The sequence below is a fragment of the Nonomuraea coxensis DSM 45129 genome, assembly GCF_019397265.1.
Lineage (GTDB): Bacteria > Actinomycetota > Actinomycetes > Streptosporangiales > Streptosporangiaceae > Nonomuraea > Nonomuraea coxensis.
In genome coordinates this window covers 1,623,089-1,680,505 of sequence record NZ_CP068985.1, presented here as the reverse complement: position 1 = coordinate 1,680,505, position 57,417 = coordinate 1,623,089, and the positions used below count along the sequence as shown (strand labels likewise).

Here is a 57,417-nt window from a genome sequence, read left to right as displayed (position 1 = left end):
GCGTTGGCCGGCTGCGACTGGAGGGAGGCGTCGGGCCCGGCGACGTTGCCGTGCCGGCCGATCTCGGCCAGCCACTCCAGGCCCAGCTCCTCGGCCTTGGCCTTGGACATGACGACCACGGCGCAAGCGCCGTCGGAGATCTGGGACGCCGACCCTGCCGTGATGGTGCCGTCGGCGGCGAAGGCCGGGCGGAGCTTGGCGAGCGTCTCCGCCGTGGTGTCGCCGCGTACGCCCTCGTCCTCCCTGACCAGCACCGGCTCGCCGCGCCGCTGCGGGATCGGCACGGGGACGATCTCGTCGTCGAAGACGCCGTTCTTGATGGCGGCGGCGGCGAGCTGGTGGGAGCGGGCGGACACCATGTCCTGCTCCTCGCGGCCGATGCCGAGGCGGGTGTTGTGCCGCTCGGTGGACTCGCCCATCGCGCACTGGTCGAAGGCGCAGAACAGACCGTCGTGCGCCATCGAGTCGACGACCTCCGAGCCGCCGTACTTGACGCCCTTGCGCAGGCCGGGCAGCAGGTGGGGGGCGTTGGTCATGGACTCCATGCCGCCGGCCACCACGATGTCGAACTCGCCGGCCCTGATGAGCTGGTCGGCCAGCGCGATCGCGTCGAGGCCGGACAGGCAGACCTTGTTGATGGTGATGGAGGGCACGGTCATCGGGATGCCGGCCTTGACGGCGGCCTGGCGGGACGGGATCTGCCCGGAGCCGGCCTGGAGCACCTGGCCCATGATCACGTACTCGACGGATTCCGGGGCGACGCCGGCACGCTCCAGAGCGGCCTTGATCGCGATGCCGCCCAGCTCGACGGCCGACAGGCCGGACAGGGCGCCGAGCAGCTTCCCGATGGGGGTGCGAGCTCCGGCGACAATGACGGACCTGGACATGACAACGGCCTCCTGTGCTCGCGCGTCGGGTCTTTGACACGATACCCACGGGTACAACGTCGCTCGCCATGGAGGTACACCACACATGTTCATGCGGATCGACCACATAGGGATCGCCTGCCACGACCTGGAGGAGAAGATCCGTCTCTTCTCGGAGACCTTCGAGCTCACGGTGGTCGCCCGCGAGGTCAACGAGGAGCAGGGGGTGAAGGAGGCCATGCTGCACATCGCCGACGGCGAGGGCGGGGGCTCCTACATCCAGCTTCTGGAGCCTCTTTCCGAGGACTCGCCCGTGGGTAAGTTCCTCGCCCGGCGGGGCGAGGGTGTTCATCATGTCGCGTTCGGTGTACGCGATGTCACCGAAACCATGGCTAAGATCGGCGCAAAGGGTGTGAGGCTGCTGGACGAGCGTCCCCGACACGGTTCCATGGATTCGCGGATCGCTTTCCTGCATCCCAAGGATGTAGGTGGAATGCTGACGGAGCTGGTCCAAGCCGCAGATCCCGACAAATCGTAAAAAAAGCTCATATGTAACTAGTCACGCAGAAAATTGGACGGGGCTTCGTGGGCGGCACCGGCGCAGTACGCTGGTTCTCCCAACCGGACAGGGGAGCCTGCCGCGAGGCACAGGCTCCCGGCTCGGATTGCCCCCGAACCCCCCGTCCGGCACGTGTAGCCGTCTCGACAACCCAGGATCGAGCCTCCATGCAGTCCGACATCGACGCCCAGCTCAACAATTTCTTCGAGGACGCACCCGCACGCGAGTTCGATGTGGTGCTTCGTGGTTACGACCGGCATCAGGTCCACGATCACCTCAAGCAGCTCGACCAGGAGATTCGCCAGGCGCGCGAGCAGATCACCGGCCTGCAGCGCGATCTGTCCGACTCCCAGCGCCAGCTCCAGGAGCAGGAGCGCCCGACCTACTCCGGTCTCGGCGCCCGCATCGAGCAACTGCTCCGGCTGGCCGAGGAGCAGGCCACCGAGCTCGTCCAGGCCGCCAGGTCCGAGGCCAACGAGATCAAGGCGGCCGCCAAGGTCGAGGCCGCCGACCTGCGCGCCGCCGCCGAGGCCGAGGCCGCCGAGAAGCGCGCCCAGGCCACCCGCGAGAGCGACGAGATGCGCACCGCCGCCGAGCGCGACGCCGAGGAGATCCGGGGCACCGCCCGTCGCGAGGCCGACGAGCTGACCAACACCACCGAGCGTGAGGTCGCCAAGCTCCGGGCCACGGCCGACCACGAGGTGGCCGAGAAGCGCGCCGACGCCGAGCGCGAGATCGCCAAGCTCCGCACCACGACCGAGCGTGAGGTCGCCCAGCTCCGGGCCTCGACCAAGCGTGAGCGCGACGAGGTGCTGACCACCGCCAAGCGCCAGGCCGACGAGATGCGGGCCCAGGCGCAGCGGGTGCTGGAGGAGTCGGAGGCCAAGCGGGCCCAGGACGAGGCGGAGTTCGAGATCCAGCTCGCCTCCCGCCGCGAGGAGGCCGAGCGCCAGGAGGCCGAGCGCCACGCCACCGCCCAGGCCGCCACGCAGAAGCTGGTGGCCGAGGCCGAGCAGCGCGCCGCGACCGCCGAGTCGCGGGCCACGAAGGCGACCCAGCAGGCCGAGCAGACCCGCCGCGAGGCCGACCTGCACGCCAAGCAGCTCGTCGCCAACGCCCGCAAGAACTCCGAGTCCATCGTGGCCGAGGCGAAGTCGAGCGCCGAGACCATCGTCACCGAGGCGAAGAACGAGGCCGAGCGCACCCGTACGGCGATGCAGCGCCAGGTCGACGAGCTGACCCGCCAGCGGGACAGCATCACCAGTCACCTGGCCCAGCTCCGTCAGCTCCTCGGCGGGGCGGCGCTGCCCGGCATGGACCCCGAGCCGGCGGTCACCGCGGCTCCGCCGAAGCCCGCGATCCCGGCGCCCGCGCCGGCGGTCGAGGTGCCGGCCACGACGCCCGCGCCGAAGATCGAGGCGAAGTCCGACGACGACGCGGAGTGGTGGCAGGAGTAACGATTCACCGCACGGGGGCTGATTGACGGCTGGAGAGAGCCTGGCGATCACTGAATCGCTAGGCTCTCTCTGTGTTTCCGGCCTGATATGGGAGGAGTTGCTCGCACTTGTCCGCGAATGCCGAGACTGCCGCCGAGGAGGCCGGGTCCACCCCCGAGGACAAGCCCAAGGCGGAGGACGGGCCGGGGAACGGCGGGCCGGCGCAGCCGTACGGGCTGCCGGGCAAGCCGCTCGCCCGCGGCCCCTTCCTGTTCGGGCTGGTCGGCGGCCTGGGGGTGCTGACCGCGATCGCGATCGCGCAGATGGTCGTCAACTCGCTGAACACGATCATCCTGGTCGTGGTGGCGATGTTCCTGGCCGTCGGGCTCAACCCGGCCGTCGAGGCGTTACAGCGGCGCGGCCTGGCCAGAAGGGCCGCGATCTCCATCGTGTTCATCGGGGTGATCGTGGCGTTCGTGCTGTTCGGGCTGGCGATCGTGCCTCCGGTGGGGCAGGAGCTCGCCGACTTCGTCGCGGCGGTGCCCGGCTACGTCAACGAGCTGAGCAACCATCCGGCGCTGCGGCAGCTGGACGCCGACTACCAGGTCATCCCACAGCTCGCCCAGTTCGTGACCACCACGCTCGGGCCGTCGCTCGCCACCGGCATCATGGGCGCGGGCCTGGTGGTGCTGGACGGCGTGTTCACCACGGTGACGCTGCTGGTGCTCATGCTCTACTTCCTCGGCTCGCTGCACACGATCAAGGCGTACCTGCTGAAGCTGGTGCCGGCCTCGCGCCGGGAGCGGACGAGCGCGATCAGCGAGGAGATCCTGACCGGGATCGGCGGCTACGTCGCCGGCAACGTGCTCATCTCGGTCATCGCGGGCGTGCTGACCTGGATCTTCCTGTCCATCGTGGACGTCAGGTACGCGCTCGCGCTCGCCCTCGTCGTCGCGCTGACGGACCTGATCCCGCTGGTGGGCGCCACGATCGGCGCGGTGGTGGTCTCGGCCGTGGCGCTGCTGCAGTCGGTGCCGGTCGGCATCGCCTGCGCGATCTTCTTCATCGTCTACCAGCAGTTCGAGAACTACCTCATCTACCCGAGGGTGATGAAGCGCTCGGTGGACGTGACGCCGGCCGTGACGGTGATCGCCGCGTTGTTCGGCGGGGCGCTGCTCGGCATCGTCGGCGCGCTGGTCGCCATCCCGGTGGCCGCGGCCATCGCGCTGATCATCCGCGAGGTGGTGATCCCCCGGCAGGCCCGCGCCTGAGCGGGCCCCCGCCTGGAGCCCGCGTCATCGGTGGGCGGCGCCGAGCTCGCTCTGCAGGAACTCCGACACGGCCGCGTTGAACGCCTCCGGCTGCTCGACCGCGCTGAGGTGGCCGGCCTTGGGGATGACCTCCAGCCGTGCGCCGGGCACCGCCTCCGCCATGGCCTTGGCCTCGGCGGGCGGCGTCAGGTCGTCCTCCTCGCCCACCACGACCAGCAGGGGGACCTTCAGCGCCGCGAGCGTGCCGGAGGAGTCGGGCCGCCCGGCCATCGCGCGCTGCGCCCAGGCGACCGCGCCCGGCGGGGCGGACTGCACCAGCCCCTTGACCCGCCCGAACACCATGGCGCGCCGCTCCTTGGTCGTGGGCCCGATGAGCCCCGGCAGCACCTCGCTGACCAGCACGTCGCTCCCCTCGGACAGCACGGCCCGCGCGATGCGCTCCCTGTTGTCCCTGGCCGGAGCCGGGTCGGCGACGGCCTTGGTGTCGGCGAGGATCGCGCCGAGCAGGCGGTCGGGGTGCCTGCGGCAGAACGCCAGCGTGACGTAGCCGCCCATGGACAGCCCGCCGACCACCGCCCGCTCGATGCCCTCGTCGTCGAGCAGCCTCGCGACGTCGTCGGCCATGAGGTCGATTGACGGGTCGTCCTCGCCCAGGCGGGAGCCGCCGAAGCCGCGCAGGTCGGGGGTGATGACCCGGCAGACCTTGGCCAGCGCTTCCCGCTGGGCCAGCCACATGGCCGACGACAGCGGGAACGCGTGAAGCAGCACAACCGGGAGCCCGGTCCCGGACGATCTCGTGTAGAGCTGCACGGCCCCCACGGTAACGCGGATCACGCCCGTGAGCACACGATGTCGCATGCCGATATGCCGCAAAGCGCGCGACCGCTTCCGCCCGCCCGGTCGGACCGCAGGTCAAGACGCAGGTCAGATCGCGGTGGCTCCGCCGTCGACGAACAGGACCTGCCCGGTCATGTACGCCGACGCCTCGCTCGCCAGGAAGATCGCCGGCTGGGCCATCTCCTCGGCGGTCCCCCAGCGCCGCATGGGCACGGTGGCGACCGTGGCCGCCCCGCCGCTTTCGTCGTCCCAGAGGTTGCGGTTGAGCTCGGTGGCCGTCCAGCCGGGGCACAGGGCGTTGACCCGTACGCCGGCCCGCGCCCACTCCACGGCCAGCGTCTTGGTGAGCGCGACCAGCCCGGCCTTGGCGGCCGCGTACGGGGCCAGGAAGGGCGCGCCGAGCGCCGCGACGGAGGCCACGTTGATGACCGACCCGCTCCCCCGCTCCAGCAGGTGGGGCGCGACCGCGTGGCAGACGACCATGGCCGAGTCGAGGTTGAGCCGCATGAGCTTGTCCCAGCCGGACATCCGCAGGTCCTTGAACTCGACCATGAAGTTCGAGCCGCCCGCGTTGTTGACGACGATGTCGAGGTGGCCGAGCCCGTCGATCGCGGCGGCGACGGCGCCGGCGGCGGCCTCGCGGTCGGTGAGGTCGGCGGGCAGCACGACGGCCCGGCGGCCGAGGGCCTCGATCTCCTTGGCGACCTCGGCGAGCGCATCGGCCGACCGGGACACCAGGGCCACGTCGGCGCCGGCCGCCGCGTAGGCGAGCGCGACGGCCCGCCCGATGCCCTTCGACGCCCCCGTGACCAGGGCCTGCCTACCGTTGAGATCGAACGCGCCCACGCCGCCTCCTCCGTTGCGTGCCAGCCGAACCGAACAAGATTCTATGGAGAGCGGATCCGGGAACGCCAGGGACGCGGGAGCCCCCGCCCCGGACGGGTGTCCTTCCGGAACGGGGGCTCGGTGCGTCCTTTCCCTGAGCTGACGTCCGATCAGTTCGGCGGGACCGCCGGCGGCCGGAAGATCTCCCAGATGCGGTAGATCACCGTCGGCATCTTCGAACGCGGCGTCTCCGACGAGTACGCCTTGCCCGCCGGGCCCCACCCGGTGCCCTGGTGGGCGATGCCGTCGGATTCCCTGGGAGCCGCCCTCGTGCCCGAACCCGTGGGCCGCACCCGGCCGAGCTGCTCGTCGATCGACCGCTTCTGCGCCTCGCTCAGCCCGCGCGGCTGGGAGGAGTTCGGCGGCGTGCGCTGGGCCTTCGGCGGCGACTGCCGCTGAACCGCCCTGCGGCTGGTCGGGCGGACGGCGGGACGATGCCGGACCGTGGCCTTGGACGGTCTGCTGGCCCGCCTGGTCACCGCCCTGCGCGCGGCCGCCGCGCGCCGCCGGGCCGCGTCGGCCCGCCGTGCCGCTGCCGCCGCCCGTCGCCGGGCCGCCGCCGCGGCGGCCCGCTGCCTGGCCAGCGCCGCCTTCCTCCTGGCCACGGCGGCCGCCCGCTTCTTCGCGGCCTCCGCGGCTCTCTTCCTGGCCTCGGCGGCCGCCCGCTTCTTCGCGGCCTCCGCCGCCCGCCGCTTGGCCGCCTCGATGGCACGCTTCCTGGCCAGGGCGGCGGCCCTGCGTCGGGCCGCGGCGAGCGCCGCCCGCCTGGCCGCCGCCGCCGCGGCCCGCCGCGCCGCAGCCGCGGCCAGCCTCTTGGCCAGCTCGCGCGCCGCTATCCGCGCCGCGATGCCGACCACGAACCAGAAGAGCTGGCCGTCGGGGTCGCTCATCGTGACGGGGCTGTTGTTGGCGTAGGCGTAGGCGTTGAGCTGCTGCGGCTCTCCCTCGTCGATGATCGGGTCCACCGAGAGGAAGCGGCCGTTGACGGGGTCGTACTCGCGGGCGCCGAGGTGCACGAGCCCGGTGGTGGCGTCCTTGGTGCCGCCGACGAAGCCGCGCTGTCCCGGCCACCACGGCGGTGGTGACCCGCGGTCCTCGCCGAACGGGCTCTGCCTGCGGATCGCCACGTCACCGGTGCCGGCGTTCACCATGGCCTGCGCCGTGCCCTGGTGGTCGTTGGCCATGAAGTAGAGCTGGTTGTCCGGCGTGCGCACCGCGATGGCCTCGCCGCCGATGGTGTAGTAGCGGGTCTGCTCGACGGTGTTCTTGGCGTAGTCGAGCCGCAGCTCCATGTCGTCGATGTAGAGGGTGGCGTCGGTGGGCGTCTTGCGCAGCAGCCGGTCGCCGTCGGCGTCGTAGACGAACGAGGTCGTCCTGCCGCCCTCGGTCACCGACTCCAGGTTGCCTTCGGCGTCCCAGGCCAGGGTCTGGTCGGCGCTGCCGACCTTGCGCCTGGTGGTGTTGCCGGCCTCGTCGTAGCCGAACAGGTCGGCGCCGACGCTCTGCAGCGCGTGCGGCTGCTTGCTGCCGGGCGCCGGGTAGGTGTAGGTGCGCACCTGCTCGGAGGCGCCGCCCCAGGCGTGCTTGGTCTCCTTCGTCCGGTTGCCGGTGACGTCGTAGGCATAGCTGACCGCGTACGGGGCCACGCCGCCGATCTTGCCGGACTCCGGGGCGCCGCTCGCGCAGTCGTCAGTGGCCGTCCACGCGGAGGTCAGCCGGCGCAGATGGTCGTGGGTGAAGCACTGGGTGTCCTGGACCGCCCGGTCGGCGATCTTGGTGACGTTGCCGGCCGCGTCATAGGTGTAGGACAGGTCCAGGTCGCCGGCGGGCGCGCCGGCCCGGTCCAGCCGCATGCCGGTGAGCCTGCGGGTGCCCTCGTCGTGGGTGTAGGTCAGCCAGGTCTTCTTGCTGCCCTCGCCCAGCTCGTACTGGAGGGTCTCGCCGAGCTTGCTGTAGCGGGCCGCGCTCACGTAGGCCGACAGGCCGGTGACCTTGACCGGCTGGTTCAGCCCGTCGTAGCTGTAGACGACCGACTCCGCGTCCAGGCCGCCGCCGGCCGGGAAGCTGATCGACTGGACCTGGTCGTCGAGCGTGTAGCGGGTGTTGAGCTGGTAGGAACCCGCGAGCTTGCCCTCCCGTGCCGGGATGGTCACGGTCTGGCGGAGCGTGCGGTAGTCGGCGTCGATGTTGTTGATCTCGGCCGTGTACGCCTGCCCGTCCACGTACCGGATGGCGGCGTGCATGTGGCCCCTGGCCAGCCCGTCGTACTTCCACTCGGCCAGCAGCGTGCCGGTCGCCGAGCCCTCGCGCAGCTGCGTCTTGCGGCCGAGGGCGTCGTAGCCGTACCACAGGGTCCTGCCGCGCGCGTCGGTGGTGGTGACGATCTCGTCGGCGTCGTTGTACGTGGTGGTCGTGACGCCCTTGTCGGGGTCCTCCGTCCTGATCTCCCTGCCGCGCAGGTCGTAGTGGTGCCGCCAGACGTTGCCCGCCGCGTCGGTCACCGTCGCCAGCCGGCCGGCGCGGTCGTAGGTGTACTTGGTGGACTCGTACTCGCCGGTCGGGGTCGAGCCCTTGTACTGGCGCAGCTCGACGAGCCGGTCGTGCGCGTCGCCGATCCGGGTGGTGGCGGTGTCGCCCGGCAGCGGCGTGATGTCCAGCCGGTCGCCCTGGTCCTTGACCGAGACGCGGTACTTCTCCACGCCCTTGACCTTGAAGACCTCGGCGTTGACCTCACCCGCGCCGTCGTACAGCGACACGACCTGAGTGGGGACGGCGGCGTCGGCCACCGCGAGCAGCTCGGTGGACGGGTTGCCGGTGGCGAAGTAGCCGGTGTTGACCTTGTGCTCCTCGCCCTGGGAGTTGTAGAAGGTGTCGGTGATCGTGCGCCCGTCGCGCAGCGCCGGATCCTGCGTCTGGTCGTCGACGGGAGCGGGTTCCTGGGTCTGGCGCTCGCGCATCAGGCCGTCGAACAGCTCGTGACTGGTGGTGTAGCTGCCGTCGGCGTTCAGCGTCCTGGTCGTGACCACGCTGGGGCCGTCGTTGCGCACCTGGTAGGAGAACTCGGTGCTGGGCGACTGGTTGGCGGCCTTGCTGCGGTCCGGCTGCCAGACCTTGACGAGCCGGCCGAGCGCGTCGTACTCCATGTCCACGCGCCGGCCCGCGGCGTCGATCTCGGCGGTCGGCTCGCCCCAGGCCGGTTCGAGCAGGGTGCGCTCGGTGTGGCCGAGCTGGTTGGTCTCGGTGGTCTCCGTCGGCAGGGCGCCGGAGGCCGGGACGTAGGTGGTGACGGACTTGGTGCCGACCGGGTCGGTCTCGCTGGTCTCGCGGCCGTAGGCGTCGTACGTGCGGGCGCTGCCGGTGATCGTCTGCCCGTCGGGCGAGACGAGCTCCTGCACCGTGGTCACATCGCCCTTGGTCGGGGCCTGGCCGTGCGACTGGCCGTCGTACTGGATCTTCTCGTCGGAGAGGACCTCCTCGGCGGCCAGCTTGGCGATCCCGGTGGCGCAGCCGGTCGCGACCTTCTGCACCCGGCTGGGGAAGTCGAGCATCCAGCTCGTGTCGTTGCGGGCGTAGGTGTAGCGGATGCACTGGTCGTCGTCGGCGGTGGCCAGGTCGCCCTTCTCCTCGACCTGCATCAGCAGGCCCTTGGTGTCGTACGTGCGGTCCTCGCCGGTACGCCGCCACTTGCCGCCCGCCACCGCGGTGCGGGTGACCATGGACGCGGGCTGCACCACGTGCGCGGTCTTGGTGACGCCGCCCTGCGTGGACTCGGCCGTCTTGGCCGACCAGGCGTCCTGCACGGTCGCGGTCAGCGTCGCGCCGCCGTCACCGTCGAAGAGGATCTCCTCCCGCTCGAACCCGGCGAGCTGGTCGAGGTCGTCCCGCTTGACGCCCTCGGAGTCCTCCACCTGGACGCTGCGCTTGGAGCCGTCGGCCAGCTTGTCGCCGTGCATGCCGCGGAAGTAGCGGAACTCCGTCAGCGTGCGCTTGCCGTCCTGCCCGTCGCCCTGGCGGACGCGGACCCGGCCGTAGCCGCGATAGTCGGCCCACGTGCGGTGCTCGGGCTTGACCAGGATGTTCTCGGCGTAGTGCCAGGCCGCGCCGTCGAGGTACTCGTAGTCGGTGACCACGTTCGGCGAGCCGGCCACCCGGTCCACCTCAAGGGTCTGGGTCACCAGGTACTTGTGGAACCAGTCGGTGACCTCAGGCTCGTTCGGCGGGGCCCAGCGCTGCGGGAAACAGCGCCTGGTGTTCCTGTCGGCCGCGGGCACGTCCCCCGGCTTGCAGTCGGCCGCCGAGTAGTTGATCCGCAGCTCGCCGCCGTACTCGTTGCCGATGGCCTGCACCCGCCACTTGACCAGCGGCGCCCGGCCCTCGTTCGAGTCGACCCTGTTGGGCAGCTGCACGCCGGTGAACGTCACCGGCGGCAACGTGATCGTGCCGCCCACGTGGCCGGTCTGCCGGATGGAGGCCAGCCACAGCGCCGGGCTCATCCCGTCGCCGGAGGCGGGGAACTGGTGCGTCAGCGCCCACGAGTCCACCGGGGCGAACTGGCCCGCGCTGTTGCGCACCTGCGTGGTGACCTTGGCCAGCCGCTTGCGGGTGAAGAACGTCGGCGCGAGGCGGTCGGTGCACTTCACCCCGCTGTCGCAGATCTGGTCGAACGGCACGTCCGGCCAGTGGCTCGCGGTCTCCTTCTTGAGCTGCTCGGGCGCGCAGGTGATCGAGCCGCTGGGCAGGCAGCGCTCGGCCACGTCGAACACCACGCGGGCGGCCGGCTGCTTGGTGAACAGCTCGTTGCTCAGGTAGCCGTAGTCGATGCGGGTGAGGTACGCGCCGCGCACGTACTGGGTGCCCTGCTCCGGCTTCATGTTGCGGCCGTAGTAGTTGGTCTCGCGCTCGTACCAGTACGTGGTGGCGTTGCCGTGCGTGTCCACCTCGTAGTCGAGGTTCCACCGGTAGGCCTGCTGGCACCAGGCGTTGGCCGGGGTGCTGTTGTAGCAGGGCTCACCGCTGTTGTTGCCGAACACCGGCACGGTCTGCACCGACTTGGTCTCGGCCTTGCCGCTGGCCCAGCCGGGCAGCCGGTTCAGGCCGAAGGTGTACTGGGCGCCGTCCGGCGTGGTGACCCGCCAGTACTCGCCGTTGTTGTCGCCGTTGGTGGCGCCGGTGAGCAGCTCGATCCTGGTGCCGTCGTCGCGCTTGGGCCGCCACTGCTTGGTGGTGGCGTCCTTGACCAGCTCGACCGACGAGTCGCCGAGCGACATGATGGCGTTGTCCTGGTCCCAGCACAGGTCGCCGGTCTTCTTGCCGTCGAGCATGCACGACTTGTACCGGCGCTCGACGAAGCCGCCGGGGTTCAGCTCGAAGCCCTCCCCGGCCCAGGACGTCTGGTTGTTGGTGGAGACGGTGCGCCCGTCCACGCTCTGCGAGGAGTAGCCGAGCGCGATCTCCGGCTCCTCGCCGCCCAGCGACGGGGGCACGCGCATCTCGTAGCCCCAGCTGAAGTCGCCGGACTGGGTACCGACGCTCCAGTCGGACGCGGCCGACAGGGAGGTGGCGGCGTGGTCGCCGGACGGGCCCGAGGCGGCGGCGGTCACCGCGTACAGGCCGGCCGTCTCGACCTCGGCGGTCACCGTGCCGTTCGCCGCGTTGTTCTCGCTCTTGACCGGCGTGGGCTGCGGGCAGTCCGCCGCGCCGGTGAGCGCGCACTCCTCCAGCTTGACCACGCGCAGGCGGGCGCCGTAGTCGCCGCCGTAGGCGTAGCGGAAGCCGGAGTAGTCGATCTGGAGCCTGGTCGTCGCCTGGCCGGCCGAGCGGGCGGCCACCCCGTTCTCGGCCGGGGAGACGCGCATCGTCAGGCCGAGCCGGTCGGACTTGGCGGGGTCGAGCAGCTCGACCTTGACGGGGGTCGCCGCCTCCGCCGCCTCGGCGGACGTGGCGTTCTTGGCGGCCTTCTGCGGCGGGGCCAGCCTGATCGGGAAGTCGCCGGCGGCGAGGGTCCGCGCCGCGGCGTCCGCGCCGCCCAGCTCGACGGTCTGCGGCTTCGGCCAGCTCACGCCGGGCGCGGCCGTCCATGCCTGCTTGGCGACCGGGTTCTCCAGCGGGGGCAGGACGGGGACCTTGGTGCCCTTGACCGGGGTCTCCTTCTGCACCCGGGGAGCGGGGCGTGGTGCGGCCTCGGCGGGCATGGCGTACGCCATGGGGACGACGAGGATGACGGAGAGGAGCGTCGCCAGGCGGCGCGGCCAGGGGGACTCGGGCTTCGGGTGGAGGAAGCGGTTCCAGTAGGGGTCGGGGGCGTCGGCGACTTCCGGGGTTTCCGGAGGGCGGTTCCAGCGGGATTCGGGCAGCTCTAACTCACTCGGCAGATCCATGAACTCTCCCAGTCGGGTGATGCTGGCTCTTCGAGGGGGTGTACTGGGCGAAAAGAAACGGATTTATTGGGCGGCGAGCTGGGCGATCTGATCGGCGTTGAGCACTCCGTCGTAGGTGCGGACGTCGTCGACGGTGCCCGGCCAGTAGCCGGTCAGGGCGCCTGCGCTCCTGGTCCGGCCCAGCTGCAGCGGTCCGGTGGCGTTCCAGGTGCTGGTGTGAGAGGTGACGGTGGTGGCGGACAGGCGGCCGTTGACGTAGATGCGGAGCTGGCCGGTCAGGGCGTCGTAGACGCCGGCCAGGTGGGTCCACTCCATCGGGTTGGCGAGGGAGTCGGAGCGGGTCCGTACGAGGGTCGCGGTGTCGGTGTCGGCCGAGGCCATCCCGAACACCCAGCGCTGCTGCGCGGTGTCGTAGCCGAGCTGGAACCCGGCGGCCCGGTTGCCCGTCTGGGACACGGCGGCGGCGTCCTTGGTGGGCAGGTGGTCGAGCTGGGTCCACAGGGCGACGGTGAAGCCGGTGGCCGTGGAGACCGCGGGCTTGGTGGTCTGGGCCGCGCCGGTGACGCCGTCGAACGCGAGCGCGCCGTCCAGCCAGCCGAAGGTCCAGGACGCGGTCCCGGTGAGCGTGGCGGGCGTGCCCTTGCCGGAGGAGTCGGCGGCCGCGGTGCCGCTCTCCTCGTCCAGCTTCCAGTGGCCGACCAGGGTGGACGCGCTGTTGATCAGGTCGGCGACCTCGTCGGCGAACACGGCCCGGCCGTAGGCGCGCACGTCGTCCACGTCGCCCGGCCAGAACTCGGCCGCCGCTCCCGCCGCCCTGCCGCGGCCGGCGACGAACGGGCCGGTGGCGTTCCACGGCTGGGTGAAGGCGACCGAGGACTCCAGGCGGCCGTTGACGTAGAGCGAGAGCTGCCGGGACGCCGTGTCGTAGACGCCGGCCAGGTGGGTCCACTCGTTCAGCCGGGGCGCGGCGGCCGACAGGGCGCGCACGGTCGCGGCGCCGTCGGCGTCGGCGGCGGCGCGGGTGAACGCCCAGCGGTCGTCGCTCTTGGAGTACTGCAGGGCGAACGCGCCCGTCCTGCCGCCCTCCTGGGTGAGCAGGGTCGCGGTGGCGGCGTTGGAGGTCAGGCGGGCCCAGGCGGCCACGGTGAAGTTGCGGCTCGTGTCGAGGACCGGGCCGGACGTCGCTGCGGAGCCGTTGGCCAGGCGCAGCGCCGAGCCGGTGCGGCCGGTCGTCCACGTCGCGCCGGTCAGGGTCGCGGGGTGCGTGCCTCCCGCGTCGGCGGCGGTGCCGCCCTGGCCCTCGTCGAGCGGCCAGTGCCCGGCCGGCGGGCGGCCGGAGTTGACGTTGAAGACGTACGTGCGGATCGGGCCGAGCTGCCCGGCGCGGTCCTTGCTGCGGACCGACAGCACGTTGGGGCCGTCGTGCCGCGGGGTGATCTGGACCGTGGCCTTGCCTTCCTCGCCCGCCGCGACCGCGGTGGTGGGGCTGGTGTCGACCCCGTAGAGGTAGGAGGCCACGTCGGTGACGCCGTTGGGGCCGAAGCTGAACGTCCCCGCCAGGCCGAGGCCGTCGGACCAGGAGTTCTCCGGGTACTCGGGCGAGGCGACCGTGGGCTGCTGGCCGGGCGCGGTGGCGTCCACCGTGGCCTCGCACCACGGGCTCCAGGCGCTGGTGGCGCTGCCGTCCTCGGCGCGTACCCGCCAGCGGACCAGGGCGCCGTCCGCGTACAGGCTGGCCGGGACGGTGGCGGCGAAGGCGGTGCCGGAGGAGCCGGTGGCGGTGACGTACTCGCCGGTCTTCACGCCGGCGGCGTTGTACCACTCGAAGCGGCCCTTGACCGAGTTGTCGGCGTCCTTGAGCTTGGCCCACAGCTTGGGCGTGGCCGTGCTGATGACCGGACGGTCGTCACCGGAGACGCAGGGCCCGCCCGGGTCCGACCAGACGTCGGCGGCGACCGGGTCGGTGGGGATGGAGTTGTACTCGATGACCGCGGTCGGGTTGTTCTTGAACTTCTTCCAGGCGTACACGTCGGTCTCGCTGGTGGCCCGGAGGCCGACGGTCATCGTGTTCCACTTCTTGGAGGCGGCGTCGGCGGCCCAGGAGGTGATGTCGAACTCGACGCCGCCCGGCAGGCAGGAGGAGCCCCAGCCCTTGGCCACGTTGACCGTGCTCAGCAGCCTGGTCCAGGACGGCTGCTTGTTCCAGGTGGTGCTGGAGCTGATCGCGCCGGTGCCCCACGCCTCGACCTTGCGGGCGCTGCACGAGTACGACCACGTCTCGTACGTCCGCAGCGTCGCCTTGACGATCTGCTTGCCGTGGATGGTCGCGCCGGTCGCCATCTGGAAGAACGAGCGGTTCTTCTGCGACTCGACGTGCCCCACGCGGGCGACGTCGCTGGAGTTGAGGTAGTTGGAGTTCGGCCAGTTGCTCCAGACCGCGGTCCACGAGCCGCGCGGGGCCGAGAAGTAGGGGTCGAGGTAGACGGGGAAGCGGGTCCCCGGGTCCGTCAGCATCGCGCGGTCCGGCTTGAGCCGCAGCTCGCGGCCCTTGACCGTCACGCCCATCGTGGCCTCGCGGGCCTCGGGCGAGCGGCCCTCCTTGAGCGCCTGCGGGCTGGTCATGCCCTCGGAGTCCCACATCTTGGGGGTGGGGGCGAGGAAGAGCGCGCCGCCGGCCTCGTCGAGCGCCCGCAGGTTGCCCACGGCGTCGGTCTTGACCGTCAGTCCCTCGGCGGCCAGCGGGTACGCCAGCTCGGTCAGGGCCGCCGCCGCCTCCCGCGTCTTGACGACGAGCAGGTGCGAGAAGCCGTCCACGTCGGCCGTGACCTGGAGGTCGACGCCCGGCCTGACCTCGGCGTAGGTGGCGGTGTCGCCGTTCAGCACGGGCTTCGGCAGCGGGCCGGTCCAGCCGAGCTCCAGAGTCTTGCCGCCGCGCGACAGGCGGGCCAGCGGGCCGCTGCCGCCGCCGGAGAAGGTGACCCCGACCGCGGCGGCGACCGGCTCGACGGCGCCGTCCTGGCGCAGGCGGAGCGTGGTGTCCACGGGCACCCAGCCGCCGTCCCTGCGGACCTGGACGGGGCGTACGTGCTGCTCCAGCGTGAACGTGCCGTCCGGCTTGGCGAAGACGCGGCGGGTCTCGCCGCGCATGGACTCGATCTCGACGACCCGGTTGTCCCGCCGGGCGAGAGCGGACGCCCGCCGCTCCGCGCCCTCCTGGCCGGGCGGCCCGGCCTGCTCCGGCGGCGCCGCGGCATGCGCCGCCGGAGGGGTCTCGGCCGCGGCGGGCGGGGCCTGTGTCAGGACCACCGCCGCCATCGGAAACGCCATCGCCGCCGCACCCAGTAAACGCACGACCCGCATCTGTCCTCGCCCATGCTGAGCAGGGGTTACGCGCGGAACGAAGACCGTCCGGCGTCTCCACGATCTTCGGTTGACGATCGGATTGTCACCCTGTGTCAGACGCCGAGTCCAGAGTTCTGCTCATTATGTTCACGAAAAGCTTCAAAGCTCGCGTTCGCGCGCAAAAAGTCGTCAGACCTTCGTGGGCAGCGGAGAGGCGGCCGGGTTGACCCGCTTGACGATCTCGTCGAGCACGATCCGCACGTACGGCTCCCCCACCCACAGGTGCTTGGCGCCCTCGACGCCGACGACCTCGGCCTGCGGCACCCGCGCGAAACGCTTGCGCGCCTCCTCCGGCCGCAGGTAGTCGTCGAACTCCGGCACCAGCGCGACCAGCGGCCTGCCGAAGGCCGCCCAGGCGTCGAGATCGTCGTCGGTGGCCCTGTGCAGCGGCGGCGAGAGCAGGATCGCGCCCTCCACCAGCGGGTCGTGCGCCCACTTGAGCGCCAGCTCGGTGCCGAACGACCAGCCGACCACCCAGACGCGCGGCAGGTCGTGGAACTCGGCGTACTCCAGCGCGGCCGCCACGTCGAACCGCTCGCCCTCGCCCCGGTCGAAGGCCCCCTCGGAGGTGCCGCGCTCGGAGGAGGTGCCGCGCGTGTTGAACCGCAGCACCGCCAGGTCGGCGAGGGCCGGCAGCCGGTTGGCCGCCTTCTTGTAGAGGTGGCTGTCCATGAAGCCGCCGTGGGTCGGCAGCGGATGCAGGGTCACCAGCGTCGCGACCGGAGGGCGGCCGGCCGGCAGGGCCAGCTCGCCGACCAGGGTCAGGCCGTCGGCCGTGTGCAGCTCGATCGGCTCCCGCCGGGCCGGCAACACCGTCGCCGCGCGAATCTCCACCATCGTTCCTTTCGGGGGCTAGTAACGGCTGCGGCCGGGGCCGCGGTCGAGCCTCTTGCGCCAGCAGGGCTGGTGCCAGTGGCGGCGTTCCTCGTCGCCGCCCGACCAGGCGGGCCAGGCCACCAGGTGCGGCTGCCCGGGGCGGATCTCCTGGTCGCAGCCGGGGCAGCGGTAGTTCTTGGTCGACGAGGCGCCCGTGAGCATGCGGACCTTCCACTCGCCGTCCGGCCACTCCTCCACCTTGTCCAGGCCGGTCGGGAAGCCGAAGGGGCGGGAGGACTCCCTGCGGCGGGCCCGTCGCGGGCTCATCCCGTGCCGCCTCCGGACCCGCCGGACGTCATGCCCCCGTCGAACGCCATGACCCCAGTTTTCCAGAGCCGCTAAGGTGGGTCGTCATGCGGCTGGTCATCGCGCGATGCAGCGTGGATTACGTAGGACGGCTCACGGCTCACCTGCCGATGGCCCCGAGGCTCGTGCTCATCAAGGCGGACGGCAGCGTGAGCATCCACGCCGACGACCGCGCCTTCAAGCCGCTCAACTGGATGAACCCTCCGTGCAAGCTCAAGGAGGACGGCGGCACCTGGACGGTCACCCACGGCAAGACCGGCGAGAAGCTGGTCCTGACCATGGACGAGATCCTCCACGACTCCAGCCACGAGCTGGGCGTCGACCCCGGGCTGATCAAGGACGGCGTGGAGGCCCACCTTCAGGAGCTGCTCGCCGAGCACATCACCACGCTGGGCGACGGCTACTCGCTGATCCGCCGCGAGTACATGACGGCCATCGGTCCCGTCGACATCCTGTGCCGCGACGGCCTCGGCGCGACCGTGGCGGTGGAGATCAAGCGGCGCGGGGAGATCGACGGCGTCGAGCAGCTCACCCGCTATCTGGAGCTGCTCAACCGCGACCCGCTGCTCGCGCCGGTCCGCGGCGTCTTCGCCGCCCAGGAGATCAAGCCGCAGGCCCGGGTGCTGGCCACCGACCGCGGCATCGACTGCGTCACCCTCGACTACGACGCGCTGCGCGGCATCGAGCCGGAGAACCCGACCCTGTTCTGACCCGCCGTTCCGGCCCGCCGCAGGTCGTCACGCCCCCCTTGCCCTAGTAAGCGATGGCTTACCGGATTATCGTGACGCCATGACCACGGTGACGTTCGACTCACTGAACCCGGCGACCGGCGCGGTCGTCGGAAGCCATCCGAAGCAGGGCCCCGAGGCCGTCCGCGAGGCGGTCGGCCGGGCCGACGAGGCCGCCGCCTGGTGGGCGGGCCTCGGTCACGCCGAGCGCCGGCGCCGGCTGCTCGACTACAAGGCGGTCGTCACCCGCGACCTCCGGGAGCTCGCCCGGCTCGTCCACGAGGAGACCGGCAAGCCGGTCGGCGACGCCACGCTGGAGATCGTGCTGGCGATCACGCACATCGACTGGGCCGCGCGCAACGCCCACAAGGTGCTGGGCCGCCGCCGCGTCGCGACCGGCATGATCGGCCTCAACCTGGCCGCCACGCTCGAATACCTCCCGCTGGGGGTCGTCGGCGTGATCGGCCCCTGGAACTATCCGGTCTTCACGCCGATGGGGTCCATCGCGTACGCGCTGGCCGCCGGCAACGCCGTGGTGTTCAAGCCGAGCGAGTTCACCCCCGGCGTCGGGGTACGGCTGGCGGAGCTGTTCGCCCAGGCGGTGCCCGAGCACCCGGTGTTCCAGGCGGTGACCGGCCTCGGCGAGACCGGCGCGGCCCTCGCCGCCGACCCGCGCGTCCGCAAGATCGCCTTCACCGGCTCGACGGCCACGGCCAAGCGCGTCATGGCGGCCTGCGCCGAGAACCTCACGCCGATCGTGGCCGAGTGCGGGGGCAAAGACGCCTTCATCGTCGACGCCGACGCCGACCTCGGCGCCGCCGCCGACGCCTGCCTGTGGGGCGCGATGTCCAACGCCGGGCAGACCTGCGTGGGCGTCGAGCGCGTCTACGTCGTGGACGCCGTCTACGACGGGTTCATGCGCGAGCTGTCCGAGCGGGTGACCAAGGTGCGGGCCGGCGAGGACTACGGGCCGATCACCATGCCCGCCCAGGTCGACGTCATCAAGCGGCACATCGACGCCGCCGCCAAGGCGGGCCGGGTGGTCACCGGCGGGCCGGACGCGGTGCGGCCGCCGTTCGTGGACCCGGTCATCGTCGAGGACGTGCCCGAGGACTCCGCCGCCGTACGCGAGGAGACCTTCGGCCCCACGATCACGGTCCGGCGCACCCGCGACGCGCAGGAGGCGCTGGAGCTGGCCAACGCCTCGTCGTACGGGCTCGGCGGAACGGTGTTCTCCAGGAACGCGCGCCGGGCGACCGAGCTGGCCCGCCTCATGCGGACCGGCATGACGGCGATCAACTCGGTCATCTCGTTCGCCGGGGTGCCGTCCCTGCCGTTCGGCGGCGTCGGCGACTCGGGCTTCGGGCGCATCCACGGGGCCGACGGGCTGCGGGAGTTCAGCAGGCCGAAGGCGATCTCCCGGCAGCGTTTCGCGATGCCGGGCATGAACCTGACCTCGTTCTCCAGGGGGCCCGACGAGCTTGAGCGGCTGATCAGGCTTGTCACGTTCTTGCACGGCCGACGTAAAAGATAATCTTCGTACTCTTTCCCTAAACGGATCACCCGTCCATAATTGTGTGCTCTGGGGGCCACGATCATGTTGGACGGGTGGAATGTGAACCGGTCTTACCGGGGAATGTCGGCTGAGCAAAGGCTGGCGGACAGACGGGAGCGGCTGATGACGGCCGCCTACACGCTATACGCGAAGCCGGGATTCGCGGCGACGACGATCGAAAGGCTGTGCTCGGAGGCGCGGATCTCCAACCGCGCCTTCTACGAATGTTTCGGCGGGCGCGAGGAGCTCCTTCAGGCGCTGCACCAACGGTGCGTGGAGGAAAGCCTGGGCGCCGTGGCCGAAGCGGTCAAGGAGGCCCCGAACACCCTCGAAGGGCGGGTGCGAGCGGGGATTCGCGCCTATATCGAGTTCGCCACGTCCGACTGGCGCCGCGCCCGCATCATGCACGTCGAGGTGCGCAGGTCGGGCGACGTGCTGTCAATGTCGCGGCAGCGGGCCATAGAGTCCTTCGCCCGCATCATCCAGGAGGCCGCCGCCGATTTCCCGCAGGATCCGCGGGTGAATCGGCGGCTGCTGACCCTCGGCGTGATTGGGGCGTTGCAGGAGTTGCTCATCGAATGGCTGCTGGCCGAGACCCAGCCGGCCATCGACGATCTCGTGGCGGCGGCGGTGCACATCTTCTTGCGGAGCCTCGGCGCGCCCGGTCCCGGGGCGGTCCCGGGATAAATGGCGCCGTATTCCGCGTCATACATCGCGGATGCGTGCCATCCGTAATCCAGATTTTGTCTAAGTCGGGAAAGAGCGGGCGGCGGCTGATCACCGCCCGCTCCTATATGTGCCCTCAGGCCACCGCGGCCGCCGGAGCCTCGACGAGCAGGACCCGATTCAGCCGGGTCACCGCCAGGATCCGCATGATCCGCGGTGGCACCCCCCGTAGGACGAGGCGGCGTTGCGCGCCCATCGCGCGCCGATGCGCCCCCACGAGCACGCCGAGACCGGTCGCGTCGATCATCTCCAGCTTGGAGAGATCGAGGATCAGGTCGCCCTCGCCGGCGTCGAGAGCGTCGTGCAGCCGCTCGCGCACCCCCGCTGACGTGCCGGCGTCGAGCCTGGCCCCGATCCGCACCACTTGGGCTCTCGGATTGCCTCGGACGCGCATGCCACCTCCTCAGTCACGCGCACAGCCGGTCGCGCCCGTGCGCACTCGCGCGCGGAACGCACCGTCTGCATGTCACCCCTACCCACGTACGGGCAGCGACACGACAGCTTCGAGCAGGAACTCTCCGTCCCCCGTCGGGCGGGCCCGCACCGCGCCGCCCACCGCGGCCAGCCGCTCCGCCATGCCGGTGAGGCCGCTGCCCAGGTCGTCGGCCTGCCGCCGGGCCACCCCGTCGTTGCGTACGGACAGCTCCGCCCGCTCGGGCGTGAACCGGATCGTGATGTCGCAGAACGTCGCCGCGCTGTGCTTGAGCACGTTGGTGACCGCCTCGCGCACCGCGAGGGCGAAGTCGGGAGCCAGCCCCCCGGGGAGCTCGCGATAGGGCAGACGCACCTCGCAACGGACCCCGGCCGCTTCGAGCACTCCCTTCACGCTATCCAGCTCGGCGGTCAAGTCAAGCTCGCGGTAGCCGCGCACGGCCTCGCGCAGCTCGCGCAGCGCCTTGCGGGTGAGCGTGTTGATCTCGGTCAGCTCGGCCCGCGCCGCCGCGGGATCGGCCTCCGACAGGCGCTTGGCCAGCTCGGTCTTGACCGCGATGGCGGAGAGCTGGTGGCCCACCAGGTCGTGCAGGTCGCGGGCGAAGCGCAGGCGCTCCTCGGCCAGCGCCAGCCGGGTGTGCGCCTCGCGGCCCTGGTGCGCCTGCTCCGCCAGGGTCCAGATCCACAGCCACAGCCGGCCGGACGGCGGCAGCGTCAGGCACCAGACGGCGTAGATGCCGCCGAAGTAGAGCGCGGCCTCCGGCAGCCTCAGGTCCGCGCCGGACACTCCGGTGTCGGTCGCCACCCCGAGCAGGCCGAGCCCCACGGCGACCACGAAGGCCCCCGCCGACTGCAGGACCGCCGTGCGCTTGGTGACCCGCAGCGTGGCGGTGTAGACCCAGACCATGATGAGGAAACCCCAGCCGAAGGGGTCTCCCCCGCCCGCCACGGTGCCGATCACCGCGAGCACCGCGCACGCCACGACCTCGCGGAGGGGGTAGCGGCCGGCCATCACGGCGTCGATGGCCCGCCAGGCGAGCCAGGTGAAGCCGGCCGCGGCCGCGAACGCGGGCACGGCTCGCCACCAGGGGAACCTCCCCTCGCCGAACAGCACGGCGCTGCCCAGCGCGAGGAAGATCCACAGCATGACGAGACCGGCGATCAACGTGATCCACGTGATGCGCCGGGCTCGTTGGAGCGCTTCCATCCGCCGCCGTCCGCCTACCCGGCGCGCAGCACTTCGGTGAGCTTGAGCCGCGCTCCCGTGCGCAGCACCGCCCGGCGGTACACGCCGGCGCCGAACGACAGCACCGCGACCACCGCCAGCGCCATGGCCGCCATGGACGCCCCCACCTGCCACAGCGGCACCTCGGTCGCCGCCATCCGCACCGGCATGACCATGGACGAGAACGGCGGCACGTACGACATGACCGTGGCCAGCGTGCCCGTGGCGTCGGTGGTCGCGTAGAAGGCCATGAAGTACGTGATCATGATGACCATGCTCAGCGGGGTGATCACGCTGCCGACCTCCTCCTGGCGGGAGACGAGCGAGGCGAACGCGGCCGACAGCGTCGCGAAGAAGGCGTAGCCGAGCACGAACCACACCAGCACCCCGGCCACGAGCCCGCCGATGCCGGGCGGGAAGTCCGCGGCGATGCCGGAGGCCGCCGCGGCGCCGAGGCCGACGGCCAGGATCACCACCAGGTTGATCAGTCCGAGCACGCCAAGGCCGATGATCTTGCCGGCGAGCAGCTGCCAGGGCCGCAGCGTGGAGAGCAGGATCTCCACGATCCGGCTGCCCTTCTCCTCCACGACGCCCATTGCCACCATCGACACCTGGCTGAAGATCAGCATGAACAGCACCAGCACGAGCACCACGGCGATCCCGGTGCGGGCCGACTCGTAACGCACGTCCGCGCCCACGGACTCCACCTGCAACGGCGGGATCGACACGCCCGCCGCGCCGAGCTTGACCTCCCGGTTCACGCTCTGCAGCAGCACGCCGAGCTCGTCGTCGAGCTGGCCGTCGGTGAGCACCTTGGCCCCGCCGACCAGCACGGCGTCCACGTCGCCGTCGAGCACGGCCTGCCGGGCCGCGGCCTCGTCGGCGAACTCCCGCCACTCGAACTCCGCGTCCGGCGCCGCCCGGTCCAGCGGCAGCCGCTGGCTGTTCACGGTGCCGAGGGTGTAGGAGTCGGAGCCGCCCATGAGCTTGGGCGCGAACGAGACCGCCGCCACCAGGACGGCCGTCACCAGCAGGCCGACGACGAACCCCTTCGTGCGGAGCTGCGTCATCACCTCTCTGCGGGCGACCAGCATCACACCGTTCACGCCACGGCCTCCTTGAAGATCTCGGTGAGGGTCGGCTGCTCGACCCCGAAGTGCTCGACGCGGCCCGCCTTCATGGCGCGGCGCAGGACCTCCTGGTCGTCGCCGCCGGACACGCGCAGGACGTGCCGGTCGCCGTTCACGGTGACCGTGCCGGGCAGACCGTCCGCCCAGCCGGGGGCAGGGTCGCGGACGACCACGCGCAGCGTGTCGCTCTCGGCGGCGCGCAGCTCGGCCACGGTGCCGGAGGCCACCATGCGCCCGCGCGCGACGATGCCGACCGAGTCGCACAGCCGCTCGACCAGGTCGAGCTGGTGGCTGGAGAAGATCACCGGCACGCCGCCCCTGCACCGGTCCTGGAGCGTGGTGGCCAGCGCGTCCACGGCGATCGGGTCCAGGCCGGAGAACGGCTCGTCCAGCACCAGCACCTCGGGGTCGTGCACCAGCGCGACCGCGAGCTGCACCCGCTGCTGGTTGCCCAGCGACAGCGCCTGCACCGCGTCGTTCCTGCGCTCGGCCACGCCCAGCCGTTCCATCAGCTCCTCGGTGGCCTTGCGCGCGGCCGGCGCGCTGAGGCCGTGCAGGCGGCCGAAGTACTCGATCTGCTCGACGACCCGCATCTTCTGGTACAGCCCGCGCTCCTCCGGCATGTAGCCGAAGCGGCGCCGCGCGTCGTAGTCGAGAAGCCGGCCGTCCCAGCTCACCGAGCCGGAGTCGGCCTGGAGCACGCCCATGACGATGCGCATGGTGGTCGTCTTGCCGGCGCCGTTCGCGCCCACGAACCCGTACATCTCCCCAGGCCGCACGCTGAAGCCCACGCCGTCCAGCGCGACCTTTCCGCCGGGTGCGTCGGGGCCGCCCGCGAAGCGCTTGCGCAGCTCGCTGATCTCCAGCATCAGGTCCTCTCCTTCGTCATGGGTCAATAGTGGCGTTCGCGCTGTTCGCCCAGGTAGTCGCGGATATCACGGGCCCGACATGCATCCCGCGTCCGATCGCGATGACTTTTGTCATTAACCTGGGGCCATGACGCGCGCCGACAAGGACAAACCGGTCGTTCTCTCTCGCATCTACACCCGTGCCGGCGACGACGGCACCACCCGGCTGAGCGACATGAGCACCACCGCCAAGACCGATCCGCGGCTGGCCGCGTACGCCGACGTGGAGGAGGCCAACGCCCACCTCGGGCTGGCCCTGTCGTTCGGCACCCTGCCGGGCGAGCTGGCCGAGCTGCTGTCCCGCCTCCAGAACGAGCTCTTCGACGTCGGCGCCGATCTCGCCACCCCGGTCACGGACAACCCCGAATACCCGCCGCTGCGGGTCGAGCAGTCCTACGTCGACCGGCTGGAGGAGCAGTGCGACCGGCTCAACGAGGGCCTGAAGCCGCTGCGCAGCTTCATCCTGCCGGGCGGCGACCCCGCGACGGCGGCGCTGCACGTGGCCCGCGTGACCGTACGCCGGGCCGAGCGCACCACCTGGGCCGCCCTGCGGACCCACGAGGACATGAACCCGCTGACCGCGAAATACCTCAACCGGCTGTCGGACCTGCTGTTCATCGCCTGCCGCGTCGCCCACGCCGGCCAGGAGATCCTGTGGAAGCCGGGCGGGACGCGCTGAGCACCCCTCGGCGGCGCTCAGGCCCGCCCTGAGCGCCCGTCAGGCCACGTCGAGGTAGGCACTGGGCGGCGCGGACTCCAGCCACGCCAGGAAACCCGTCAGCGCATCGGCGCTCATCGCCAGCGACACGTCCCGCGTAGTGCCGCTGCAGTCGACCGCGTAGAGCCCGTCGCCGAGCTCGCGACGGGCGGAAACGACGAGGCCGCGCCTCGCGATCGCGTGGCGCGGCCTCAGTCGGACGCCCAGAAGCGGAATCCAGTGGAGTTCCCCGTCGGCATAACGGGCCACCCCGCTGCGCCATCCGCGGTCACCGACCCGCAACCGACACGGTACGTTGCCGCGCGAGCGCGTCAGCATGACCACGCGCGGCACCACGAGGGCGGCAAGCAGCACTGCGAGAACCACAACCGTCGCCACCATGCCGCCCCCCTGTACGTCTGTTATACGTCTTCCCCCGCCGCGCGGAGCCGGGCCCTGGCACGCTTGGCCTCGATCGCCGCGTCGGCGTCTTCCTGGTTGGCCTCGATGGAGGCCTGAGCGCGGTCGAGCGCGTCACGGGCAGCCGCGACGTCGACCTCCGACCCGAGCTCGGCGACCTCGGCGAGCACGGACACCTCATTGTCCGCCACGGAGATGAACCCGCCGTGAACGGCCGCCACGAGGTCGCCCTCGCCCTCACGCTTCACGCGCAGCACGCCGCCCTCGACGAGAACGCCGAGCACAGGTGCATGTTGCGGCATAATACCGATCTCGCCGTCCACGGTCTTGGCAATCACCATGTCGGCCTCGCCGGACCAGATCTCACGCTCGGGTGAGACAACCCCTACGCGTAGCTTCGCCACTTGTGCAGGTTCCTTTCCGATCAGGTGGCGGCGCGGGGCCGGGCCCCGGCCGCCACCGTATGGCGATTAGCGACGCTGGAGTTCCTTGGCCTTGGCCACGGCCTGCTCGATGCCGCCGACCATGAAGAACGCCTGCTCGGGCAGGTGGTCGTACTCACCCGCGCAGAGGCCCTTGAAGGAGGCGATGGTCTCGTCCAGCGGCACGGTCTCGCCCGGCTGGCCGGTGAAGGCCTCGGCCGCGTACATCGGGTGCGACAGGAAGCGCTCGATGCGGCGGGCCCGCTGGACGGTGACCTTGTCCTCCTCGGACAGCTCGTCGATGCCGAGGATCGCGATGATGTCCTGGAGCTCGCGGTACTTCTGCAGGATCCGCTTGGTCTCCTGGGCCACCCGGTAGTGCTCCTCGCCCACGATCTGCGGGTCGAGGATCCGGGAGGAGGAGTCGAGCGGGTCCACCGCGGGGTAGATGCCCTTCTCCGAGATCGGCCGCGACAGAACGGTCTGCGCGTCGAGGTGCGCGAACGCGTTGTGCGGGGCCGGGTCGGTGATGTCGTCCGCGGGGACGTAGATCGCCTGCATGGAGGTGATCGAGTGACCGCGGGTCGAGGTGATGCGCTCCTGGAGCACGCCCATCTCGTCGGCCAGCGTGGGCTGGTAACCCACGGCCGACGGCATGCGGCCGAGCAGGGTGGAGACCTCGGAACCGGCCTGCGTGAAGCGGAAGATGTTGTCGATGAAGAGCAGCACGTCCTGCTTCTGCACGTCGCGGAAGTACTCCGCCATGGTCAGCGCCGACAGCGCGACCCGCAGACGGGTGCCCGGCGGCTCGTCCATCTGGCCGAAAACGAGCGCGGTGTCCTTGAGGACGTCCGCCTCCTCCATCTCCAGCCAGAGGTCGTTGCCCTCACGGGTGCGCTCGCCCACGCCGGCGAAGCACGAGGTGCCACCGAAGTTGCGGGCGACACGGCGGATCATCTCCTGGATGAGGACCGTCTTGCCCACGCCGGCGCCGCCGAACAGGCCGATCTTGCCACCCTGCACGTACGGGGTGAGCAGGTCGATGACCTTGATGCCGGTGACGAGCAGCTCGGTGCGCGACTCGAGCTGGTCGAAGGCCGGGGCCGGACGGTGGATGCCCCACCGCTCGGTGATCTTCAGGGACGAGGTCGGGACGTCGAGCGTCTCGCCCAGCGCGTTCCACACGTGGCCCTTGACGACGTCGCCGACCGGCACCGAGATCGGGCCGCCGGTGTCCTGGACGGCCTGGCCGCGGACCAGGCCGTCGGTGGGCTGCATGGAGATGGCGCGGACCAGGTTGTCGCCGAGGTGCTGGGCGACCTCCAGGGTCAGCGTCTTGGTCTCGCCGCCGAGGGTGACCTCGACCTTGAGCGCGTTATAGATCTCGGGCATCGCGTCGACGGGGAACTCCACGTCGACGACGGCGCCGGTGACGCGAGCCACGCGGCCGGTGCCGGCCGCGGCGGCTTCTACAGTTTCAACAGCCTCTGCAGTCATTTCACTCTTTCCCCGCTGCGGCGTCAGCGAGCGCGTTGGCCCCACCGACGATCTCGCTGATTTCCTGGGTGATCTCGGCCTGGCGAGCCTGGTTCATCTGCTGGGTGAGCACCCGCATCAGCTCGTTGGCGTTGTCGGTCGCCGACTTCATGGCGCGCCGCCTGGCGGCCTCCTCGGAGGCGGCCGACTGCAGCAGCGCGGTGAAGATCCGGGACTCCACGTAACGCGGAAGCAGCGACTCCAGCACGTCGCCGGCGGTCGGCTCGAACTCGAAGTACGGCGGAATCTGGGCGGACTCCGTGGCCTCGGTCTCCTCGACCTCCAGCGGCAGAACGCGCTTGACGACGACGTTCTGGGTCAGCATCGAGATGAACTCGGTCGAGACGATGTGGATCTCGTCGATCCCGTTCTCGTCCTTGAACGAGTCGATGAGGACACCCGCGATCTCCTTGGCGTCGGCGTAGGCCGGCTTCCTGGAGAAGCCGACCCACTCGCCGCCCATCGTCCGGTTGCGGAAGGAGTGCCAGGTGACACCCTTGCGCCCGGTGACGAACGGCACGACGTCGAGGCCACGGCTCTCCAGCAGCCCGCGCAGGGCCTCGGCCTCGCGCAGCACGTTGGCGTTGAAGCCGCCGCAGAACCCGCTGTCGCTCGTGACGATGAGGACGCCCGCCTTGGCGGGGTTGTCCTTCGCCACGGTCAGCGGATGGTCGACGCTCGCCGCGTTGCTGACGACGCCGGTCACGGCGCGGGTGATCTCCCGCTCGTACGGCAGCGCCGCCTGCATCCGTTGCTGCGCCCGCACGATCCGTGAGGAGGCGATGAGCTCCTGCGCGCGCGTGATCTTCGCGGTCGACTTGACCGAGCTGATCCGCCGCCGCAGCAGCCTGAGCTGGGCACCCATGGACTACTTCTCCGTCGCCGGGCGGACGACCTTCTTGATCTTCTCCTGGCCGACCTCGCCGGCCTCAAGCGGCGCGACCGGCTCGTCCTTCACCAGCAGCTCGCCCGAGGAGGTGGTGAAGCCCTTCTTGAACTCCGTGATGGCGTCCTTGAGGGTGGTGACCGTGTCGTCGCCCATGTCCTTGGTCTCGCGGATGCTGTCGAAGACGCCCTTGTGCGAGGACTGCAGGTAGTCGAGGAACTCGGACTCGAACCTGCGGATGTCCTCGACCGGCACCTCGTCCAGCTCTCCGGTGGTGCCGGCCCACACCGACACGACCTGGCGCTCAACGGGGAACGGGGAGTACTGCGGCTGCTTGAGCAGCTCGACCAGCCGCTGACCGCGCTCCAGCTGGGCGCGGGAGGCGGCGTCGAGGTCGGAGGCGAACGCGGCGAACGCCTCCAGGTCGCGGTACTGGGACAGCGACAGCTTCAGCGTGCCGGCGACCTTGCGCATGGCCTTGACCTGCGCGGAACCGCCGACTCGGGAGACGGAGATGCCGACGTTGATGGCCGGGCGGACGCCGGCGTTGAACAGGTCGGTCTCCAGGAAGCACTGGCCGTCGGTGATGGAGATGACGTTGGTCGGGATGAACGCCGACACGTCGTTGCCCTTGGTCTCGATGATCGGCAGGCCCGTCATCGAGCCGCCGCCCATGTCGTTCGACAGCCGGGCGCAGCGCTCCAGGAGCCGGGAGTGGAGGTAGAAGACGTCACCGGGGAAGGCCTCGCGGCCCGGGGGGCGACGCAGCAGCAGGGACACGGCGCGGTAGGCGTCGGCCTGCTTGGTCAGGTCGTCGAAGACGATGAGGACGTGCTTGCCCTGGTACATCCAGTGCTGGCCGATGGCCGAACCGGTGTAGGGGGCGAGATACTTGTAACCGGCCGGGTCGGAGGCGGGAGCGGCGACGATGGTGGTGTACTCCATCGCGCCGGCCTCCTCGAGCCGGGCCTTGACCTGCGCGATCGTGGAGCCCTTCTGGCCGACCGCGACGTAGACGCAGCGGACCTGCTGCTCCGGGTCGCCGGAGGCCCAGGCCTCGCGCTGGTTGAGGATGGTGTCGACGGCGATCGCGGTCTTGCCCGTGCCGCGGTCACCGATGATCAGCTGGCGCTGGCCGCGGCCGATCGGCGTCATGGCGTCGATCGCCTTGATGCCGGTCTGCAGCGGCTGCTTCACCGGCTGCCGCTGGACGACCGAGGGGGCCTGCAGCTCAAGGGCACGGGTGCCCTCGGCGGTGATGGCGCCCTTGCCGTCGAGGGGGTTGCCCAGGGGGTCGACCACACGGCCGAGGAAGTCGTCGCCGACGGGCACGGACAGGACCTCGCCCGTCCTGCGGACCGTCTGGCCCTCCTCGATGCCGCTGAAGTCGCCCAGGACCACGACACCGATCTCACGGGTGTCGAGGTTGAGCGCCAGGCCGCGCGTGCCGTTCTCGAACTCCAGCAGTTCGTTCGCCATCGCCGAGGGCAGGCCGGAGACATGGGCGATGCCGTCGCCGGCGTCGACGACGGTCCCGATCTCCTCGCGCGCGGCGCCTTCCGGTTCGTACGCCTGGACGAAGCGCTCAAGCGCGTCCCGGATCTCGTCCGGCCGGATCGTAAGCTCCGCCATCTCTACTCTGTCTCCCTATTTCGCCTAGCCGGCCAACCGGCGGCGGACTTCTTCGATTCGTCCCACGATGGTGGTGTCGATGATCTCGTCGCCGATGCGGACCGAGAACCCACCGAGCACTCGCTTGTCCACCTCGACATTCAGGTGCACGTCACGCCCGTACGAGGTGCGCAGCCACGACGTCAGGCGCCGCTTCTGCTCCGCGGTCAGCTCGACGGCGCTGCGCACCACCGCCACGAGGCGCTGGCGCTGCTGCGCCACGAGCTGGCCGAACTCCTCGAGCCCTGCTTCCAGGCTACGTCCTCGCGGGTGCAGAACCACCTGCGTGATGAGGCGCAGGCTGGTGGGCGCCACCTTGCCGCCGAGCAGGTCGCTCAGCAGCTGCCGCTTGCCCGCGGCGGGGGCGGCGGGGTCGGCGAGCGCGCGGCGCAGGGCGGGGTTGCCGGCCACGACGCGGCCGAAGCGGAAGAGCTCGTCCTCCACGTCGTCGAGCCGCGCCTGGCTCTCCGCCTCCGCGGCCCCGGCGACCACGCCGAGCCGTTCGAGCACGTCGGCGAGGTCGCCGGCGCGAGACCAGCGAGCCGCGACCGCGCTCTCGACGGTGGCCAGCGCGGCCGCGCCGATCTTGCCCTCCAGCAGCGCGCGCACGGTGCGCGTCTTCGCCTCCACAGGCCTGGCCTGGTCGGACAGGGCGCGGCGCAGGCCGTGCTCGCGGTCGAGCAGATCCGCGACCGCGAACAGCTCGTCGGAGAGCGTCCCGAGGTCGGCACTGCCGGCGACCGCGTTGAACCGCTCCTCGACCTCGGCCAGCGACGCCCTGCTCAGACCGCGCATCAGCGCACCGCCTGCGCGTTGGAGCTCTCCAGCTCGTCGAGGAACCGGTCGACGATGCGGCTCTGACGGGCCTCGTCCTCCAGCGACTCGCCCACGATGCGGCCCGCGAGCTCGGTCGACAGGCGGCCGATCTCGGTGCGGAGCTGCGCGAAGGCGGCCTGACGGTCGGCCTCGATCTGCGCGTGCGCGGCCTCGACGAGGCGGCGGGCCTCGGCCTGCGCCTCCTCGCGGAGCTCGGCCTTGATCTGCGCGGCCTGCTCACGGGCCTCCTCGCGGAGCCTGCCGGCCTCGCGCCGGGCCTCCTCGAGGTTGGCCGCGTACTGCCGCTGCAGCTCCTGGGCCTGGGCCTGGGCCTCTTCGGCCCGCTTGATGCCGCCCTCGATCGCATCCGTACGCTCGGCCAGCGTCTTCTGGATGCGTGGCACGAGCATGCGCCCGACGACGAGGAAGACGACGAGGAACGCGAAGATACCGACGACGAGCTCGTACGTGTGCGGAATGAGGGGGTTGGAGCCCTCCTCCGCGAGGAGCGTAGCTGCCTTAACGATCATGTTGCAGCCTTTCGTCAGTCGAGGGCTATCAGATGCCCGAGAAGATGAACGGCGCCACCAGGCCGATCAGGGCGAGGGCCTCGGTGAGGACGAAGCCGAGGAGCATGTTCTGGCGGATCAGGCCGTAAGCCTCGGGCTGGCGCGCGATGGCCTGCACGCCCTGACCGAAGATGATGCCGACGCCGATGCCGGGGCCGATGGCGGCGAGACCGTAACCGATGGCGGTGACGTTGCCGGAGACCTCAGCGAGAACGCTCATTGTTCTTATTCCTTTACTTAACGGCCGGTGACGTGGGTATCACCGGTCATGGACATTCCGTGTGGTGTGCGTGGGACTCAGTGCTCAGCGTGCAGCGAGTTGCCGATGTACATCGCCGCCAGCATCGCGAACAGGAAGGCCTGCAGGAACTGGATGAACATCTCGAAGCCGGTCAGGACGATGGTCATCAACACACCGAGGACACCGACGGGGGCGCCCAGCGGGGTCAGCTTCTCGAAGAGGAACCAGAAGCCGACCATGCTGAAGAAGGCCAGGAGCATGTGACCCGCGAACATGTTCGCGAAGAGTCGGACCGCGTGCGTGAAGGGGGCGATGATCAGGTTCGACAGGAACTCGATCGGCGCGAGCAGCACGTAGATGAACTTGGGCAGGCCGGGCGGGAACATCATGTTCTTGAAGTAGCCGACCGGGCCCTGGTGCTTCATGCCGAGGTAGATCTTGAGGATGTAGATCAGGCCGGCGAGCACGGCGGGGAAGGCGATGTGCGAGGCGACCGGGAACTGCAGCACGGGGATGACGCCCATGAGGTTCCACACCAGGACTATGAAGAAGATCGAGACCAGCAGGCCCATCCACCGGTCGGCGTCCTTGCCCAGGAAGGGCCGGGCGACCTGGTCGCGGACGAACATGTAGCCGTACTCGACGACGTTCTGCAGACCCCTCGGCACCACCTTGGGGTTGGCGAAGGCGCCCCAGCACAGGGCGATCACCACGACCGAGGCGAGCAGGGCGAGCAGGACCGGCTTGGTGAACCAGTCCACCCCCGGGATGATGGGGGGCAGGTTGAACAGCTCTTCAGGCGTAGGCGCCCCGAACTGATCGCCATGAGGAGCGAGGACCGTCAGCGCACTCACGCGGCGTTCCCTTCAACGTCGTAGTGGATCACAAGAGTTACCTCGGCGGAGTGATCGCTGCGCCGGGCTAGCGACCGAACTTCCGGTAGGCCAGGTAGCCGGCGAGCACAACCCCAAAAACCACGCCTATGGGGAAGAACGCGGACATGTCCAACCACCGGTCCAGCAACCACCCGAGACCGCCGTAGAAGGCCATCCCTGCGAGCAGATAGCTGGGGACTGACCACATGGCGTCGGCGAAGTCGCGACCGTCTGTCTCCGGTCGGCGTTCCTGTGCGCTCATCGCGGCCCCGACGATAGCAGGCGAGTAGAGGACTAGTCATATCGGGCCCCGCCCAAGGGAACGGCCTCATGAGTCACCCTTGCCGGGGACCCGGGCCTCGGGGTCGACGTACAGCATCTTGGTCTTCATGAAGGCGCGGACCTCGAAACCGGTCCACACCAGCGTGCAGATCACAACAGACCAGGCGAAAGCGAGGGTATTCCAGACCGTGGTATCGCGGAACGCGTTGAGCACGATCATGATGACGACGACCTTGACGAGATAGCTCAGCATCGCCGCGATCGCCATCACCTGCGGGGAGACCCGGGCGGCGTAGGAGACCGCCACCACACTGACGCTGAAGAAGATCCCGACCAGCAGCGTGCCGAGGGCTGCGCCCAGCGCGCCCTTGCCGCCGGCGGTCAGCAGAGCGACGACCACCGCGGCCACCCCGACCACGAGGGTCGGAATCGCGGCGCTCTTGAGTACGCGCACGTCGTTGGCCTGCATCGGTGCTCCATCAGCGAGTTATCAAGCGAGCGTTTGCTACCCCGCAGACATGTGCGTCGGGGGTCCCTGCTCGTGAAAGATATCACAAGCTCACGGAAGACCGCTTTTACCTGCCGTTTCTAGTTCGCGATCAAGAACGGCTCGGAAATGCTGGAATGACCGGATTGCCGTCGGCCGCCGCCGAGCGCTGCGCCCCGGGCCCGTCCGGCGGCGGCATCCGCCGCCTGACCTCGGGCTCCGGCGCGATCGGCGGCATCGGGCCGGTGGGCGGGCCGTCGTCGTCGGGCTGCTTGCCGCGCGAGGACGCGTGCGTGCCGCCCCGGCCCCGCCAGCGCGGCAGCGCCATCAGCACGAGCACCACCAGGGCGAACACGATCACCACCGGGAACAGCAGGACCGGGACGCCGATCGTGGACATGCCCACGATGCCGAAGGCGAACAGGAACGCCCAGGCGTACATGATGAGCACCGACCTGCGGTGGGAGTGGCCGATGTCCATCAGCCGGTGGTGCAGGTGCCCCCGGTCGGGCGCGAACGGCGACAGCCCCCGCGAGGTGCGCCGCACCACCGCCGTGATGAGGTCGACCAGCGGCAGGATCAGCACCGCGGCCGGCAGCAGCAGCGGCAGCAGCACCGGCACCTTGTTCATGCCCTCGATGATCCCCGGGTCCACCGGGGTGGTGACGATCGACGAGGCCAGCACGAGCCCGATGAGCATCGCGCCCGTGTCGCCCATGAAGATCTTCGCCGGATGGAAGTTGTGCGGCAGGAAGCCGAGGCAGGTGCCGATGAGGATGGCCGCGATGGCGGCCGTCGTCGTGATGCGCGGGCCACTGATGTTGACGGCCAGGAAGATCGAGTAGGCCCAGGTGGCCATGCCCGCGATGCAGACGATCCCGGCCGCGAGGCCGTCGAGCCCGTCGACGAAGTTGACCGCGTTGATCGTGACCACCACGACCATGATGGTGATCACGGTGCTGAGCGTGGGGTCGAGGCTGATGGAGCCGCCCCAGTTCTGCGGCAGCGGGATGTAGAGCAGGCGCAGGTCGAAGAAGACCAGCACACCCGCCGCCGCGACCTGGCCGCCGAGCTTGATGAAGGCGTCCATGCCCCACCAGTCGTCGAGGAACCCGGTCACCGTGATCAGCCCGCCGGCCACGATGAGCGCCGTGACCGCGTTGACGTCGGTCTCGGTCAGGGCCTTGCCCGTGTGCGTGAGCTGGCTGGCGACCAGCAGCCCCACCACCAGGCCGCCGTACATCGCCAACCCGCCCAGGCGGGGCGTCGGCGTCGTGTGCACGTCGCGATCGCGAACCTCCGGCATGGCGCCGATGCGGATGGCGAAGCGGCGCACGAGCGGAACCAGCAGATAGGTCACCGCCGCCGCGATGAGCGCCATGAACAGGTATTCGCGCACGACCCTAGTTTCCCGGATGTCCCGGCCAAGTGTGACCGGAAAACGACACAGACCAGCTTAATATTCGCTGAGATATGGCCGATAGATGGTCAGGAGCCCCGCGACGCTTTCCCTGACCCGCTCGGCGGCCCCCGGATCGCGGACCGCGGCCGCCACGAGCTTCCCGACCTCCCTCAACTCCTCGGGCCCCAGCCCCTGCGTGGTGACGCAGGGCGTCCCCACGCGGATGCCCGACGTGACCGCCGGGGGCTCCGGGTCGTACGGGATGGCGTTGCGGTTGAGCGTGATGCCCGCCGCCGCGCACCGCCGCTCGGCCTCCGCCCCCGTCACACCCGTGTCGCGCAGGTCGACCAGCGCCAGGTGCGTGTCGGTGCCGCCGGAGACCGCCCGCATCCCCTCCGCGCCCAGCGCCCCGGCCAGCGCCTGGGCGTTCGCGACCACCCGGCGCGCGTAGCCGGCGAACTCCGGCCGCAGCGCCTCGCCGAACGCCACCGCCTTGGCCGCCACCACGTGCATCAGCGGCCCGCCCTGGAGGAACGGGAACACCGCCCGGTCGATCCTGGCGGCCAGCTCGGCGGTGCACAGGATCGCCCCGCCGCGCGGCCCGCGCAGCGTCTTGTGCGTGGTGAACGTCACGACGTCCGCGTACGGGACCGGCGACGGGACCGCGCCGCCCGCCATCAGCCCGATCGGATGCGCCGCGTCGGCCAGCAGCCACGCCCCCACCTCGTCGGCGACGCCGCGGAAGGCCGCGTAGTCGATCAGCCGCGGATACGCCGTCGCGCCGCACACGATGACCTTCGGCCGGTGCCGCAACGCCAGGTCCCGCACCTCGTCGTAGTCGATCAGCTCGGTGTCCCTGCGCACCCCGTACGGCACGACGTCGAACCACCGGCCCGAGAAGTTCACCTTCGAGCCGTGCGTGAGATGGCCCCCGTGCGGCAGGGCCATGGCCAGCATCGTGTCGCCCGGCTGGAGGAGCGCGGCGTAGGCCGCCAGGTTCGCCGAGGCGCCCGAATGCGGCTGGACGTTGGCGTGCTCGGCCCCGAACAGCCTCGTCGCGCGCTCGACGGCCAGGCGTTCGGCGCGGTCCACCACCTCGCAACCGCCGTAGTAGCGGCGGCCAGGGTAGCCCTCGGCGTACTTGTTGGTCAGGGTCGAGCCCAGAGCGGCCAGGACGGCGGGCGAGGTGAAGTTCTCGCTCGCGATGAGCTGCAGGCCGCGGCGCTCACGAGCCAGCTCGTCGAGCAGCACCTCGGCGAGCTCCGGATCCTGCCGCCGCAGCAGCCCGAAGTCCGGGCCGTAGTAGGGTTCGGCACCCATTCCCCCACTGTACGACCCGCCCTCCGGCGCCCGCCGTCCGGCACCGGGTCGTCAGGGGAAGGCGTGGGGGGCGTTCGTCTTGGCCGGGATCCAGCGGGGCGTGTCGTGAGCTTCGTCACTGATCGCCGTCAGCACCGCGTGCCGGTAGACGGCCAGCCTGGCGCGCCACTCGCGGATGTCCTGGACGTACCGCTCGCCGACCGGGGCATCCCACGTCTGAGGGCTCCTCGCCAGGTTGAACGCCTTGTCCAGGGTGGTCCTGAGCGTCTCCAGCTGGGGCAGGACGCTCTGCCAGGCGATGACCAGGCGCTGGTACTCCGGGTTGAACTCCCACGCGGTGGGCTGGTTGTCCAGAGGGCCGGAGGAGGTGGCCGGAGGGCGCTCGTCCACGGCCTTGGGGCGGGGGGCCGGCGGGTCGACGTACATCACGCGGTCCTTTCCGGCTTCTGGGCGGGGCGGGGGTCGGGGTGGCCTGCGCGGCCTTCGTCCTCGATGACGCCTGGGGGGCCGTCGGGGCGGATGTCCTGTGCGGCCCATTCGCCCTTGCCGTACTCGCCGGGCGTCATCCGTACGGACGGGGTGTCCTGGGGCCGGACGTCACGGTCATGGTCGGCGACGGCGCGCACGTCGCCCGGATCGGGCGGGATCACCTCGACGGACACCGCGTCACCGCCGTTCCCGGCCCACCCGGTGATCTCTCCCCCAGCCGTCACCCGCACCGCCACGCCATCGGACGTCCCGCCCCCACCCGCCCCAGCACCACTGACCGGCCCGTCCCCGTGAGCGACCGCCGATACGCCGGGATCGTCCATCAACCTGATCCCCGAACCCCCCGGAGCCGCCTCATTACCCACCCCTTGACCAGCACTGGCCCCGTACCCGGAACCCGGGGCCGTGCCCTGGCCGGACCCCGGCGTGCCGTCCCCTCCGGTCCCCGGACCGGGGGTGCCGCCGTTGCCCCCTGTCGCGCCCTCGCCGCCTCCGCCCGGTGCCGCCCCCGCGCCGCCGCCGTCGGCCGCGGGCGGCGTCGGCGGGATCACCACTCCCTGGTTCCCGTTCGGCGCCGTCCCGGTGTCGCCCGGCGCCGGGGCCGTCCCGCCGGGGGCCGTACGGTCGCCACTCGGCGTCGTGGTGCCCGTGTCACCGCGGGCGGAACCCGCGCTGTCCGGGCTGGAGCCGCCGCCGGGAGGTGTGGGGTCCGCGCCGCCGGACGCCGAGCCGATGCCGCCAGAGGTCGCACCCGTACCGCCGGAGGGAGCGCCGGCGTCACCCGTACCCGTGCCTCCGGGGGGCCTGGCGGCATCGCCGGGCGCTGTGCCGTTGCCACCTGGGGTGCGGTCGGTGGTGGCGGAGTCGCAGCCTGTGTCGGGGCGGGGGTTCGCGTTCGCGTCCGGGTTCGAGGGCTTGTCGTCGATGGGCGTGATCGCCGTCGCGCTGCTGTCGTCCCGCGGGTACGCGGCTTCGACGGTGCCGGGGGTTGTCGCCGCGCCGGTGGCGCCGCTGTCCGGTGGGGCGGAGGATGAGGGCGGGAGGGTGGTGTGGGGGGCTCCGCTGGTGGGGTCATTTGGGTTGATGGAGCCGGGGTTGCCGTCGGGGCGGATGTCCCGTGCGGCCCATTCGCCCTTGCCGTACTCGCCTGCCGGCGCCTCGACACTCGGCATGCCCTGGGGCGGGATGTCGCGGTGGCCGCCGTCCGCCGTGGCCGGGGCGTCCGTGCTGGGCGGGGTGGTGGTGTTGGCGGAGGCTGCGTTGTTGCCGTCGCTGGGCCAGGTGTTCGCGTCCGCGCCCGTGCCGGGGGCCGCTGCGCCGGTGTCGGTCGTGGGGGGGTTGGGCATGTCGGCGGGCTGGATCTTGTCGGCGTTCCTGAGCATGTTCTCGACTTGCTCGGCTGTGGGCGGGTCCAGGGGGATCTGGAGGACTTTGACTCCGTCCACTTCTACGACATGGGGTTTGGTGGCTGCCGTGTCGTCGGGGTGGTTCTTGGCGGGAGTGTCTGTGACGCCGTTGTCGCCCGTTCTCGTCCCCGTGTCCTTGCCGGCGCCGGTGTTCTTGTCCCCGGTGCCGGTGTTCTTGTCCCCGGTTCCGTCGCAGGTCTTCCCGTCCGTATCAGGCTTCCCGTCCGCGCCTGTCTTCCCGTCGGAGCCCTTCTTGCTGTCAGCGTCGGTCTTCCCGTCCGAACCGGTCTTGCCGTCCGAGCCCTTCTTGCTGTCAGCGTCGGTCTTCCCGTCCGAACCAGTCTTCCCGTCAGCGTCGGTCTTGCCGTCGGAGCCCGTCTTCCCGTCGGAGCCCGTCTTCCCGTCCGAGCCCGTCTTCGGGGTTTCCTGGGTGGGTTTGTCGCCTCCGCGTACGTCCTTCTCCGCCTCGTCGTTCCCCGGACGGTTGCCGGGGGACGGCGGGTCGCCGGGGCGGGTGGTGTCGGACTTGTCCCGCTGCTCGACCCGCTTCTCCAGCACCGCGAGCCGCCCGTTCACGTCCTTGACCATGGCGTCGACGGCCTCGGCGACCTGGGCGGGGCGGTGCGTGGCCTGCGCCGGCACCCCGGCACGGCTCAGCGCGGACCGGACGCGGTCCTCGATCGCCCGCATCTCCGTGGCCGCGTGCTTCGCCTCGGTCAGCAGCTCGCGCACGAGCTTGGGATCCATGCCGTCGTACTTGCCCATGGGCCACTCCCCGACGTGTCGCCGCTCCGGGCCTCACCGTAATCACGGCCGGAGCGCCACCGCAGCCGGGATAAGCAGACGGTATACGTCGGGCGCCAGGTCATCCCGCCCGGCGGGTCAGTCGTCGGTGGCGACGTACCCGATGATGCCGCGCAGCTTCTCGACGGGGATGGCCCCGCGCCGCAGCAGTCGCGGCACGGCGGTGGTGAGGTCGAGGATGGTGGAGGGCGTGTTGTCGGTGGTCCTGCCGCCGTCGAGGTAGACGGCGACCGACTCGCCGAGCTGCGCCTCGGCGTCCTCGGCCGTGGTGGCGGCGGGGGCGCCGGAGCGGTTGGCGCTGGAGACGGCCATGGGGCCGGTCTCCTTGAGCAGGTCGAGCGTCACGGGATGGAGCGGCATGCGCACGGCCACGGTCCCCTTGGTGTCGCCCAGGTCCCAGGAAAGAGCCCTGTTGGCCTTGCAGACGAGCGTGAGCGCCCCCGGCCAGAAGGCGTCGATGAGATCCTGCCCGTACGGCCCCAGGTCGTCCACGAGCGCTGTGGCGGCTCGTACGGTGCCCACGAGCACCGGCGGCGGCATGTCGCGCCCGCGCCCCTTGGCGTCGAGCAGGGCGGCGACCGCGGCCGGGGTGAAGGCGTCGGCGCCGATGCCGTAGACCGTGTCGGTGGGCAGCACCACCAGCTCACCCCTGCGTACGGCCTCGGTGGCCTCCTTCAGCCCTTCGGCCTTCTGCTCGGGGTTCGAGCAGTCGAAGCGTCGTCCCACGGCGTACTCCTCGGTGACTCAGTCCTGGCCCAGCCGGGCCGTGACGAAGCGGTCCCTTCTCGTGAGGTCCTGGCGCAGGCGCACGTCGCGCCAGCCGTTGTCCTCGGGGAAGGTCAGGTAGACGGCCCGGCCCTGCTGGTCGGCGTGCTCGACGGCGACCCAGCCGCCCGGCCGCAGCAGCCGGCGGGCGGTGCGCTCGACCGCGCGGACCTCGGCGAGGCCGTCGTCGCTGGAGCCGTAGAGCGCGCGGGCGGGATCGTAGTCGCGGACCTCGGGGTCGCGCGGGATCGCGCCGGGCGGGATGTAGGGCGGGTTGGAGATGACCAGGTCGACCTTGCCGTCGAGCTCGGGCAGCGCCTCGGCGAGGTCTTCCGGGTGCAGGTGGGTGCGCCCCTGGCCGAGCTCGGTGATGTTGCGCTTGGCCCACGTGTACGCCGCCGGGTCGACCTCCACGGCGTGCACCTCGGCCAGCGCCACCTCCTGGGCGATCGACAGCGCGATGGCCCCCGAGCCGGTGCCGAGGTCGACGACGAGCGGCGCGTTGACGTCCATCTCGCGCAGCCGTTCGATGGCCCAGCCGGTCATGACCTCGGTCTCGGGGCGCGGCACGAACACGCCGGGCCCGACCGCGAGCTCCAGGTAGCGGAAGTAGGCGTGGCCGGTGATGTGCTGCAGCGGCTCGCGGGCCTCGCGCCGCGCGACGCCCTCCCAGAACAGCGCGTCGAAGTCGGCGTCCTTGACCGTGTGGAGCTCGCTTCTGCGCACGCCGTGGACGAACGCCGCGATCTCCTCCGCGTCCGTACGCGGTGAGGGCACGCCTGCCTCAGCCAACCGGGCGGTGGCGAGGGCGATCTCGTCCAGCAGCAGACTCATGAGTGTTGTGCGAGCTTCTCCGCCATCTCGGCGTCGATGAGGGACTGGGTGACGGCGTTGAGCTCGCCGTCGAGCACCTGGTCGAGGTTATACGCCTTGAAGCCGACGCGGTGGTCGGAGATGCGGTTTTCCGGGAAGTTGTAGGTGCGGACGCGCTCCGAGCGGTCGACCGTGCGGACCTGCGACTTGCGTTCGGCCTGGGCCGCGGCCTCGGCCTCCTCCTGGGCGATGGCCAGCAGCCGGGCGCGCAGGATGCGCATCGCCGACTCCTTGTTCTGGAGCTGGCTCTTCTCGTTCTGGCAGGAGACGACCACGCCGGTCGGCAGGTGGGTGATGCGGACCGCGGAGTCGGTGGTGTTGACGCTCTGGCCGCCGGGGCCGCTGGAGCGGTAGACGTCGATGCGCAGGTCGTTGGGGTCGACCTGGACGTCGACCTCCTCGGCCTCCGGGTAGACGAGCACGCCGGCGGCGCTGGTGTGGATGCGGCCCTGCGACTCGGTGACCGGCACCCGCTGCACGCGGTGGACGCCGCCCTCGAACTTGAGCCTGGACCACACGCCCTCGTCGCCCTTGGCCTTGATGGCGACCGTGACGTCCTTGTAGCCGCCGAGATCGGACGGCTGGGAGTCGATGACCTCGGTCTTCCAGCCCAGCCGCTCGGCGTAGCGGAGGTACATGCGCAGCAGGTCGCCGGCGAACAGCGCCGACTCCTCGCCGCCCTCGCCCGCCTTGATCTCCATGATGATGTCCTTGTCATCATTGGGATCGCGCGGGATGAGCAGGTGCTTGAGCCGCTCCTCCAGCTGCGGGATGCGCGCTTCGAGCTCGGCGGCCTCGGCCGCGAACGACTCGTCCTCGCCGGCGAGCTCCTTGGCCGCGCTCAGGTCCTCGCGGACCGAGGTCAGCTCGCGGTAGGTGGTCACGATCGGGGTGAGCTGGGAGTAGCGGCGGCCCAGGGTGCGGGCCCTGGACTGGTCGGCGTGCACGGCGGGGTCGGCGAGCTGCAGCTCCAGCTCGGAATACTCCTTGAGCAACTCGTCGAGGTTCACCGTGGGTCCTTGAGGTGTGGGTGCGGCCGGGGGCGTCGTGTCTCGTACCGACGACGCCGACCCGGCGCACGCGGATGTGCGGCCGGGCCGGCGTCTGGTGAGCTACTTGCCCGCGGCCTTCTTGCCGAAGCGCTTCTCGAAGCGCGCCACCCGGCCGCCGGTGTCCAGGATCTTCTGCTTGCCCGTGTAGAACGGGTGGCAGGCGGAGCACACGTCGGCGTGGATCACGCCGTTCTTGGCGGTGCTGCGGGTGGTGAAGGTGTTACCGCAGGAGCAGGAGACCTGCGTCACGTGGTATTCGGGGTGGATGTCGCGCTTCATCGCTGTCCTTTCGGGCTGCGGCCGCCGGGTCGCCGCTGAGCATGGCGTGAACCGGAACCGCAAAATGGTCAGCTACCAGTGTGCCAGATCGTGTAACCATCCCAGGCCATCGCGCATTCCCGCGCACAGCCCCGCACGCCGACCGTCGCCGCAATAGGCTCCTTTGCACCATTCCTCACTCTGGTAAGGATCTCCGCATGAGAAGAAGGCTGTGGTCGCTGCTCGCGGCCGCCATGGGGGCCGCCGTTCTCCTGGGAGGCACCGGCACGAGCGTGGCCGACGCGGGCAGCCGCGCGCTCGCCGGCGACTTCACGGGCGAGGCGTCCGCCAGCGCCTCCGTCCCGCTGCAGAACGAGGTCGAGGGCACGGTGACGCTCACCCTCAAGGACCCGGCCCAGGTCACGGGCGTGACGGGCGGCATCGAGGCGCCCGGCAGGGCCGTGCGTACGGTGACGTTCGACTTCCGGGCCGGCGACAGCGCGGCCACGCAGCGGATCATCGGCAGGTGGCGGATCGCCGCGGACGACCCGGCCGGCGAGTGGAAGCTCAGCGTCGCCGTCGCCCGCGAGAGCGGCACGAGCACCACGCCGTTCGTCGTACGGGTGGCCGGCAAGCAGGGCATCACCGCCGCCAAGGTGACCCCGAACCCGGTGAAGCTGGTCACCGGCAAGGACGTGAAGGTGGCGGTCGAGGCGAGCGTGAAGGACGCCTCGAAGGTGTCGGCCAGGCTCGTCAGCGCCGGCGGGGGCGAGTTCTACGACCTGGGCGACCTCGCCAGGGAGTCGGACGGCAAGTACCGCGGCACGACGTACTTCGCCGACGACACGGCGCCGGGCGACTGGACGCTGGAGGTCTACGCCCACAAGGACGGCCAGACGCTCAAGGGCGTGGCCGGCTTCACCGTCGCCGAACCGGCGCACGGCGCCTCCAGGAAGGCGCGGTCGAGGGTCACGATCTCGGCCCCGGCCAAGGTCGCGGCGGGCAAGAAGGTCAAGGTGTCGGGGAAGGTCTACCGCGGCGCGAAGGCGTACCCGCGCAAGACCGTCGAGGTGTACTTCAAGGTCAAGGGCACCAGGACGTACAAGCTGCTCGGCTTCGCGAAGACCACCTCGACCGGCAGGTACGCCAAGACGTACAAGGCCCGCAAGGACGGCTACTACCGGGTCAGGGTGCCCGGCACGAAGACGACCAGCGCCTCGCTGTCGCCCCAGGAGTTCGTGGACGTCCGGTGACCCGCCCGACGGCATGACACGGAAAAGGGCGGCAGGTGAGTCACCTGCCGCCCTTCGCCGTCAGCCCGCTAGTCGCGGTCGTTGCTCACCGTGGTCTTCTGGACCTGCAGGAGGAACTCCGCGTTGGACTTGGTCTCCTTCATCTTCTCCAGGAGCAGCTCCAGCGCCTGCTGCATGTCGAGCGCGTGCAGCACCCGGCGCAGCTTCCAGACGATCTGGAGCTCTTCCCTGCCCATGAGGATCTCTTCCTTACGGGTGCCGGACGCGTCGACGTCCACCGCGGGGAAGATGCGCTTGTCGGCCAGGGAGCGGTTGAGCTTGAGCTCCATGTTGCCGGTGCCCTTGAACTCCTCGAAGATGACCTCGTCCATCTTGGACCCGGTCTCGACCAGGGCCGTGGCGAGGATCGTCAGCGAGCCGCCGTTCTCGATGTTGCGGGCGGCGCCGAAGAAGCGCTTGGGCGGGTAGAGGGCCGTGGAGTCGACACCGCCCGACAGGATGCGCCCGGACGCCGGGGCCGCCAGGTTGTAGGCGCGGCCGAGGCGGGTGATCGAGTCGAGCAGGACGACCACGTCGTGGCCCAGCTCCACCAGGCGCTTGGCGCGCTCGATGGCGAGCTCGGCGACCGTGGTGTGGTCCTCGGCGGGACGGTCGAAGGTCGAGTGGATGACCTCGCCCTTCACCGACCGCTGCATGTCGGTGACCTCTTCCGGCCGCTCGTCCACGAGCACGACCATCAGGTGGCACTCGGGGTTGTTGCGGGTGATCGCGTTGGCGATGGCCTGCAGCACCATCGTCTTGCCGGCCTTGGGCGGCGAGACGATGAGGCCGCGCTGGCCCTTGCCGATCGGGGAGACGAGGTCGATGATCCTCGTGGTGAGGATGTTGGGCTCGGTCTCCAGGCGCAGGCGCTCCTGCGGGTAGAGCGGCGTCAGCTTGTTGAAGTCGGGCCGGTTGCGGGCCTGGTCCGGGTCCATGCCGTTGACGGTGTCGAGGCGGACCAGGGCGTTGAACTTCTCGCGCCGCTCGCCCTCGCGGGGCTGGCGGACCGCGCCGGTGACGACGTCGCCCTTGCGCAGGCCGTTGCGGCGGATCTGGGCGAGCGAGACGTAGACGTCGTTGCTGCCCGGCAGGTAGCCGCTGGTCCTGACGAAGGCGTAGTTGTCGAGGATGTCGAGGATGCCGGCGATCGGGATGAGCACGTCGTCATCGCCGACGACGGGCTCGCCGCTCTCGAAGCGCTCGCGGCCACGGCCGCGGTTGCGCTCCCTGAAGCGGCCACGGCGGCCACGGCCACCGCGCTCGTCGTCGTCGACGCCGCCACCCCGCTGGTCGCCGCGCTGGTCGCGGTCACCGCGCTGGTCGCGCTGGTCGCCGCGGCTGCCCGCGTCGGCGGCGCGGCCGTCGGCCCGCCCGTCGGTGCGGCCGTCGGCACGGCCACCCTCGCCACGGTCGCCACGGTCGCCACGGTCGGAGGAACGGTCTGCGGAACGGTCGGAGGAACGCTCGCCGCGCTCACGGCGCTCGCCGCGGCTGCGGCGCTCCCTGCGGCTCTCGCCGCGCTCGGCGCGCTGCTCGCCCTGGCCGGCGTCGGCGGCGGGCGCCTGCTCGACGACGGGCTCGGCGGGCGCGACGGTCGCGGCCACGGGCTCCGGCGCCTGGGCCACGGGCTCGGGCGCGGCGGCCACGGGCTGCGGCGCGGGCTCCTCGGCCACGGTCTTGGCGCGGGAACGTTCCCTACGTGCCCGGGTGGGCCGCTCGGCCGCGGGGGCCGTCTCGGCCGCGGGCGCGGGCGCCTCGGCGGCGGCCGCGGGGGCCGGCGCGGCGTCGCCCGTGCCGCCACCCTGCTTCTCCTGGATGGCCGCGATCAGCTGGCTCTTCCGCATGCGCCCCGTCCCGCTGATGCCCAGCTCAGCTGCGATCTTCTGCAGCTCGGGCAGCACCTTGGCGGACAGGCCGGTGCCGGAGCGACGCGCACGGGGCTTGGCCGCGGCGCGAGTGGGGGTGTCGCCGGACGCGGGCTCAGCGCCTGGTGCGTCGGAGAGGAGTTCGGTGGTGTCGCTCAACTAAAAGGTCCTTCCCAGGGGTCGGGCGCCGGTTTTGTTCTGCCGGGCGTCCCGGAGGTGCTTGCGATCCGGCGGGACAGACCGGGTCGGGGTGCACTTTGCGATCTTCGGCTGTCGCTGGAGACGGCCGCCACTCTTGGGGAGGGGCTCGTCACGCCGCCGCTGGGCCGTGGCGCGTGCCTGACACCCCCCAGATTGCTGTCGCCAACCAGATGTCGATTGGATTCGAACGCGCAGATCCCCGTCGTCGCCGCCTCGTTTCGGGCCAACCGGGTGTGGGCCAACCGGAGGCGATCAATTCCGGGGAGACAGCCGCGCTGCCCACGCCTCGCGACGTGAAGCATGATGCAGCGATGTGTGGCTGACAAGCACGCACCCACCAAGGGGGCATCTGGTGCGGCTATCAGCCTAACATCACCAGCGCACACGGCTATTCCCTGAAGGTCTAAAGAGGCATCAGCGTGTCTCGGGGAACTGAACGTTCGCACCAACCGGGTCGACGTCCATTAGCTGGATGTGCCAGTCATTACCCACTTCTGGCGCGATCAAATCCTGCGTATCCGAGGTCGAAAACGCAAGAACCGTGGGACCCGCTCCCGAAACGACCGCGGGCACGCCCACTGCACGCAGACGTTCTACCAGAGCCGCGCTCTGCGGCATCGCAGGCGCGCGGTAATGCTGATGGAGCCGATCTTCCGTGGCGGCGAGCAGAAGCCCCGTCTCGGGCCGCTGGGTCAGCGCGGCTATCAGCAACGCGGCCCGGCCGGCGTTGAAGGAGGCGTCCTTGTGGGGCACGTCCTTCGGCAGCAGCCCCCGGGCGGTCTCCGTCGCCAGCCGCGCGGACGGAACCAGGACGACAGGACGGACCCGCTGGTCGGGAGCCAGTTTCACCATATGCGGCGCCCGGGCGTGGTCCGACCAGGCGATGGTGAGACCGCCGGCCAGGCAGGGCGCCACGTTGTCGGGATGGCCCTCCATCTCGGTCGCCAGCGCGAACACCTCGTCGTCCGGCCACTCCGCGCCCGCGAGCGCGCGGGCGGCGAGCAGGCCCGCGCACACGGCGGCCGACGACGAGCCGAGGCCGCGGGCGTGCGGGATGCGGTTGCGGCAGCGCAGGCGGATGCCTTCGGGCTGGGCGACCCCCATGCGGGCGAACGCCTCGCGCATGGCGCGGACGACCAGGTGGCGCTCGCCGAGGTCGACCTCGCCCGCGCCCTCGCCGCTCACGCTGACCTCGACGCCGCGCTCACCGGTGAGGGTGGCCTCGACCTCGTCGTACAGGCTCAGCGCGAGGCCGAGCGCGTCGAAACCCGGGCCGAGGTTCGCCGAGGTGGCGGGCACGCGGATGTCAACGGTCCTCATTCACGCATCAGATCCTCACTCCCCGTGGCCCCCGTCAGGCGAGGTTGAGCGCCGCCGCGGCGGCGTGGACGTCGATGGGGATCACCGTCGGCGCCGGCGCCCCCGAGATGGCCCAGTCAGGGTCCTTCAGCCCGTTGCCGGTGACGGTGCAGACGATGCGCCGCCCCGGCTCGACCAGGCCCTGCTCGTGCGCCTGGAGCAGACCGGCGACGCTCGCCGCCGAGGCCAGCTCCACGAACACGCCTTCTTCCTGGGCCAGCAGTTTGTACGCCGCCGCGATCTGCCGGTCGGTCACCGCCTGGATGACGCCGCCGGACTCGTCGCGCGCCGCCGTGGCGAGCGACCAGGAGGCCGGGTTGCCGATGCGGATGGCGGTGGCGATGGTGTGCGGGCGGGTCACCGGCGCGCCCTGGACGATCGGGGCGGCGCCGCTCGCCTGGAAGCCGAACATGCGCGGCTTCCGCGTGGCCAGGCCGTCGTCGAAGTATTCCTGGTAGCCCATCCAGTAGGCCGAGATGTTGCCCGCGTTGCCCACCGGGATGCAGTGGATGTCGGGCGCGTCGCCGAGCGTGTCGACGATCTCGAACGCGGCCGTCTTCTGCCCCTGCAGCCGGTAGGGGTTGACCGAGTTGACCAGCGCGATCGGGTAGCTGGACGACAGCTTGCGGGTCATCTCCAGGCAGTCGTCGAACGACCCCTCGACCTGCAGCAGCGTGGCCCCGTGCACGAGCGCCTGGGCGAGCTTGCCCATGGCGATCTTGCCGCGCGGCACCAGGACGGCACAGGTCAGCCCGGCGCGCACGGCGTAGGCCGCGGCGGAGGCCGAGGTGTTGCCGGTGGAGGCGCAGATGACCGCCTTGGCCCCCTCCTCGACCGCCTTGCTGATGGCCATCGTCATGCCGCGGTCCTTGAAGCTGCCGGTCGGGTTGGCGCCCTCGACCTTCAGGTAGACATCGCACCCGGTGAGGGCGGAGACGCGGTGCGCGGGCACCAGCGGCGTGCCGCCTTCGAGCAGCGTGATGACCGGCGTCTTCGTCGTCACGGGAAGACGCTCGCGGTATTCCTCGATGAGGCCACGCCACGACCTGCTCATGATGACTCCCTACCTGCGCTGTTGGTCACAGAGTGTACGGGGTGCGGGCGACCGCAACCGATTCGTGTCCAAGGCTCGGACGTATCGGTTGGACAGCGACGCTATTGAGGAAATTCTCAGCATCTCCCGATAAGGTCTCGGCAGGGGGTCACGACCATGAACGCGCGTCCTGCTCTGAGGCAGAACGACTACTCGCCGATCGAGGCGCCGCCGCTGGGCGCCTGGTCGCCCGCCCTTTCCGTGAGCGTGGTGATTCCTGCGCACGGCGGGCAGGGCAAGCTCGACCTGACGCTGGCGGCGCTGGCGGCGCAGACGTACCCGGACCGGTTGATGGAGGTCCTCGTCGTCGACGACGGCAGCGACCCTCCCATCCGCCTGCCCGAGATCCGGCCGGTCAACACGCGCGTGGTGCGGGTGCGGGACGGCTGGGGCATCTCCAACGCCGTCAACACCGGGGCCAACGCCGCCGACGGCGAGATCATCCAGCGGCTCGACTCCGACATGGTGGCCTGCCGCGAGCACATCGAGGCGCTGGCCCGCTGGCACCACGTGACCGACTACCTGGTCACGATCGGGATGAAGAAGTTCGTCGAGCCGCCGGCCGTCACGCCCCGGCAGGTCTTCCAGGCGCGGCGCCTGGACGAGGTGTTCGCGCTCGGCGAGGCCGTCGCCAGCTCCACCGAGGCGACGATCGCCAGGACGGACGGGCTGCGCGCGAGCCGCAACCCGTACCACGTGTGCACGGGGCCGACGTTCGCCCTGCCGCGTGAGGTGTTCCACGCCGTGGGCGGGCTCGACCCGACCGTGGCGCGCGGCGAGGACACCGAGTTCGCCTACCGGCTGGCCATGCACGGCGTGGTGTTCGTCCCCGACCTGGAGGCGCAGGCCGTCCACCTGGGGCTGCCGGCGCAGCACCGCGACCGGGAGCGGGCGGTGCGGGCCGTCGAGCCCTACCTGGCGCACCGGGTGCCGCTGCGCAGGGACCTGCGCAAGGATCCGGGGCGGCGGTGGCTGGTGCCGTACGTGGAGGTCGTGCTCGACGTCACCGACACCTCCGAGTCGGTGGTGCGGCAGGCCGTCGCGGCGGCGCTCGGCGGCAAGCTGCAGGACGTCGTGGTGACGCTGGTGGGGCCGTGGTCGCTGCTGCGGGACGGGCGGCGTTCCGTGCTCGGCGACCCGTGCTTCGAGCTGCGGCTGATGCGCGACCTGTTCGCGCACGACGAACGCATCCGGCTCATCGACGAGGCCGCGCCGACGCCCGCGCCGTGCCCGTTCCGCTACCGGGGGCCGGTGGACGTGCCGCTGCACCGGGCGACGCTGGAGCGGATGATCGAGTCGGCGCAGAAGGACCTGGCGGGCGTGCTCGTCGTGGACCTGCCTGACGGGCGGACGGCCCGGCTTGAGCGCACTTCGGCGCTCGGGCGCGCGGTCCTGCTCACCGAGCCCGGCGCCGGTCCCGCCGACCTCGACGCCGTCATCGAGGCCACGCACGGCGTACGGCACGAGCCGCCGGACCGCTACTGGCCCGCGCCGAAGCAGCCCGAGCCGGTCACCATCCCCGCGCCGGAGCCGGTGACGGTCCCCGCCGCCGTGGACGCCGCCACCGAGCGCACCTTCCTCGGCCGCCTGAAGTCGGCCCTGCGCCCCAACTGACCCCCGCCCTCCCGGCCCAGCGGAGCAGGGGCGGGGAAGGCACGGGTCCCTCGGTCGCGGAGACCGGGGCAGGCGCGGGTCCCTCGGCCTTCGGGGGGCGGGACTCAGTCGCGGGGGCGGCGGAGGGCGCGGCGCATGGTGGTGGAGACGGCCGTGCGGAGGCTCTGCTGGGCGGCGCGCTTGGCCGCGGCGAGCTCCCGCCGCAGCGTGCCGACCTCGCGCCGGAGCTCGACCGCCGACTTGCGCCAGCGCCCGGCCTCCTCCTTCCACTTGCTCACCTGCGCCCGCAGCCGCTCGTTCTCCTTGGCCAGCCTGGCCGCCTCGGCCTGGGCCTCCGCCCGCGCCCGGTACGCGCTGCGCCGGCCCAGGGGCGGCGCCGCCTCGGCGGTGAACCCGTACGTCTCGCCGTCCACCCACGACACGCCGGACACCTCGTCCACGACGTCGTCCAGGTCCTCCCCCGGCCGGGCCACGAGGCGGGCCCGCGCGAAGGCGGAGAGCCGTTCGAGCCGGGCCGCGACGACGCCTTCGGCGGACTCGCGCAGCAGGACGTTGACCAGCCCCAGCCCTTCGTCGCGGGCCAGGTCGAGCAGCCGGGCCAGGCTGTCCTCGCCGGGCGCCCAGCCCGACGGCAGCCGCAGCACGTAAGGGACGGCCGGGTCCACGTCCTCGGCGGTGACCAAGCGCACCCGGCCTTCGTACCGGTAGTGGCCCTCGACCAGCACCAGGTCCAGGGCGGTGTCCAGGAGCGGGGCGCGGCGCTCGCGGCGCAGCGTGTCCCAGGGCCCGGTCACCAGCACCGACAGGTCGGGCACGGTGGCGGCGAGCAGCGCGTCCACGCTGGCCCGCACCTCGTCGTAGCCCGCCGTGCCGTCCACGACGGCCGTCACGTAGGGGACCTTCCACTGGCGTCCCGGATGCCCGCGCAGCCACCGGTAGGCGGGGACGCGGTCGGCCACGAGCGCGTGGCTCACCCGGTCGATCGCCGGCTTGTCGCGCATCCGCATGGTGGGCCCGAGATGGTAGGCGCGGGCGGCCGGTTCGGGCACGAAGACCGCGCCGGCCTGGCCGAGCCGGTAGCCCATCTCGGTGTCCTGGCCGAGGACGAGGTCGTCGTCCATCGGCCCGGCCGCCGCGACGAGCCGGGCGGACACCGAGGTGGCCCCGCCGACGTGCAGGCTGAAGGGGCGCTGCGGGTTGCCGGTGAACCCGCCGGTGCGTTCGACGAGGTCGACGATCCAGGTGTGCGGCTCGGCCGGCTCGAAGTGCGCCTCCAGGTCGGCGGGCAGCTCGGCGGGCAGCTCGGCCTCGGTGAACCTGATGTAGCCGGTGACGACGAGGTAGGGCGCGGCGTGGTGCCAGCGCATGTGGGCCTCGACCGCGCCGGGCGTGAGGACCACGTCGGAGTCGAGCCAGTGGATGACGTCGCCTTTGGCCTCGGCGAGGCCGGCGTTGCGCGCGGCGGCCCTGCCCGGCTCGGGGCAGCGGATCAGCCTGGCGCCCTTGGGCGCGGCCTCGGGCAGGCGCAGCGGCGGCTCGCTGCCGTTGTCGACGACGATCACCTCGGTGAGCTCCGCCGGGTACGTCTGCCGGGCGAGCGCCGCCAGCACGAGGTCGAGCTTGTCCTGCCCGCCGTACGCGGGGACGACGACGCTGACCGTCAGCTCGGGCGTGAAGCCGGGCTCCGGCCGCAGCGTCCGGTAGTCGTTGCCGCGTACGCGGGCGACGCGGTCGTTCACGCGGCCTCCATGAGCAGGCTCGGCCGGAACCCGCGCCACTGGCCGGCGGCCACCTTGACGAAGTGGGCGAGCGGGAGCTGCCAGGTGTGGTCGGCGCTCAGCCCGCGGCGCAGGACGTAGCCGAGGCCGTGCGTCCGGTAGATCTTCGCGCCCGCCTGCGCGGCCGCCTTGAGGAACTCGAGGTCCACGGCCCGCGCGACCGCGGGGAAGCCGCCGATCTCCCTGAAGCGCGCCAGGGGCACCAGGATCGTGCCGCCGGCCACGTGGTCGGAGTAGACCTCGCTCGGATAGCCCGCGCCGCTGGCGAACGTCGTCCGCCTGATCGTGGCCTTCAGCGGCTCCAGGTAGAAGAACTCGGCGGTGGTGCCGACGATGTCGGCCCCGGAGTAGGCGCGGGCCATGAGCAGGTCGGACAGGTGGTGGGGGCCGTACCAGTCGTCGTCGTCCCACTTGGCGAGGAAATCGCCGCCGGCCAGGGCCGCCGCCCGGTTGAGCATCTCGCCGAACGGCACCGACTCCGCCGCCTCGACCCACTTCACCGGCAGCGCGCACTCCTCGACCGCCTGGCGTACGTGCTCGAACGGCACCCCGTGCAGCCCGAGCACCACCTCGGCCGTCACGCCGCGCTGCCGCTCCATCTGCGCCAGCGCCGCGCCGACCAGGGCCGGCCGTTTGGTGGACATGACGATGCTGACGCTGGGCGGGCTCGCGGGGGTGGGGTGGGCGAGGCGGCGCAGGCGTACGCTGTGCTCCTCGCGCCGCAGGTCGGCGAGGCAGCGGGCGGTGCCGTCGGGGGTGTGGCCGAGCCAGTCGCGGTCGGTGAGCAGCGCCGCGAGGCCGGCGGGCACCCAGTCAGGGGCCCGTTCGGCGGTCAGCGGGACGCCGGCGGCGGCCAGCTCGTCGAGCCCGTCGAGGGGCACCGGCCCGTCCGGCCACTCGATCTCCAGGCCGCGCAGCGGGCGCAGCTCGGGCACGGCGGGTGGCCGGCCGTCCACCGCCCATCCGCCGCCCGCCCAGTGCAGGCGGGCCGGCCCCTTCTCCGGCGTGCGCAGGAAGCCGCACGGGGTGACGGACATGAAATGGGTGCTCCTCGACCGCGGGGATTTCAGTCGGCGCCTACCTTACGCCCGTTCCGCGGCCTTCCGAGCGCTAGTCGTCGCCCTCGACGCGCATCACGCCGGCCACGGCGCGGACGATGTCGAGCTCCCGCAGCCCCTCCAGCGTCGCGGTCAGCGCGGCGTCGGTGGCGCGGTGGGTGACGATGACGAGCTGGGCGTCGTCGCCGTGCCCCTCCTGGCGCACGGTCTGGATGGACACGTCGTGCTTGGCGAACAGCTCGGCCACCCGCGCCAGCACGCCCGGCTTGTCGGCCACGTCGAGCGCCATGTGGAGGCGCGTGACGGTCTCGCCCATCGGGTGGGCGCTCAGGTCGGCGTAGGTGGACTCCTCGGGGCCGCGGGTGCCCGCCAGGCGGTTGCGGGCCACCGCCACCAGGTCGCCGAGCACGGCCGAGGCCGTGGGCGCGCCGCCCGCGCCCTTGCCGTAGAACATGAGCTGCCCGGCCGACTCGGCCTCCACGAAGACGGCGTTGTACGCCTCCCGCACGCCCGCGAGCGGGTGCGTGCGCGGGATCATCGCCGGGTGCACCCGCACGCCGAACGAGCGGCCGTCGTCGGAGCGGGCGCAGATGGCCAGCAGCTTGATGACGTAGCCCATGGCCTTGGCGGAGGCCACGTCGGTGGCGGTGATCTCGGTGATGCCCTCGCGGTGCACGTCGGCGGCCGTCACCCGGCTGTGGAAGGCGAGCCCGGCGAGGATGGCGGCCTTGGCGGCGGCGTCGAAGCCCTCGACGTCGGCCGTGGGGTCGGCCTCGGCGTAGCCCAGGGTCTGGGCCTCCTCCAGGGCGTCGGTGAAGGACGCGCCCGTGGAGTCCATCTTGTCGAGGATGTAGTTGGTGGTGCCGTTGACGATGCCGAGCACGCGCTTGACGTGGTCGCCGGCCAGCGACTCGCGGAGGGGCCGCAGCAGCGGGATCGCGCCCGCCACGCTGGCCTCGAAGTAGAGGTCGCCCTTGCCGGCCCGCGCCGCCTGGTGCAGGGTGGCGCCGTCCTCGGCCAGCAGCGCCTTGTTGGCGGTGACGACGGACTTGCCGCGCGACAGCGCCGAGACGATGAGGCCGCGGGCGGGCTCGATGCCGCCGATGACCTCGATGACGATGTCGACGTCGTCGCGGGCGACCAGCGACTCGGCGTCGGTGGTCAGCAGCGCGGGATCGACCTCGACGTCGCGCTTGCGGCCGAGCCGGCGCACGGCCACCCCGGCCAGCTCCAGCGGCGCGCCCACCCGGGCGGCGAGGTCGCCGGCCTGCTCGTGCAGGAGCCGGATGACCTGCGAGCCCACGACCCCGCAGCCCAGCAGAGCCACTTTCAGCGGTTTCACAGCTGCCCCCTCAACAGGTCGTCCTCGGTCTCGCCCCGTACGATCACCCGGGCCTTGCCGCCCGAGACGGCCACCACGGCCGGCTTGGGCAGGTAGTTGTAGTTGTTGGCCAGCGACCGGCAGTAGGCGCCGGTCGAGGAGACCGCGACCAGGTCGCCCGGCGCGAGGTCGGCCGGGTAGTAGCAGTCGCGCACCACGATGTCGCCGCTCTCGCAGTGCTTGCCGACCAGGCGGCTCAGCATGGGCGGGGCGTCGCTCTCGCGGCTGGCCAGCACCGTGGTGTACTCGGCGCCGTAGAGCGCGGTGCGGACGTTGTCGCTCATGCCGCCGTCGACGCTGACGTACGTGCGCAGCCCTTCGACGTCCTTGACGGTGCCGACCTCGTAGAGCGTGATGCCGCCCGGCCCGACGATCGTGCGGCCGGGCTCGACGGTGAGCCGGGGCACCGGCAGGCCCGCGTCCACGCAGACCTTGGTGACGATCTCGCGCAGGCCGTCGGCCAGCTCCTTGATGTCGGGGGCCTCGTCGCCCTCGACGTAGGCGATGCCGTAGCCGCCGCCGAGGTCGAGCTCGGGCAGCACGACGCCGTGCTCGTCCTTGATCTCCACCAGCAGCTTGGCCAGCCGCCGCGCGGCCACCTCGAACCCGCCGGTGTCGACGATCTGGGAGCCGATGTGGGAGTGGAGCCCGACGAGTTCGAGCTGCGGCAGCGCGAGCACGCGGCGCACGGCCTCGGCCGCGGTGCCCTGGCCGAGCGAGAGGCCGAACTTCTGGTCGTCGTGCGCGGTGGCGATGAACTCGTGGGTGTGGGCCTCGACGCCGGTGGTGACGCGGATCATCACCTTGGGCCGCCTGCCCATCCGCTCGGCGAGGTAGCCGAGCCTGGCGATCTCCTCGAAGGAGTCGACGACGACGTGACCGACGCCGGCCTCCAGGGCCCTGGACAGCTCGGCGACGGACTTGTTGTTGCCGTGGACGGTGATGCGCTCGGGCGGGAAGCCGACGCTGAGCGCCACGGCCAGCTCGCCACCGCTGGCCACGTCGAGGCCGAGCCCTTCGTCCTGGAGCCAGCGCACGATCTCCTTGCACAGGAACGCCTTGCCGGCGTAGTGCACGTCGGATCCGGCGAAGGCCTCGGCGTAGTCGCGCATGCGTGAGCGCACGTCGTCCTCGTCGAGGACGTAGAGCGGGGTGCCGAAGTCGCGGGCGAGGTCGCGCACGTCCACGCCGCCGACCGTGAGCGCGCCATCGGTCCGGGTCGACGTTCGGGGCCAGATCGCGGGGTGGATCCGGTTGAGGTCGGCGGGCGCCTGCGGTGGGCGCTCCTGGGGCAGCATCTCGGCGTGCCGGTCCCCGGCGGGATGGGCGAATCGACTCACCCGATCGAGGCTATCGGAACCGCCACTCCACCATGACCCGGTGACCACGTATCGAGACGGGATCGGGCTTCGCAGGGGATATTTTTACGCTTTTTCGCTCTTTTGCCGGATATTTTGCGATCAATCACAGTCGTTCCGGACCCATCAACACCTGCCCCACCGCCACCGCCAGCCGCACCCGCGCCGTGTGCACCGGCCGCGCGGGCTCGTCGCCGCGCGGCACCGCGGGCGCGCGCTCGTGCGCGTCGTGGAAGGCCAGGGCCAGCCGCACCAGGTACGCCTCCCACCCCGGCTCCCTGCTCGCCGCCCTGCCCGGCAGCTCGGCCAGCGCCCGCAGCACCGCCCGGTCCCAGGGGCCGTCCAGCGCCGCCGGGTCGAACCCGTCCCCCGGCACCCCGAGCGCGCGGGCCCACCTCGTGACCGCCCGCGCCCGCGCGTGCCCGTACCTGACCACGAATCCGGGGTTGTCCCAGGTGCGCGGGAAGTCCGGCCAGCCGGGCTCCGGGATCGCCGGGGCCTCGAACGACTCCAGCAGCGCTCCGGGCACGCCCACCTCGATCTCCAGGAACCCGTTCGCACGGACCGCGACGCCCGCCACGCCCGGCACCGCCAGGACCCGCCCGGCCAGCTCCGCCGCGGGCACCCGCCGCCGGAGCGCCGCCGCCGAGACGAGCAGCGCCCGGCGCTCCCACGTCCCCTCGGGCGCGGGCGGCTCCCCCAGCGCCTCGGCCAGCTCCGGGAACGTCATGCCGAGGACTCTAGATGAGCGCGTGGGGCTCGGCGGAGCCGTACTCGACCAGCTGGGCGGCGCCGAGCAGCCAGCGGTCCTCGTCGCGCACCCGTACGTAGCCGAACCGGTCGGCCGAGAACACCCTGATCCCGTCGGTGCGGCACTGCCGCATCATGACCTCGTCCCAGCCCTCGCTGAGGTCGGCGAAGCCGATCTCGCGCAGGGCGTTCCTGCGGGCGAGGAGGGTGGCGCCGGCGATCTCCGGCAGGTAGGCGTACTCGGCCTCGGGCTGCTTCAGCAGCGTGGCCTGGGGCTTGCGCAGGTGGGCGTAGTAGGCGGCCTTGCCGACGATGTCGGCGGTGCTGAACAGGAACGCCCGGCGCAGGTCGGCCAGGTAGTGGGCGCCGTAGACGTCTCGCGGGTCCATGACCGCCACCAGGTCGGCCTCGCACAGGTCGAGCCCGGCGGCGAGCATCGCGCCCTCGCTCATGGACGGGTGCGGCCGGCGGTACACGACGTCGAGGTCAGGCAGCACGTCGCGGGCGCGCAGCTCGGCCTCGGGCGGCCCGATGACGATCACCTGGGCCACGCCGGTCTGCCTGGCGACCTGGGCGAGCCCGTGCTCCACGAGGTGCGGGTCCGTGATCGGCAGCAGCACGGACGTCTCCAGCGTGGCGCGGGCGCTGGGCAGCCCGACGGTCTCCAGCAGCTCGTCCACGCGCTCGGTCATCGTCCCCATCTGGTACGCCCGCCGCAGCGCCACGTGCGCCCGCCGCGAGTCGGCCTCGGTGCCGATGGGCGTGCCGCAGGCCGCGATCTCGGCCAGCCGCCACTGGGGCGTGCCGGGCGGGCAGTCGGCCGCGGCCGGCCACCGGTAGGAGGTCAGCACGTCGGGGTAGGTCAGGTGGCCAGGCAGGAGCTGGTCGAGCGTGAGCACCCGGTCGATGCGCCCGCCGGCCAGGGGCAGCGGGTTGTGGACGCGCGGCTGGATGCCGTACTGCAGCCGCGGCCAGGGCACGGACAGGTCGCCCGTGAAGCGGTGCTCGAAGAGCTGCGCGGTCGCGGCGTAGGCGTCGACGGGACCCTTCGTGTGCCAGAAGACGGTGCGGATGCCGCGCTCGGCGCACCAGGCCAGCAGCGCGCGGATGCCCTCGCCCGGCTCGCCGGTGATCTCCTCGGCCCACGGGCCCTCGGTGACCGACTCGACCACGAGCAGGTGGGGCACCTCCAGCGGCAGCACCCGGGCGAAGTCGCGGGGCGTGAAGCCGGTGGTCTGGCGCCACTCGTAGCGGAGCAGGGCCTCGGCGTGCGGGTCGGCGATCACCGCCGCGGTGATGTGCGGCCGGGTGTTGGGGCCGGTCGGCACCCGGAACGGCTTGAGCTTGAAGGAGGCGCCGCCGAGCGTGCGGGTGGAGGTGGTGGCCTGGTAGGCGGCCCCCGGGCGTTCCTCCTTGGCGGTGGCCTGGGTGATCGGCTTGCGCTTGGGCGCGCTCGGCCGCTTCACCGGCTTGGCGGCGCCCCGCAGGCCCTTGGCGAGCCGGACCGGGTTGCTCTTGCCGCTCTTGATCGCGTCGCCCAGCCGGTTCCAGCGGGCGACCTTGATCGACGACAGCTTCCAGTTGGCGACCTCGGCCTGGAAGCGCTGCTCGGCCAGCTCCCTGCGGAGCTTGTCGGCGGCGGCCCGCTCGGCCTCCAGCGCGGCCTCGGCCTCGCCCAGCCGCTCGGCGAGAGCCCTGGCCTCCTCGACGCTGTGCTCGGCCTCGGCCAGCCGCGCCTGGGCGGCGTCCAGCAGCCTGGCCAGCTCGGCGGCCCGCTCGGCCTGCGCCACCGCGTCTCGCAGTGCCCGGCGCGTGCTCTCAAGCTCAGTGGACAAGTCGACCTCCGCTTCCTCAGCCTGGCAAAGGATACTCTTTGCGGAAAGCGGCTCGAAGGGATGAGATCCGGTGCAGTTCAACGTGCGGCCCTACGTCTGCGGCGCTCTCGGCCGGATCGACACCGCCATATTGGGCAAGCTCACCGGCGCGGGACCGCGGGTGCGCCCGGCGCTCCAGACGCCCGAGGCCGCGCTGTTCAGCTCGGCGCCGCTGCCGCCCTACCACCGCACGGCCGACTCGTACGCGTTCGCCTGGGGCGAGCGCCGCCCGCCGGCCGCCGACGACTGGATGACGGTGGCCGAGACGTACGAGACGCCGGGCCTCATCGGCGACGGCTCCCGCGTGACCCTGCACACGGGCGCGCTCGGGCTGGTGGACGTCTACTACGTGCGCCACGGCGAGGCCGTCTACTTCTCGTCCCTGATCCAGCCGCTGCTCTCCCTGGTGCCGATCACCGTCGACTGGTCGGCCTGGGCCTCGATACTCCAGGTGACGTTCCCGCTGGGCGAGGCGACGCCGTACACCGAGGTCAAGCGGCTGCCGGGGTCGAGCGCGCTGGTGTGGCGGCACGACCGGGTGGCCGTGGAGCGGCGGCTGCCGCGCTGGCTGCGCACCGAGCCGTACGAGGCCTGGACCAGCCCCGCCGAGATCGTCGAGCTGCTGCACCAGGTCTACGCCGGCTACGACGGCCGCAAGCTGCTCGTGCCGGTCAGCGGCGGCTACGACTCCCGCCTGCTGGCGAGCGTGGCCAAGGCCCGCGGCGCGGACGTCGAGTCGTGGACCACGAGCCCCGACGACGGCACCGACACCGACATCGCCTTCGCCCGCGCGATCACGAAGGAGCTGGGCATCCCGCACCGGGTGATCACCCAGGACGCGGCCGACTACCCGGCGGACGCCGTCGAGGTGGCCCGCAGGCTGGAGTACCTCACCCCGCACCACGCCTGGTACGCCCCCTTCGCCAAGGAGGTGCACGGCGCGGGCCGGATCCTGGTGGACGGCCTGGCCGGCGGGCCGCTGCTGAAGAACTTCATGGTGA

49 protein-coding genes (2 of these 49 only partly in view) are annotated in these 57,417 nt (G+C 71.5%); 10 read left to right on the top strand and 39 right to left on the bottom strand.

Annotated elements, in window-relative coordinates:
* On the bottom strand, positions 1-887 hold the 5' portion of the coding sequence (locus Nocox_RS08165) for an acetyl-CoA C-acetyltransferase (protein ID WP_020546665.1). Its footprint begins 301 nt before the window's first position; 887 of the gene's 1,188 nt are visible here — the first part of the coding sequence; it begins with the start codon at positions 885-887; the stop codon falls past the left edge of the window.
* Positions 888-972: 85 nt separating this feature from the next.
* On the opposite strand from Nocox_RS08165, the gene mce reads away from it, so the two are divergent.
* The 3 genes from mce (at position 973) to Nocox_RS08150 (ending at position 4,132) form a co-directional block, all read left to right on the top strand.
* Positions 973-1,404 carry a methylmalonyl-CoA epimerase gene (gene mce, locus Nocox_RS08160; protein ID WP_020546666.1) on the top strand — a complete coding sequence of 144 codons (432 nt, stop codon included), beginning with the start codon at positions 973-975 and terminating at the stop codon, positions 1,402-1,404.
* Between the two features lie 188 nt (positions 1,405-1,592).
* On the top strand, positions 1,593-2,882 hold the full coding sequence (locus tag Nocox_RS08155) for a DivIVA domain-containing protein (RefSeq protein ID WP_020546667.1): 1,290 nt from the start codon (positions 1,593-1,595) through the stop codon (positions 2,880-2,882).
* 107 nt (positions 2,883-2,989) lie between these two features.
* Complete coding sequence (locus Nocox_RS08150) at positions 2,990-4,132, top strand: AI-2E family transporter (RefSeq protein WP_020546668.1); 1,143 nt, start codon at positions 2,990-2,992, stop codon at positions 4,130-4,132.
* A gap of 24 nt (positions 4,133-4,156) precedes the next feature.
* Here Nocox_RS08150 and Nocox_RS08145 read toward each other — a convergent pair whose 3' ends face one another.
* From Nocox_RS08145 to Nocox_RS08120, 6 genes are all read right to left on the bottom strand, one after another.
* Entirely contained in the window at positions 4,157-4,966 is an 810-nt protein-coding gene (locus tag Nocox_RS08145) for an alpha/beta fold hydrolase (RefSeq protein WP_246649750.1), read from the bottom strand.
* A gap of 90 nt (positions 4,967-5,056) precedes the next feature.
* A complete protein-coding gene (locus Nocox_RS08140; RefSeq protein WP_020546670.1) occupies positions 5,057-5,815 on the bottom strand; it encodes an SDR family NAD(P)-dependent oxidoreductase in 759 nt (252 codons plus the stop codon).
* A 149-nt stretch (positions 5,816-5,964) separates the two neighbouring features.
* Positions 5,965-12,231 carry an RHS repeat-associated core domain-containing protein gene (locus Nocox_RS08135; protein ID WP_051112743.1) on the bottom strand — a complete coding sequence of 2,089 codons (6,267 nt, stop codon included), beginning with the start codon at positions 12,229-12,231 and terminating at the stop codon, positions 5,965-5,967.
* 63 nt (positions 12,232-12,294) lie between these two features.
* The gene (locus Nocox_RS08130) at positions 12,295-15,558 is read right to left on the bottom strand and encodes a LamG-like jellyroll fold domain-containing protein (protein ID WP_033410984.1); all 3,264 of its coding nucleotides are present in this window, start codon (positions 15,556-15,558) and stop codon (positions 12,295-12,297) included.
* Positions 15,559-15,762: 204 nt separating this feature from the next.
* On the bottom strand, positions 15,763-16,467 hold the full coding sequence (locus Nocox_RS08125; RefSeq protein WP_026215063.1) for an alpha/beta hydrolase: 705 nt from the start codon (positions 16,465-16,467) through the stop codon (positions 15,763-15,765).
* Between the two features lie 18 nt (positions 16,468-16,485).
* Positions 16,486-16,776 (bottom strand): hypothetical protein, encoded by a 291-nt coding sequence (locus Nocox_RS08120; RefSeq protein ID WP_020546673.1) that lies wholly within the window; start codon positions 16,774-16,776, stop codon positions 16,486-16,488.
* 86 nt (positions 16,777-16,862) lie between these two features.
* Here Nocox_RS08120 and nucS point away from each other — a divergent pair, with 86 nt between their 5' ends.
* The 3 genes from nucS to Nocox_RS08105 all read left to right on the top strand — a co-directional run bounded on the left by nucS (position 16,863) and on the right by Nocox_RS08105 (position 19,785).
* Positions 16,863-17,525: an endonuclease NucS gene (nucS, locus tag Nocox_RS08115; protein WP_020546674.1), complete on the top strand. Its 663-nt coding sequence runs from the start codon at positions 16,863-16,865 to the stop codon at positions 17,523-17,525.
* Between the two features lie 79 nt (positions 17,526-17,604).
* A complete protein-coding gene (locus Nocox_RS08110; RefSeq protein WP_020546675.1) occupies positions 17,605-19,077 on the top strand; it encodes an aldehyde dehydrogenase family protein in 1,473 nt (490 codons plus the stop codon).
* 144 nt (positions 19,078-19,221) lie between these two features.
* Positions 19,222-19,785, top strand: coding sequence for a TetR/AcrR family transcriptional regulator (locus Nocox_RS08105; protein WP_246649749.1), 564 nt, complete (start codon positions 19,222-19,224; stop codon positions 19,783-19,785).
* 115 nt (positions 19,786-19,900) lie between these two features.
* Here Nocox_RS08105 and Nocox_RS08100 read toward each other — a convergent pair whose 3' ends face one another.
* From Nocox_RS08100 to Nocox_RS08085, 4 genes are all read right to left on the bottom strand, one after another.
* Positions 19,901-20,218: an STAS domain-containing protein gene (locus tag Nocox_RS08100; RefSeq protein ID WP_026215064.1), complete on the bottom strand. Its 318-nt coding sequence runs from the start codon at positions 20,216-20,218 to the stop codon at positions 19,901-19,903.
* A gap of 78 nt (positions 20,219-20,296) precedes the next feature.
* Entirely contained in the window at positions 20,297-21,463 is a 1,167-nt protein-coding gene (locus Nocox_RS08095) for a sensor histidine kinase (RefSeq protein ID WP_084685902.1), read from the bottom strand.
* Positions 21,464-21,477: 14 nt separating this feature from the next.
* Positions 21,478-22,587, bottom strand: coding sequence for an ABC transporter permease (locus Nocox_RS08090; protein WP_020546679.1), 1,110 nt, complete (start codon positions 22,585-22,587; stop codon positions 21,478-21,480).
* Positions 22,584-23,480: an ABC transporter ATP-binding protein gene (locus Nocox_RS08085; protein ID WP_020546680.1), complete on the bottom strand. Its 897-nt coding sequence runs from the start codon at positions 23,478-23,480 to the stop codon at positions 22,584-22,586. The genes Nocox_RS08090 and Nocox_RS08085 overlap by 4 nt, the downstream gene beginning before the upstream one ends.
* 127 nt (positions 23,481-23,607) lie before the next feature.
* Between Nocox_RS08085 and Nocox_RS08080 the strand changes: the two genes are divergently transcribed.
* Positions 23,608-24,198: a cob(I)yrinic acid a,c-diamide adenosyltransferase gene (locus tag Nocox_RS08080; RefSeq protein WP_020546681.1), complete on the top strand. Its 591-nt coding sequence runs from the start codon at positions 23,608-23,610 to the stop codon at positions 24,196-24,198.
* Between the two features lie 39 nt (positions 24,199-24,237).
* Here Nocox_RS08080 and Nocox_RS08075 read toward each other — a convergent pair whose 3' ends face one another.
* The 19 genes from Nocox_RS08075 to rpmE form a co-directional block, all read right to left on the bottom strand.
* The gene (locus Nocox_RS08075) at positions 24,238-24,618 is read right to left on the bottom strand and encodes a DUF2550 domain-containing protein (protein WP_020546682.1); all 381 of its coding nucleotides are present in this window, start codon (positions 24,616-24,618) and stop codon (positions 24,238-24,240) included.
* Positions 24,619-24,638: 20 nt separating this feature from the next.
* On the bottom strand, positions 24,639-25,040 hold the full coding sequence (locus Nocox_RS08070) for a F0F1 ATP synthase subunit epsilon (RefSeq protein ID WP_020546683.1): 402 nt from the start codon (positions 25,038-25,040) through the stop codon (positions 24,639-24,641).
* A gap of 66 nt (positions 25,041-25,106) precedes the next feature.
* On the bottom strand, positions 25,107-26,555 hold the full coding sequence (gene atpD, locus Nocox_RS08065; protein ID WP_026215065.1) for a F0F1 ATP synthase subunit beta: 1,449 nt from the start codon (positions 26,553-26,555) through the stop codon (positions 25,107-25,109).
* Position 26,556: 1 nt separating this feature from the next.
* Complete coding sequence (locus Nocox_RS08060) at positions 26,557-27,459, bottom strand: F0F1 ATP synthase subunit gamma (protein WP_020546685.1); 903 nt, start codon at positions 27,457-27,459, stop codon at positions 26,557-26,559.
* A 3-nt stretch (positions 27,460-27,462) separates the two neighbouring features.
* Positions 27,463-29,112, bottom strand: coding sequence for a F0F1 ATP synthase subunit alpha (gene atpA, locus Nocox_RS08055; RefSeq protein ID WP_020546686.1), 1,650 nt, complete (start codon positions 29,110-29,112; stop codon positions 27,463-27,465).
* Between the two features lie 24 nt (positions 29,113-29,136).
* Positions 29,137-29,946, bottom strand: a complete 810-nt coding sequence (locus Nocox_RS08050; protein WP_020546687.1) for a F0F1 ATP synthase subunit delta — start codon at positions 29,944-29,946, stop codon at positions 29,137-29,139.
* Positions 29,946-30,497, bottom strand: coding sequence for a F0F1 ATP synthase subunit B (locus Nocox_RS08045; protein WP_020546688.1), 552 nt, complete (start codon positions 30,495-30,497; stop codon positions 29,946-29,948). The genes Nocox_RS08050 and Nocox_RS08045 overlap by 1 nt, the downstream gene beginning before the upstream one ends.
* Positions 30,498-30,525: 28 nt before the next feature.
* The gene (atpE, locus tag Nocox_RS08040) at positions 30,526-30,756 is read right to left on the bottom strand and encodes an ATP synthase F0 subunit C (RefSeq protein ID WP_020546689.1); all 231 of its coding nucleotides are present in this window, start codon (positions 30,754-30,756) and stop codon (positions 30,526-30,528) included.
* Positions 30,757-30,833: 77 nt separating this feature from the next.
* Positions 30,834-31,538 carry a F0F1 ATP synthase subunit A gene (gene atpB, locus Nocox_RS08035; RefSeq protein ID WP_020546690.1) on the bottom strand — a complete coding sequence of 235 codons (705 nt, stop codon included), beginning with the start codon at positions 31,536-31,538 and terminating at the stop codon, positions 30,834-30,836.
* A gap of 160 nt (positions 31,539-31,698) precedes the next feature.
* Positions 31,699-31,914 carry an AtpZ/AtpI family protein gene (locus tag Nocox_RS08030; protein ID WP_026215068.1) on the bottom strand — a complete coding sequence of 72 codons (216 nt, stop codon included), beginning with the start codon at positions 31,912-31,914 and terminating at the stop codon, positions 31,699-31,701.
* 66 nt (positions 31,915-31,980) lie between these two features.
* On the bottom strand, positions 31,981-32,403 hold the full coding sequence (locus tag Nocox_RS08025) for a Cg1360 family ATP-synthase-associated protein (protein WP_020546692.1): 423 nt from the start codon (positions 32,401-32,403) through the stop codon (positions 31,981-31,983).
* A 130-nt stretch (positions 32,404-32,533) separates the two neighbouring features.
* Entirely contained in the window at positions 32,534-33,820 is a 1,287-nt protein-coding gene (locus Nocox_RS08020; protein WP_084685903.1) for a glycosyltransferase family 4 protein, read from the bottom strand.
* Between the two features lie 57 nt (positions 33,821-33,877).
* Positions 33,878-35,143, bottom strand: coding sequence for a serine hydroxymethyltransferase (locus Nocox_RS08015; protein WP_020546693.1), 1,266 nt, complete (start codon positions 35,141-35,143; stop codon positions 33,878-33,880).
* 51 nt (positions 35,144-35,194) lie between these two features.
* On the bottom strand, positions 35,195-35,569 hold the full coding sequence (locus Nocox_RS08010) for a hypothetical protein (RefSeq protein WP_020546694.1): 375 nt from the start codon (positions 35,567-35,569) through the stop codon (positions 35,195-35,197).
* On the bottom strand, positions 35,569-37,803 hold the full coding sequence (locus Nocox_RS08005; protein WP_026215069.1) for a hypothetical protein: 2,235 nt from the start codon (positions 37,801-37,803) through the stop codon (positions 35,569-35,571). Before Nocox_RS08005 ends, Nocox_RS08010 begins: the two co-directional genes overlap by 1 nt.
* 117 nt (positions 37,804-37,920) lie before the next feature.
* Positions 37,921-38,568 carry an L-threonylcarbamoyladenylate synthase gene (locus Nocox_RS08000; RefSeq protein WP_020546695.1) on the bottom strand — a complete coding sequence of 216 codons (648 nt, stop codon included), beginning with the start codon at positions 38,566-38,568 and terminating at the stop codon, positions 37,921-37,923.
* Between the two features lie 18 nt (positions 38,569-38,586).
* On the bottom strand, positions 38,587-39,441 hold the full coding sequence (prmC, locus tag Nocox_RS07995; protein ID WP_020546696.1) for a peptide chain release factor N(5)-glutamine methyltransferase: 855 nt from the start codon (positions 39,439-39,441) through the stop codon (positions 38,587-38,589).
* Complete coding sequence (prfA, locus tag Nocox_RS07990; protein ID WP_020546697.1) at positions 39,438-40,490, bottom strand: peptide chain release factor 1; 1,053 nt, start codon at positions 40,488-40,490, stop codon at positions 39,438-39,440. Before prfA ends, prmC begins: the two co-directional genes overlap by 4 nt.
* A 102-nt stretch (positions 40,491-40,592) precedes the next feature.
* Positions 40,593-40,811, bottom strand: coding sequence for a 50S ribosomal protein L31 (rpmE, locus tag Nocox_RS07985; protein ID WP_020546698.1), 219 nt, complete (start codon positions 40,809-40,811; stop codon positions 40,593-40,595).
* A gap of 197 nt (positions 40,812-41,008) precedes the next feature.
* Here rpmE and Nocox_RS07980 point away from each other — a divergent pair, with 197 nt between their 5' ends.
* Positions 41,009-42,043: a hypothetical protein gene (locus tag Nocox_RS07980; RefSeq protein WP_020546699.1), complete on the top strand. Its 1,035-nt coding sequence runs from the start codon at positions 41,009-41,011 to the stop codon at positions 42,041-42,043.
* Between the two features lie 68 nt (positions 42,044-42,111).
* On the opposite strand, the gene rho is transcribed toward Nocox_RS07980, so the two are convergent.
* The 3 genes from rho to thrC all read right to left on the bottom strand — a co-directional run bounded on the left by rho (position 42,112) and on the right by thrC (position 46,564).
* Complete coding sequence (rho, locus tag Nocox_RS07975) at positions 42,112-44,109, bottom strand: transcription termination factor Rho (RefSeq protein ID WP_020546700.1); 1,998 nt, start codon at positions 44,107-44,109, stop codon at positions 42,112-42,114.
* Between the two features lie 456 nt (positions 44,110-44,565).
* Positions 44,566-45,471 (bottom strand): homoserine kinase, encoded by a 906-nt coding sequence (thrB, locus tag Nocox_RS07970; protein ID WP_020546701.1) that lies wholly within the window; start codon positions 45,469-45,471, stop codon positions 44,566-44,568.
* Positions 45,472-45,505: 34 nt separating this feature from the next.
* Positions 45,506-46,564 (bottom strand): threonine synthase, encoded by a 1,059-nt coding sequence (gene thrC / locus Nocox_RS07965; RefSeq protein ID WP_020546702.1) that lies wholly within the window; start codon positions 46,562-46,564, stop codon positions 45,506-45,508.
* A gap of 156 nt (positions 46,565-46,720) precedes the next feature.
* Between thrC and Nocox_RS07960 the strand changes: the two genes are divergently transcribed.
* Positions 46,721-48,217 (top strand): glycosyltransferase family 2 protein, encoded by a 1,497-nt coding sequence (locus tag Nocox_RS07960; protein WP_020546703.1) that lies wholly within the window; start codon positions 46,721-46,723, stop codon positions 48,215-48,217.
* 104 nt (positions 48,218-48,321) lie between these two features.
* Here the strand turns inward: Nocox_RS07960 and Nocox_RS07955 are convergent, their stop codons facing one another.
* The 6 genes from Nocox_RS07955 to Nocox_RS07930 all read right to left on the bottom strand — a co-directional run bounded on the left by Nocox_RS07955 (position 48,322) and on the right by Nocox_RS07930 (position 56,377).
* A complete protein-coding gene (locus tag Nocox_RS07955; RefSeq protein WP_020546704.1) occupies positions 48,322-49,956 on the bottom strand; it encodes a glycosyltransferase family 2 protein in 1,635 nt (544 codons plus the stop codon).
* Entirely contained in the window at positions 49,953-51,032 is a 1,080-nt protein-coding gene (locus Nocox_RS07950; RefSeq protein ID WP_020546705.1) for a glycosyltransferase family 2 protein, read from the bottom strand. Before Nocox_RS07950 ends, Nocox_RS07955 begins: the two co-directional genes overlap by 4 nt.
* A 73-nt stretch (positions 51,033-51,105) precedes the next feature.
* Positions 51,106-52,395 (bottom strand): homoserine dehydrogenase, encoded by a 1,290-nt coding sequence (locus tag Nocox_RS07945; RefSeq protein WP_246649748.1) that lies wholly within the window; start codon positions 52,393-52,395, stop codon positions 51,106-51,108.
* A complete protein-coding gene (lysA, locus tag Nocox_RS07940; RefSeq protein ID WP_026215070.1) occupies positions 52,392-53,774 on the bottom strand; it encodes a diaminopimelate decarboxylase in 1,383 nt (460 codons plus the stop codon). The genes Nocox_RS07945 and lysA overlap by 4 nt, the downstream gene beginning before the upstream one ends.
* 124 nt (positions 53,775-53,898) lie before the next feature.
* A complete protein-coding gene (locus Nocox_RS07935; protein ID WP_020546708.1) occupies positions 53,899-54,522 on the bottom strand; it encodes a hypothetical protein in 624 nt (207 codons plus the stop codon).
* Between the two features lie 10 nt (positions 54,523-54,532).
* Positions 54,533-56,377 carry a hypothetical protein gene (locus tag Nocox_RS07930; protein ID WP_157383409.1) on the bottom strand — a complete coding sequence of 615 codons (1,845 nt, stop codon included), beginning with the start codon at positions 56,375-56,377 and terminating at the stop codon, positions 54,533-54,535.
* 70 nt (positions 56,378-56,447) lie between these two features.
* Here Nocox_RS07930 and Nocox_RS07925 point away from each other — a divergent pair, with 70 nt between their 5' ends.
* Positions 56,448-57,417, top strand: partial view of an asparagine synthetase B family protein gene (locus Nocox_RS07925; protein ID WP_020546710.1) — the 5' portion only. The gene runs 668 nt beyond the window's last position; the window shows 970 of its 1,638 coding nt (coding positions 1-970); the start codon lies at positions 56,448-56,450; its stop codon lies beyond the right edge, outside the window.

Bases quoted from the DNA above. Each gene is read 5' to 3' on its own strand.
- Nocox_RS08045 (WP_020546688.1), bottom strand. From the start codon at position 30,497: ATGATCGTTAAGGCAGCTACGCTCCTCGCGGAGGAGGGCTCCAACCCC.
- Nocox_RS08050 (WP_020546687.1), bottom strand. From the start codon at position 29,946: ATGCGCGGTCTGAGCAGGGCGTCGCTGGCCGAGGTCGAGGAGCGGTTC.
- Nocox_RS08060 (WP_020546685.1), bottom strand. From the start codon at position 27,459: ATGGGTGCCCAGCTCAGGCTGCTGCGGCGGCGGATCAGCTCGGTCAAG.
- Nocox_RS08105 (WP_246649749.1), top strand. From the start codon at position 19,222: ATGACGGCCGCCTACACGCTATACGCGAAGCCGGGATTCGCGGCGACG.
- Nocox_RS08075 (WP_020546682.1), bottom strand. From the start codon at position 24,618: ATGGTGGCGACGGTTGTGGTTCTCGCAGTGCTGCTTGCCGCCCTCGTG.
- Nocox_RS08110 (WP_020546675.1), top strand. From the start codon at position 17,605: ATGACCACGGTGACGTTCGACTCACTGAACCCGGCGACCGGCGCGGTC.
- Nocox_RS08005 (WP_026215069.1), bottom strand. From the start codon at position 37,803: ATGGGCAAGTACGACGGCATGGATCCCAAGCTCGTGCGCGAGCTGCTG.
- Nocox_RS08085 (WP_020546680.1), bottom strand. From the start codon at position 23,480: ATGCTGGAGATCAGCGAGCTGCGCAAGCGCTTCGCGGGCGGCCCCGAC.
- Nocox_RS08080 (WP_020546681.1), top strand. From the start codon at position 23,608: ATGACGCGCGCCGACAAGGACAAACCGGTCGTTCTCTCTCGCATCTAC.
- Nocox_RS08130 (WP_033410984.1), bottom strand. From the start codon at position 15,558: ATGGCGTTTCCGATGGCGGCGGTGGTCCTGACACAGGCCCCGCCCGCC.
- Nocox_RS08030 (WP_026215068.1), bottom strand. From the start codon at position 31,914: ATGAGCGCACAGGAACGCCGACCGGAGACAGACGGTCGCGACTTCGCC.
- Nocox_RS08095 (WP_084685902.1), bottom strand. From the start codon at position 21,463: ATGGAAGCGCTCCAACGAGCCCGGCGCATCACGTGGATCACGTTGATC.
- Nocox_RS08135 (WP_051112743.1), bottom strand. From the start codon at position 12,231: ATGGATCTGCCGAGTGAGTTAGAGCTGCCCGAATCCCGCTGGAACCGC.
- Nocox_RS07935 (WP_020546708.1), bottom strand. From the start codon at position 54,522: ATGACGTTCCCGGAGCTGGCCGAGGCGCTGGGGGAGCCGCCCGCGCCC.
- Nocox_RS07950 (WP_020546705.1), bottom strand. From the start codon at position 51,032: ATGTCCGTCACCCCGTGCGGCTTCCTGCGCACGCCGGAGAAGGGGCCG.
- Nocox_RS08100 (WP_026215064.1), bottom strand. From the start codon at position 20,218: ATGCGCGTCCGAGGCAATCCGAGAGCCCAAGTGGTGCGGATCGGGGCC.
- thrB (WP_020546701.1), bottom strand. From the start codon at position 45,471: ATGAGGACCGTTGACATCCGCGTGCCCGCCACCTCGGCGAACCTCGGC.
- Nocox_RS08120 (WP_020546673.1), bottom strand. From the start codon at position 16,776: ATGAGCCCGCGACGGGCCCGCCGCAGGGAGTCCTCCCGCCCCTTCGGC.
- Nocox_RS07960 (WP_020546703.1), top strand. From the start codon at position 46,721: ATGAACGCGCGTCCTGCTCTGAGGCAGAACGACTACTCGCCGATCGAG.
- rpmE (WP_020546698.1), bottom strand. From the start codon at position 40,811: ATGAAGCGCGACATCCACCCCGAATACCACGTGACGCAGGTCTCCTGC.
- Nocox_RS08025 (WP_020546692.1), bottom strand. From the start codon at position 32,403: ATGCAGGCCAACGACGTGCGCGTACTCAAGAGCGCCGCGATTCCGACC.
- Nocox_RS08010 (WP_020546694.1), bottom strand. From the start codon at position 35,569: ATGTACGTCGACCCGCCGGCCCCCCGCCCCAAGGCCGTGGACGAGCGC.
- prmC (WP_020546696.1), bottom strand. From the start codon at position 39,441: ATGAGTCTGCTGCTGGACGAGATCGCCCTCGCCACCGCCCGGTTGGCT.
- mce (WP_020546666.1), top strand. From the start codon at position 973: ATGTTCATGCGGATCGACCACATAGGGATCGCCTGCCACGACCTGGAG.
- atpD (WP_026215065.1), bottom strand. From the start codon at position 26,555: ATGACTGCAGAGGCTGTTGAAACTGTAGAAGCCGCCGCGGCCGGCACC.
- Nocox_RS08155 (WP_020546667.1), top strand. From the start codon at position 1,593: ATGCAGTCCGACATCGACGCCCAGCTCAACAATTTCTTCGAGGACGCA.
- Nocox_RS08015 (WP_020546693.1), bottom strand. From the start codon at position 35,143: ATGGGTGCCGAACCCTACTACGGCCCGGACTTCGGGCTGCTGCGGCGG.
- thrC (WP_020546702.1), bottom strand. From the start codon at position 46,564: ATGAGCAGGTCGTGGCGTGGCCTCATCGAGGAATACCGCGAGCGTCTT.
- nucS (WP_020546674.1), top strand. From the start codon at position 16,863: ATGCGGCTGGTCATCGCGCGATGCAGCGTGGATTACGTAGGACGGCTC.
- atpA (WP_020546686.1), bottom strand. From the start codon at position 29,112: ATGGCGGAGCTTACGATCCGGCCGGACGAGATCCGGGACGCGCTTGAG.
- atpE (WP_020546689.1), bottom strand. From the start codon at position 30,756: ATGAGCGTTCTCGCTGAGGTCTCCGGCAACGTCACCGCCATCGGTTAC.
- Nocox_RS07980 (WP_020546699.1), top strand. From the start codon at position 41,009: ATGAGAAGAAGGCTGTGGTCGCTGCTCGCGGCCGCCATGGGGGCCGCC.